Source organism: Clostridium sp. C2-6-12 (genome assembly GCF_009928485.1).
In the GTDB taxonomy this organism is placed as follows: domain Bacteria; phylum Bacillota; class Clostridia; order Clostridiales; family Clostridiaceae; genus Clostridium.
Map to the genome: position 1 here is coordinate 1 of NZ_JAABNP010000025.1, position 57,671 is coordinate 57,671.

Annotated in this window: 58 protein-coding genes and 1 riboswitch (1 of these 59 running past the window's edge); of the genes, 3 read left to right on the forward strand and 55 right to left on the reverse strand. The window is 29.6% G+C overall.

Annotated elements, in window-relative coordinates; all coding sequences use genetic code 11:
• Positions 1-277: 277 nt before the first annotated feature.
• Positions 278-574: a hypothetical protein gene (locus tag GXK56_RS18590; RefSeq protein WP_160690175.1), complete on the reverse strand. Its 297-nt coding sequence runs from the start codon at positions 572-574 to the stop codon at positions 278-280.
• A gap of 207 nt (positions 575-781) precedes the next feature.
• On the opposite strand from GXK56_RS18590, the gene GXK56_RS18595 reads away from it, so the two are divergent.
• Positions 782-1,522, forward strand: a complete 741-nt coding sequence (locus GXK56_RS18595; protein ID WP_160690176.1) for a 3'-5' exonuclease — start codon at positions 782-784, stop codon at positions 1,520-1,522.
• 28 nt (positions 1,523-1,550) lie between these two features.
• On the opposite strand, the gene GXK56_RS18600 is transcribed toward GXK56_RS18595, so the two are convergent.
• The 10 genes from GXK56_RS18600 to GXK56_RS18645 all read right to left on the reverse strand — a co-directional run bounded on the left by GXK56_RS18600 (position 1,551) and on the right by GXK56_RS18645 (position 11,329).
• Positions 1,551-2,012: an N-acetylmuramoyl-L-alanine amidase family protein gene (locus GXK56_RS18600; protein ID WP_243156179.1), complete on the reverse strand. Its 462-nt coding sequence runs from the start codon at positions 2,010-2,012 to the stop codon at positions 1,551-1,553.
• Between the two features lie 199 nt (positions 2,013-2,211).
• Positions 2,212-3,282, reverse strand: coding sequence for a butyrate kinase (buk, locus tag GXK56_RS18605; protein ID WP_160690177.1), 1,071 nt, complete (start codon positions 3,280-3,282; stop codon positions 2,212-2,214).
• 566 nt (positions 3,283-3,848) lie between these two features.
• Positions 3,849-4,475 (reverse strand): VC0807 family protein, encoded by a 627-nt coding sequence (locus GXK56_RS18610; protein WP_160690178.1) that lies wholly within the window; start codon positions 4,473-4,475, stop codon positions 3,849-3,851.
• A gap of 39 nt (positions 4,476-4,514) precedes the next feature.
• A complete protein-coding gene (locus GXK56_RS18615) occupies positions 4,515-5,210 on the reverse strand; it encodes a flavodoxin family protein (protein ID WP_160690179.1) in 696 nt (231 codons plus the stop codon).
• Between the two features lie 51 nt (positions 5,211-5,261).
• Entirely contained in the window at positions 5,262-5,822 is a 561-nt protein-coding gene (locus tag GXK56_RS18620; RefSeq protein WP_160690180.1) for a PadR family transcriptional regulator, read from the reverse strand.
• 223 nt (positions 5,823-6,045) lie between these two features.
• Positions 6,046-6,507, reverse strand: coding sequence for a 6,7-dimethyl-8-ribityllumazine synthase (gene ribE / locus GXK56_RS18625; protein WP_160690181.1), 462 nt, complete (start codon positions 6,505-6,507; stop codon positions 6,046-6,048).
• Between the two features lie 27 nt (positions 6,508-6,534).
• Complete coding sequence (locus GXK56_RS18630) at positions 6,535-7,731, reverse strand: bifunctional 3,4-dihydroxy-2-butanone-4-phosphate synthase/GTP cyclohydrolase II (protein ID WP_160690182.1); 1,197 nt, start codon at positions 7,729-7,731, stop codon at positions 6,535-6,537.
• Positions 7,732-7,856: 125 nt separating this feature from the next.
• Complete coding sequence (locus GXK56_RS18635; protein WP_160690183.1) at positions 7,857-8,501, reverse strand: riboflavin synthase; 645 nt, start codon at positions 8,499-8,501, stop codon at positions 7,857-7,859.
• A gap of 47 nt (positions 8,502-8,548) precedes the next feature.
• Positions 8,549-9,637 (reverse strand): bifunctional diaminohydroxyphosphoribosylaminopyrimidine deaminase/5-amino-6-(5-phosphoribosylamino)uracil reductase RibD, encoded by a 1,089-nt coding sequence (ribD, locus tag GXK56_RS18640; RefSeq protein WP_160690184.1) that lies wholly within the window; start codon positions 9,635-9,637, stop codon positions 8,549-8,551.
• A 317-nt stretch (positions 9,638-9,954) separates the two neighbouring features.
• Positions 9,955-10,070: riboswitch (FMN riboswitch) on the reverse strand.
• A gap of 50 nt (positions 10,071-10,120) precedes the next feature.
• Positions 10,121-11,329 carry a DUF6398 domain-containing protein gene (locus tag GXK56_RS18645; RefSeq protein ID WP_160690185.1) on the reverse strand — a complete coding sequence of 403 codons (1,209 nt, stop codon included), beginning with the start codon at positions 11,327-11,329 and terminating at the stop codon, positions 10,121-10,123.
• Positions 11,330-11,801: 472 nt separating this feature from the next.
• Here GXK56_RS18645 and GXK56_RS18650 point away from each other — a divergent pair, with 472 nt between their 5' ends.
• Positions 11,802-12,782, forward strand: a complete 981-nt coding sequence (locus GXK56_RS18650) for an amidase domain-containing protein (RefSeq protein ID WP_160690186.1) — start codon at positions 11,802-11,804, stop codon at positions 12,780-12,782.
• Positions 12,783-12,853: 71 nt separating this feature from the next.
• Here the strand turns inward: GXK56_RS18650 and purB are convergent, their stop codons facing one another.
• From purB to GXK56_RS18815, 33 genes are all read right to left on the reverse strand, one after another.
• Entirely contained in the window at positions 12,854-14,284 is a 1,431-nt protein-coding gene (purB, locus tag GXK56_RS18655) for an adenylosuccinate lyase (RefSeq protein WP_160690187.1), read from the reverse strand.
• Positions 14,285-14,514: 230 nt separating this feature from the next.
• Positions 14,515-14,775, reverse strand: a complete 261-nt coding sequence (locus GXK56_RS18660; protein WP_160690188.1) for an HPr family phosphocarrier protein — start codon at positions 14,773-14,775, stop codon at positions 14,515-14,517.
• 128 nt (positions 14,776-14,903) lie between these two features.
• On the reverse strand, positions 14,904-15,164 hold the full coding sequence (locus tag GXK56_RS18665) for a stage V sporulation protein S (protein ID WP_160690189.1): 261 nt from the start codon (positions 15,162-15,164) through the stop codon (positions 14,904-14,906).
• A gap of 212 nt (positions 15,165-15,376) precedes the next feature.
• The gene (rny, locus tag GXK56_RS18670) at positions 15,377-16,921 is read right to left on the reverse strand and encodes a ribonuclease Y (protein WP_160690190.1); all 1,545 of its coding nucleotides are present in this window, start codon (positions 16,919-16,921) and stop codon (positions 15,377-15,379) included.
• A 229-nt stretch (positions 16,922-17,150) separates the two neighbouring features.
• Complete coding sequence (locus tag GXK56_RS18675) at positions 17,151-17,855, reverse strand: ATP-dependent Clp protease proteolytic subunit (RefSeq protein ID WP_160690191.1); 705 nt, start codon at positions 17,853-17,855, stop codon at positions 17,151-17,153.
• Positions 17,856-17,955: 100 nt separating this feature from the next.
• A complete protein-coding gene (gene dapG / locus GXK56_RS18680) occupies positions 17,956-19,152 on the reverse strand; it encodes an aspartate kinase (RefSeq protein ID WP_160690193.1) in 1,197 nt (398 codons plus the stop codon).
• A gap of 15 nt (positions 19,153-19,167) precedes the next feature.
• Entirely contained in the window at positions 19,168-19,449 is a 282-nt protein-coding gene (locus GXK56_RS18685) for a YlmC/YmxH family sporulation protein (RefSeq protein ID WP_160690195.1), read from the reverse strand.
• A gap of 65 nt (positions 19,450-19,514) precedes the next feature.
• A complete protein-coding gene (locus GXK56_RS18690; RefSeq protein ID WP_160690336.1) occupies positions 19,515-20,822 on the reverse strand; it encodes a pitrilysin family protein in 1,308 nt (435 codons plus the stop codon).
• A gap of 47 nt (positions 20,823-20,869) precedes the next feature.
• Entirely contained in the window at positions 20,870-22,975 is a 2,106-nt protein-coding gene (locus tag GXK56_RS18695; RefSeq protein ID WP_160690197.1) for a polyribonucleotide nucleotidyltransferase, read from the reverse strand.
• 308 nt (positions 22,976-23,283) lie between these two features.
• The gene (gene rpsO / locus GXK56_RS18700) at positions 23,284-23,547 is read right to left on the reverse strand and encodes a 30S ribosomal protein S15 (protein ID WP_160690199.1); all 264 of its coding nucleotides are present in this window, start codon (positions 23,545-23,547) and stop codon (positions 23,284-23,286) included.
• Positions 23,548-23,667: 120 nt separating this feature from the next.
• On the reverse strand, positions 23,668-24,603 hold the full coding sequence (locus tag GXK56_RS18705; RefSeq protein WP_160690201.1) for a bifunctional riboflavin kinase/FAD synthetase: 936 nt from the start codon (positions 24,601-24,603) through the stop codon (positions 23,668-23,670).
• 95 nt (positions 24,604-24,698) lie between these two features.
• Positions 24,699-25,574, reverse strand: coding sequence for a tRNA pseudouridine(55) synthase TruB (gene truB / locus GXK56_RS18710; protein ID WP_160690338.1), 876 nt, complete (start codon positions 25,572-25,574; stop codon positions 24,699-24,701).
• Positions 25,575-25,693: 119 nt separating this feature from the next.
• On the reverse strand, positions 25,694-26,671 hold the full coding sequence (locus tag GXK56_RS18715; protein WP_160690203.1) for a bifunctional oligoribonuclease/PAP phosphatase NrnA: 978 nt from the start codon (positions 26,669-26,671) through the stop codon (positions 25,694-25,696).
• Positions 26,671-27,021: a 30S ribosome-binding factor RbfA gene (rbfA, locus tag GXK56_RS18720; RefSeq protein WP_160690205.1), complete on the reverse strand. Its 351-nt coding sequence runs from the start codon at positions 27,019-27,021 to the stop codon at positions 26,671-26,673. The genes GXK56_RS18715 and rbfA overlap by 1 nt, the downstream gene beginning before the upstream one ends.
• A 16-nt stretch (positions 27,022-27,037) precedes the next feature.
• Positions 27,038-29,122, reverse strand: coding sequence for a translation initiation factor IF-2 (gene infB, locus GXK56_RS18725; RefSeq protein ID WP_160690207.1), 2,085 nt, complete (start codon positions 29,120-29,122; stop codon positions 27,038-27,040).
• Between the two features lie 15 nt (positions 29,123-29,137).
• On the reverse strand, positions 29,138-29,458 hold the full coding sequence (locus tag GXK56_RS18730; protein WP_160690209.1) for a ribosomal L7Ae/L30e/S12e/Gadd45 family protein: 321 nt from the start codon (positions 29,456-29,458) through the stop codon (positions 29,138-29,140).
• Positions 29,451-29,717: a YlxR family protein gene (locus GXK56_RS18735; RefSeq protein WP_160690211.1), complete on the reverse strand. Its 267-nt coding sequence runs from the start codon at positions 29,715-29,717 to the stop codon at positions 29,451-29,453. Before GXK56_RS18735 ends, GXK56_RS18730 begins: the two co-directional genes overlap by 8 nt.
• A gap of 13 nt (positions 29,718-29,730) precedes the next feature.
• The gene (gene nusA / locus GXK56_RS18740) at positions 29,731-30,927 is read right to left on the reverse strand and encodes a transcription termination factor NusA (protein WP_160690213.1); all 1,197 of its coding nucleotides are present in this window, start codon (positions 30,925-30,927) and stop codon (positions 29,731-29,733) included.
• Between the two features lie 16 nt (positions 30,928-30,943).
• A complete protein-coding gene (gene rimP / locus GXK56_RS18745) occupies positions 30,944-31,405 on the reverse strand; it encodes a ribosome maturation factor RimP (RefSeq protein WP_160690215.1) in 462 nt (153 codons plus the stop codon).
• Between the two features lie 249 nt (positions 31,406-31,654).
• Positions 31,655-32,704: a flavodoxin-dependent (E)-4-hydroxy-3-methylbut-2-enyl-diphosphate synthase gene (gene ispG / locus GXK56_RS18750; protein WP_160690217.1), complete on the reverse strand. Its 1,050-nt coding sequence runs from the start codon at positions 32,702-32,704 to the stop codon at positions 31,655-31,657.
• Between the two features lie 176 nt (positions 32,705-32,880).
• On the reverse strand, positions 32,881-33,891 hold the full coding sequence (locus GXK56_RS18755) for a M50 family metallopeptidase (protein ID WP_160690219.1): 1,011 nt from the start codon (positions 33,889-33,891) through the stop codon (positions 32,881-32,883).
• Between the two features lie 16 nt (positions 33,892-33,907).
• Positions 33,908-35,071, reverse strand: coding sequence for a 1-deoxy-D-xylulose-5-phosphate reductoisomerase (dxr, locus tag GXK56_RS18760; protein ID WP_160690221.1), 1,164 nt, complete (start codon positions 35,069-35,071; stop codon positions 33,908-33,910).
• 152 nt (positions 35,072-35,223) lie between these two features.
• Positions 35,224-36,192 (reverse strand): AI-2E family transporter, encoded by a 969-nt coding sequence (locus tag GXK56_RS18765; RefSeq protein ID WP_160690223.1) that lies wholly within the window; start codon positions 36,190-36,192, stop codon positions 35,224-35,226.
• A 210-nt stretch (positions 36,193-36,402) separates the two neighbouring features.
• Positions 36,403-37,197, reverse strand: a complete 795-nt coding sequence (locus tag GXK56_RS18770; RefSeq protein ID WP_160690225.1) for a phosphatidate cytidylyltransferase — start codon at positions 37,195-37,197, stop codon at positions 36,403-36,405.
• Between the two features lie 15 nt (positions 37,198-37,212).
• Positions 37,213-37,971 (reverse strand): isoprenyl transferase, encoded by a 759-nt coding sequence (locus tag GXK56_RS18775; RefSeq protein WP_160690227.1) that lies wholly within the window; start codon positions 37,969-37,971, stop codon positions 37,213-37,215.
• 226 nt (positions 37,972-38,197) lie between these two features.
• Positions 38,198-38,755, reverse strand: coding sequence for a ribosome recycling factor (gene frr, locus GXK56_RS18780; RefSeq protein WP_160690229.1), 558 nt, complete (start codon positions 38,753-38,755; stop codon positions 38,198-38,200).
• Between the two features lie 10 nt (positions 38,756-38,765).
• Positions 38,766-39,479 carry a UMP kinase gene (gene pyrH, locus GXK56_RS18785; RefSeq protein ID WP_160690231.1) on the reverse strand — a complete coding sequence of 238 codons (714 nt, stop codon included), beginning with the start codon at positions 39,477-39,479 and terminating at the stop codon, positions 38,766-38,768.
• A gap of 145 nt (positions 39,480-39,624) precedes the next feature.
• A complete protein-coding gene (gene tsf / locus GXK56_RS18790; protein WP_160690233.1) occupies positions 39,625-40,542 on the reverse strand; it encodes a translation elongation factor Ts in 918 nt (305 codons plus the stop codon).
• 87 nt (positions 40,543-40,629) lie between these two features.
• A complete protein-coding gene (rpsB, locus tag GXK56_RS18795; protein ID WP_160690235.1) occupies positions 40,630-41,331 on the reverse strand; it encodes a 30S ribosomal protein S2 in 702 nt (233 codons plus the stop codon).
• A 326-nt stretch (positions 41,332-41,657) separates the two neighbouring features.
• The gene (codY, locus tag GXK56_RS18800; RefSeq protein WP_160690237.1) at positions 41,658-42,434 is read right to left on the reverse strand and encodes a GTP-sensing pleiotropic transcriptional regulator CodY; all 777 of its coding nucleotides are present in this window, start codon (positions 42,432-42,434) and stop codon (positions 41,658-41,660) included.
• 230 nt (positions 42,435-42,664) lie between these two features.
• Entirely contained in the window at positions 42,665-44,758 is a 2,094-nt protein-coding gene (gene topA, locus GXK56_RS18805; RefSeq protein WP_160690239.1) for a type I DNA topoisomerase, read from the reverse strand.
• A gap of 46 nt (positions 44,759-44,804) precedes the next feature.
• A complete protein-coding gene (dprA, locus tag GXK56_RS18810) occupies positions 44,805-45,860 on the reverse strand; it encodes a DNA-processing protein DprA (protein ID WP_160690241.1) in 1,056 nt (351 codons plus the stop codon).
• A 15-nt stretch (positions 45,861-45,875) separates the two neighbouring features.
• Complete coding sequence (locus tag GXK56_RS18815) at positions 45,876-47,396, reverse strand: YifB family Mg chelatase-like AAA ATPase (protein ID WP_160690243.1); 1,521 nt, start codon at positions 47,394-47,396, stop codon at positions 45,876-45,878.
• Between the two features lie 133 nt (positions 47,397-47,529).
• Here GXK56_RS18815 and GXK56_RS18820 point away from each other — a divergent pair, with 133 nt between their 5' ends.
• Complete coding sequence (locus tag GXK56_RS18820) at positions 47,530-47,898, forward strand: YraN family protein (RefSeq protein WP_160690245.1); 369 nt, start codon at positions 47,530-47,532, stop codon at positions 47,896-47,898.
• 144 nt (positions 47,899-48,042) lie between these two features.
• On the opposite strand, the gene GXK56_RS18825 is transcribed toward GXK56_RS18820, so the two are convergent.
• The 11 genes from GXK56_RS18825 to smc all read right to left on the reverse strand — a co-directional run.
• Entirely contained in the window at positions 48,043-48,849 is an 807-nt protein-coding gene (locus GXK56_RS18825; RefSeq protein WP_160690247.1) for a ribonuclease HII, read from the reverse strand.
• Positions 48,839-49,732 carry a ribosome biogenesis GTPase YlqF gene (gene ylqF, locus GXK56_RS18830; RefSeq protein ID WP_160690249.1) on the reverse strand — a complete coding sequence of 298 codons (894 nt, stop codon included), beginning with the start codon at positions 49,730-49,732 and terminating at the stop codon, positions 48,839-48,841. Before ylqF ends, GXK56_RS18825 begins: the two co-directional genes overlap by 11 nt.
• A 117-nt stretch (positions 49,733-49,849) precedes the next feature.
• Entirely contained in the window at positions 49,850-50,200 is a 351-nt protein-coding gene (rplS, locus tag GXK56_RS18835) for a 50S ribosomal protein L19 (protein ID WP_160690251.1), read from the reverse strand.
• Between the two features lie 129 nt (positions 50,201-50,329).
• Positions 50,330-51,049, reverse strand: coding sequence for a tRNA (guanosine(37)-N1)-methyltransferase TrmD (gene trmD / locus GXK56_RS18840; RefSeq protein WP_160690253.1), 720 nt, complete (start codon positions 51,047-51,049; stop codon positions 50,330-50,332).
• Positions 51,039-51,536 (reverse strand): ribosome maturation factor RimM, encoded by a 498-nt coding sequence (rimM, locus tag GXK56_RS18845; protein WP_160690255.1) that lies wholly within the window; start codon positions 51,534-51,536, stop codon positions 51,039-51,041. The genes trmD and rimM overlap by 11 nt, the downstream gene beginning before the upstream one ends.
• A 141-nt stretch (positions 51,537-51,677) precedes the next feature.
• Positions 51,678-51,905 carry a KH domain-containing protein gene (locus tag GXK56_RS18850; protein WP_160690258.1) on the reverse strand — a complete coding sequence of 76 codons (228 nt, stop codon included), beginning with the start codon at positions 51,903-51,905 and terminating at the stop codon, positions 51,678-51,680.
• Positions 51,906-51,953: 48 nt separating this feature from the next.
• Positions 51,954-52,199 carry a 30S ribosomal protein S16 gene (rpsP, locus tag GXK56_RS18855; protein WP_160690260.1) on the reverse strand — a complete coding sequence of 82 codons (246 nt, stop codon included), beginning with the start codon at positions 52,197-52,199 and terminating at the stop codon, positions 51,954-51,956.
• Between the two features lie 80 nt (positions 52,200-52,279).
• Complete coding sequence (gene ffh / locus GXK56_RS18860; protein ID WP_160690262.1) at positions 52,280-53,635, reverse strand: signal recognition particle protein; 1,356 nt, start codon at positions 53,633-53,635, stop codon at positions 52,280-52,282.
• Between the two features lie 13 nt (positions 53,636-53,648).
• Positions 53,649-53,978, reverse strand: a complete 330-nt coding sequence (locus GXK56_RS18865) for a putative DNA-binding protein (protein WP_160690264.1) — start codon at positions 53,976-53,978, stop codon at positions 53,649-53,651.
• A 232-nt stretch (positions 53,979-54,210) separates the two neighbouring features.
• A complete protein-coding gene (ftsY, locus tag GXK56_RS18870; protein WP_160690266.1) occupies positions 54,211-55,119 on the reverse strand; it encodes a signal recognition particle-docking protein FtsY in 909 nt (302 codons plus the stop codon).
• A 12-nt stretch (positions 55,120-55,131) separates the two neighbouring features.
• Positions 55,132-57,671, reverse strand: partial view of a chromosome segregation protein SMC gene (smc, locus tag GXK56_RS18875; protein ID WP_160690268.1) — the 3' portion only. 1,024 nt of this gene lie beyond the right edge of the window; only the last 2,540 of its 3,564 coding nucleotides appear in the window; the start codon falls outside the window, past its right edge — the gene reads right to left on this strand; the stop codon is at positions 55,132-55,134.

The window sequence follows — 57,671 nt, forward strand, 5'->3', positions numbered from 1 at the left end:
CCCCATTACGGACTTTCACCGATTAGCACGTGCCCATGCTGGGCACACCAAAAAAATAGATTAAACTTTAAAGTCTAATCTATTTTTATATTAAAATCAAATAGAGACAGCAAGGGGGCTGTCTCTATTATTTATGGAGAGTTAAATTAAGGGGATTAGTATTTTGTATATATAAATATTAACATATTATTTCAAGAAAGTCTATAGTAATCAATAATTTTTATTAATTAATATATTTTATCTTAAACTGAATATTAATTGCAAATTCATATCCTATTTATAACTTATCAAAAAAACTTTCTATATTTATATGACTATCATATTGATTGTTATATTTTTTAATCAGTTCTATTACAGTTTTTTTGTATTCTTCAATTTCCTCAGTTTCCTTTATCTTTTCATAGGTGAAGATAGTACCACTCCTATGAGTTTTTCCTACTTCCTTAACCTTAAATCCCTTACCATACTCGGAAACATAAGCTTTAATTATTTCATAATCAAATTCCCCCCTATTTTTCACCAACTTACTAACACTTAATTGGGGGTATTTCACTTCATACTCTAACTTATCCATATTGGCTCCTTTCTTTTTAATGCAATGAGCTTTAATGATTTTGCATTTGTTCATTATTTTTATCATACTACTCTATTTGAACATACAATATTTAATGTTAAATAAAACATTAGCAAAAGATGATGCATAACTTAAAAAAATATTATATCATTAAATAAGAAAATAAGGTAATATTAAATTTAAGACAAAAGTAGAGTAGGTGACAACATGAATTATATAATTTACGATCTAGAATTTAATCAAAAAGACAATACTTCTGTAGAAAATGAACTTTTTCAATCAAAGAATATTCCTTTTGAAATAATTCAAATTGGTGCAATAAAATTAAATGAAAGCTTTGAAACAGTTTCTAGCTTTAACACATTAATCAAACCAACTATATATAAAACAATCCACCCATTTGTAGAGGGATTAACTAAAATAACTGATGATCAAGTTTCTTCATGCAATAACTTTCCTACTGTATATGAAGATTTTTTAAACTTTATTGGAAGTGATGAATCAATACTTTGTGTATGGGGAATTGTTGATATTAAGGAGCTTATTAGAAACATTAATTTTTTTAATTTATCTTCTTCAAAAATCACTAATTATATTGATGTTCAAACTTATGCTTCTAAATATCTTAATATAGGTAAAAACTCTAAAATCGGCTTGAAAAATGCAATTGAACTTTTGAACATACCAATCAATGGTAACTTTCACGACGCTTATAATGATGCTTACTATACTGCAGAAATTTTTAAAATCATATATGATGCTAAAATTAGTCCTTCCAAATATATTCCTAAATATTCAAGAAGAACAGTTCAAGCTAAAGAAAAAGTAGATATAGCTTCTTTAATAATACAATTTGAAAAAATGTATAACAGAAATATGACTGAAGAAGAAAAATCAATAATAAAGCTTGCGTATTTTATGGGTAAAACTGGCCAATTTATAAGATAATATTTAATTTCAATATTAAATATTATTTTTAATTTCTATTTTCCCATGTACCATTTGGACCCAAGTAATATTCTCCAATATAAATATCTCTAACCATTACACCTGAATTATTTAAATAATAAAGATTATCCTTATACTTTAGCCATCCTGTTACCATTTCTCCAGAACTATTTAAATAATACCATTTGCCCTTATCCTCAATCCATCCTGTTAACATTTTTCCTGTGTTTAAATCTAAATAATAATATTTACCCTCACTTTTAAGCCAACCTGTTTTTACTGCCCCATATTCATTCAAAAAATACCAATTTCCATTAGATTTATACCATCCTGTTTCTACACCTGTATCACTGTAATAACGCCAACTATTATCAACCTTTACCCATCCTTCTGCATTTGCTTTTATAAATATAGTTTCTATAAAAATAAATAAAGAAATAAGAGTCAAAAAAAATATTAACCTTCTTTTAAGAATTTTATAAATCATCATTTTAACCTCTCTATCAAACAATATTCTTATATTATTTTTATTAACATAATTTACAAAATAGAATTAAAATAATTTTATTAAAAAAATCGCCCTCCAGTAAACATTTACAGGAGAGCATAGAAAATTCACTATATGTTTTTACTAAATAAATATTTGGATTTGAATTGAGAAATATTTATTATATATAAGTTAATTATAACTATATATATTCTTTGACTTCTTCCTCTCCATTTAGAACTCTTAGTACTCCTTTGGCAAGAGCAAGCATTTCATCCTCGCCTGGATAAACTATTATTGGTGCGATGAATCCAACTTTTTCGCTAATCAAATTTACCATTGGTTTACCATATGCCATGCCCCCTGTTAAAATTATAGCATCAACTTTACCATTTAGCACTGCTGCAGCTGCTCCTATATCTTTAGAAACCTGATATCCCATAGCATCATGAACTAATTTTGCTTTTGGATCTCCTTCCAATGCAGCTTTTTCCACAATTCTAGCATCATTTGTATTTAGATACGAAACAAAGCCACCTTTTCCTGTTATCTTCTTTAATATTTCTCCCAAAGTATATTTTCCACTGAAACACATTCTTGCTAAATCGCCAGCAGGAACCCCTCCACTTCTCTCTGGCGAAAAAGCTCCATCGCCATCAAGAGCATTATTTACATCAATTATTTTTCCATTTTTATGTGCTCCAACAGAAACACCGCCACCCATATGAGCAACTATAAGATTAATTTCTTCATATCTAACCGATTTTTCTTTTGCATATCTTTTAGCTACTGCCTTTTGATTTAATGCATGAAAAATACTTTTTCTAGGGAGTTCTGGTATTCCTGATAATCGTGCTATTTCTTCCATTTCATCCACTACTACAGGATCAACTATAAATGCAGGTTTATTAATAGAATTTGCAATTTCATTAGCTATTATAGCTCCTAGATTAGAAGCATGCTCTCCTTGAACACTTTCTTTTAAATCCATAAGCATTTTATCGTTTACATTATAAGTACCACTTATTATTGGCTTTAAAAGACCACCTCTACCTACTATAGCATCCATTTCTCTTATATCGATTTTGTTATTCTTTAATACTTCTAGAATTATCCCTGTTCTAAAACTCTTTTGATCTAATATATGTTTAAAACCACCTATTTCTTCAGATGAATGTCTTAATGTTTCTTCAAACATCTCCTTTTCATCCACATATACTGCTATCTTAGTTGATGTAGAACCTGGATTTATTATTAGTAATTTATAGCTCACACCTTTTCCTCCTTAAAGTTTAGATTTCTATATTGGGCTTATTATAATATGTTAAACGTTTTTATGCAAGTTAAAAAGTATCTCAAATGTCTTATTTACTCTCTTTATAAAATCCATTACATAAATTCTTTTTATTTCAACTAATTCTACTATTTATTTATTTTGCTAAAATAATAGAAAAATTTTTTCTTCACATATAAACGTTTGCATACATACACTTGATGTAACAAGATATTATCATTTTGCTTAATACTTTAAAATATTAAAAAAATTTTAGTTTTGTTTTGTTAATTAAAAATAGTTTGTGCTTTTTTTAACGATTTTATTTAATTTCCAGCTCTTCAACAATTATTATATCCAATTAATTTTTATATAAACATAAAATTCCCAATATACTATTATTTATACAATATATAATTCCCCTTAAGACTGCATGCTATTATTTATTCTAAAACTAATTCAAATAGCAGATTCCATCTATCAGAATCTGCTATTTGAATTCTATATTTCGTATAACCACTTTAAATGTTATTCAGAAATTTCTTTTACTTTTTTAATGTAATGTTTTATTTTTCTCTTTTCCAATACCATTTAGGAAATATAATAGAAAATGCTATTAATAATGGAGTTGAAACATTTCCGTAAACAGTACTTATTGCATAATATGAACTCATTGATACAGAATATAAAAGTACAGTTCTTAAAGCTGCTTGGCTTAAATTTAAGATTCCCCACGCAATAGTAATCATTCTCCAAACTCTCGAATACTTTGGTTGCTTTTTTAAATCTTCTGAAACATTTTTTAAGTAACTTTGTTCAACTATTACTTGAATTAATGATCTTTTAAAAAATAAAGAACCAAAGAAAATTAACGCCATTAATATATCTTGTACTATAGGAGCTACTAAGTAAAAAGTAGGATTGTTAGAAACAACAGTACCTATAACTCCAACCCCAGCAAAAACTGCCCCCATTGTTGCAAGAGCATTAATTTTACGTTCTTTAATAAAATTAATTCCTACTATACCTATACTCCATATACCTGATAAAATTATTCCGTTAAAAGTCATTCCAATCTTATCAAAAACTGAAAATATTATAATAGGAATAACAGCACTCACAACAAAATCCTTGTTAAATATATTTTTTATAATTGAATATTTTTTATTTGAATTAACATTTACTCTTTCCATAATAAACCTCTCCTATTATCAAAATTGAAATTTTTATGCTTAAGATATATTAGCATTCTTTACGTAAATTTCTGGATCAATTACATCTTTATCAATTATAGCTTGAGTCTCAGAATCTATATATCCTAGTTCAACAATTTCCTTCCCCGCATTTTTTATTGCTGAGAAGAATTCTTCATACATTTTTTTTAACATATCATTCTTATCAACTGAACTAAGTATTCCACCTTGTCCACATAAAATAGCTCCTGCTAGGTTTCCCTTAGTCATTACTTTAAAAGTTTCTAACAAGCCTGAGAAATTATATTGTCCTGGGAAACCACAGTTTGATATAAGCACATGCTTTTGAGGCATTTCTCTTTTTATTCGCTTAGGATGTTGATATGTTTCTCCAACTTTTATTATTTCTTTATTACATAATGGAAGCATTCTATCCATAAAATCTTTCATAAGTCCAGTTACTGTATAATAGTATAATGGTGTAGCATATACAATTATATCTGCTTCTGATATCTTATTAAGCACTTGTTCCATATCGTCTTTGTGAATACATTTTCCTGGTGTTTTTGTCCAGCAAGTAAAGCATCCAATACAATGCTTAATCTCCATATCTTTAAGATAAACTGTTTCAACCCCTGCGCCTGCTTCTATGCAGCCTTTGAGAAATGTGCTTAACAAAACCTCTGTATTTCCAAATTGTCCTTTAGGACTTCCATTTATAGCCAAAATCTTCATATAATTCTCTCCTTCACTTTATATTTTTACTTTTTATAAATTCACCTTATTTTATAATTCTTTTATTTCTTTTAAAGACCCCAAGGTTTCTTCACACCACTTTATTTTTGATTCTTCTGAATGCTTTCCATAACTTATGGTGCTCAACCATAAAACCAAATTTTTTTTATCAATTTGGATTTTGTTCGACTTCAAAAAACTTTCAATTTCCAAATACTTCTCAAGATCATTTTCTGCATCTATTTTTTCTTTTTGAATTATTTCCATAATATTCTCTGTTGGTATATCTTTTGATAAAAATATTTTTAATAACAGTTCTGATCTTATTGGAACTTTTTCTATAGGAAGCAAAAGCCATTTTTTTAACTCTTTTTCACCTTTTTCAGTAATTGAATATATATTTTTAGTTTGCTTTCCTTCTGTTTGTTTTATTTCTTTTGTAATTAATTCTTCTTCTTCCATCTTTTGAAGCATAGGATATATATGACCAAAATTTTCATTCCAAAAATGTCCTATTGATGAATCGCACATTTTCTTAATATCATACCCCGATCCAGGTTTATTGCTTAATATTCCTAAAAGAGCATATTTAGATTTATTTACTTTTGCCATTTTATCACCTCATGTATATCACTCTGATATATATAATATATATCAGAGTGATATATTAGTCAATACCTTTTTTTGATTTAATTGGAAATAAACTTAAAACTTCTTTTTGCAAAACACTTCACTAGTTGTAGTTAATCTTTACAATTCTTTTTAAATAAATTATTGTCTTAAACTAATAAAAAGTGGCAGTATCACTCACCACCACTTTTTTATTTGAGTTTTATTATAATTTATTAATCAAATTAGCCATTTCAATAGCTGAAACTGCACATTCATATCCTTTGTTTCCTGCCTTAGTTCCTGCTCTTTCAATTGCCTGTTCTATATTGTTTGTTGTAAGTACTCCAAACATTACCGGCTTTCCACTTTCAAGAGATACGCTTGCAATTCCCTTTGAAACTTCTGAACATACATAATCATAATGAGAAGTAGATCCTTTTATTACAGCTCCTAAACAAATTACTCCATCATATTTAGGACTGCTAGCCATTTTTTTTGCTACTAATGGAATTTCAAATGCCCCTGGAACCCAAGCAATATCAATATCTTCTTCTTTAACACCATGTCTTTTTAAACCATCTAAAGCGCCATCTAAAAGTTTGCTACCAATGAATTCATTAAACCTTCCTATTACTATTCCAAATTTTAACCCTTCTGAAACTAAATTTCCTTCAAATATATTCATTATTTTCCCTCCATAATTTTGATTATTTTATATATTTAATAAGTGATTCATTCTTTCTTTTTTTGTTTTTAAGTAAAATTCATCACTTTTATTTATTGGCATTTCTATAGGAACTCTTTGACTTACATTAATTCCATTTACCTCAAGCCCTTCTATCTTTGCGGGATTGTTAGTAATTAGTCTTATATTATCAATACCTAGTATTTTTAGCATATCTGCACTGATTTTGTAATCTCTCATATCTTCTTTTAATCCTAATGCTAAATTAGCATCTACCGTGTCTAAACCTGTATCTTGAAGAGCATATGCCTTTAATTTATTTAAAAGACCAATACCTCTTCCTTCTTGTCTCATATATAAAAGTATTCCTGAGCCCTCTTCTCTTATCATTTCCATTGCAGCTTCATACTGTTCTCCACAGTCACATTTTCTAGATCCTAAGGCATCTCCTGTTAAGCACTCTGAATGAACCCTTACAAGAACAGGTCCTTTTTCTAATCGAATATCTTCCTTAATTAAAGCTAAGTGGCACTTTTCTGTTCCTTTTTCTTTAAAAGCTATTACTTTAAAATCACCATATTTAGTTGGTAATTTTGCTTCAACTTCTTTAGTAACACTTAAATGTATTTCTTTCCTATATTTAATTAAGTCTTCTATAGTCAATATTTTCAAATCATGTTCTTTGGCAAATCTTATCAAATCATCACGTCTTGCCATAGTTCCATCATCATTTACTATTTCACATATTACGGCTGCACCCTTATATCCTGCAAGCTTTGCCAAATCAACAGCCGCTTCAGTATGGCCAATTCTTTCCAATACGCCTTTTTCTTTTGCAATTAACGGAAATACATGACCTGGCCTCCTAAAGTCATTTCCATCTGTTGAGGTCAAAAGATTATTTATTGTATGCGCCCTTTCAAAAGCAGATATTCCCGTTGTTGTATCCTTGTGATCTATGGATACCGTAAATGCAGTTTCATGATTATCTGTATTTTTTTCAACCATAGGATTTAATCTTAAAGTTTCTGCAATTTCCTTTTCTACTGGTGCACAAACCAACCCTTTTGCATATTTAATCATAAAATTAATATGCTCTCCAGTTGTTATTTCTGCTGGAATTACTAAATCGCCTTCGTTTTCTCTACCTTCATCATCAACTACTATTACCATTTTCCCTTGCTTAATATCTTTTAATCCTTCTTCTATACTATTAAACGTCATCTTCTTATCCCCTTAATTTATATAATATTTTTACGCTTAAAACTCCTTCAGAGTAAGCTTTCATAATATCTACAGACTTTTTTATAAATTTAATTATCATTTTTTTGTTTTATTTTTTAATCTACTTAAAAGCCATTACCTTTTAGAAATTCTATAGTTATATTGCTTTCTTCTTTTTCATCTTTTGAGGAAAACAACTTTTCTATATATCTTCCTACTAAATCACATTCTAAATTAACTTTAGAATGAATTTTTTTATTATGAAGAATTGTATTTTCCAAGGTATGAGGAATAACAGAAACCTTAAAAATCTCATCATCAACATAAGCAACTGTTAAGCTTATTCCATCTATACTTATAGAACCTTTATATATTACGTATCGCAGCACCTCTTGGGGGGCAGAAATTGTTAACCATGTTCCATCACTTTCTTCTTTTATTGAAACTATTTCCCCAATTCCATCAATATGACCACTTACAATATGGCCTCCTAATCTATCACTAAGTCTCAATGCTCTTTCTAAATTTAATTTATCTCCAATTTTTAATCTTCCTAAATTTGTTTTATCCAAAGTCTCCCCCATAACATCTGCACTAAATGAAAAAGCATCTTTTTCTCTTACAGTCAGACATACACCATTAGTAGCAATACTGTCGCCTATTTTAGTATCTTCTAGAACTTTGCTACACTTAACTTTCATTATTCCAAAACCATTTCCTGTAATAATTTCTTCTAAAATTCCAACTTCCTCAATAATTCCTGTAAACATCTTCCCACCTCATCTCCATTAATTAACCACAAAAATTTTTATTATTATCAAACATTACTTATATAACCTTCAACAACCAAATCTTCACCAATTTTTCTATAACTTATATCTTTTAAATTAGGCGCTTCATCCAATTCTGAAAATCCCGTTCCTGCTATACAGCTTTTGCTTTCTTCTCCACCAATTATTTTAGGTGCTATGTAAAAAATCACTTTATCCACTACCTTTTCTTCTAATGCAGAAAAATTTAATGTTCCTCCACCTTCAATTAAGATGGAATCTATTCCTTCATTGCCAAGTGCTTTCATAAGCTCCTTTAAATCTACTTTATTTTTCTTTTCTGAAACTTCTATAACTTTAATTCCTAAAGCTCTTAATGCATTCTTTTTCTCTTCACTTGAATTAACTGAAGTTGCAACAATAGTTAACTTATCCTTATTGATTATCACTTTAGAATCCATTGGTATTCTAAGATTTGTATCAACTATTATTCTTATTAATTTTTTATCATCATTAATTCTACAGGTAAGTTCAGGATTATCTGCAACAACTGTATTCACACCTACCATTATTGAATGAACTCTATTTCTTAAATTTTGTGAATCATTCCTAGATTCCTCAGAAGTAATCCATTTAGATTTTCCTGTACAAGTTGCTATTTTCCCATCAAGAGACATACCACTTTTTAAGATTACAAAAGGCGTTTTAGAAGTAATATACTTAATAAATATTTCATTTATCTTTTTACATTCTTCTTCTTTAACTCCAACAATTACTTCTATTCCATGTTCTTTTAATTTTTTTATACTCTTACCAGCTACTAAATTATTAGGATCTAACATACCTATAACAACTCTTTTAAAATTTTTTTCAATTAGCAAATCTACACATGGAGGTGTTTTTCCATAATGTGCACAAGGTTCTAAGGTAACATAAATTGTACTTCCTTCTACTGACTTTATTGCATTTTTAACTGCATTTCTTTCAGCATGAGCTTCTCCATAGCATTCATGATAACCTTCACCTATAATTTCACCTTCTTTAACTATAACTGCACCTACCAAAGGATTGGGATTTACTCTTCCGATTCCTTTCTTAGCTAATTCTAAGGCTCTCTCCATATATTTCTCATCCAAGAATCATCATCTCCTAAACATATTTTTACCCATTATAATTTTCTCAATACAAAAAAACCCTGAAGTTTATATAAATCTTCAGAGTTTTTATTATATCCATAAATATTAGTATTATTTAAAATTAATATTTCAAAATAATTTGCTTAATTTTTAATTGTTATAAGAAAATAAGTAAGCGTTTTTTACATATTCATTAAAATATGTAATATAACACTAACTCTTAACAATAAAAAACCCTGAATTTTAAAAAATTCAGGGTATAAATACAAATTAATATAAATATTTAAAATTTTAATTTTAAATATAATAACATCAATAACCATCTTCTTTCATCCAGACTATACTGTCGGCTTCGGAGTTTAACCGAATCTGCTTTTTCAAGCTTGCGGGCTGTACCGCCGATAGGGAATTTCACCCAACCCTGAAGACACTTTATTTAATTTTCTATTACATGGTATCACACCAATTTTAGAATGTAAAGTATTAAATGAACTTTAACATATCAAAATCCTTTTTCTTATCTTTAATCCATTGTATCATTTTAGGATCATTCCATGCTTCCAATCCAATGCTAGCATATCTTATCGCTTCCTCTTCGCTACCAAATCTAGCTATATGTGGAAGTGTGCTTGGAACTCTTTTTTGTTTTACCAAATAAGGTATAACAAAAGGATTTCTCTTATATGCTCTTCTTAAAGCACTTTCCGCAGCTTTAACTTCATTAGTTTTATATAAAAATGCAACTCTACTGTAATTTATGGCTGCTGAATTATCTTTTTCGTATTTTTCTAACAATTCTTCTAATTGGGCATACCTTTCTTCAGATAAAAGCCAGTTAGCAAGTAGATTTCTAACCATTAACACATCGTACTCATTATGCTTCAAAATATCAAGTGCGTTCTCAATTGCTGCTTCTTTTTCACCATTTTCCCATAAATGAACTGCTAAAGTATATTTTGCTCCAAAAAATGGTTCAGCTTCTTTTATCTTAAAAATTTCAGCTGGTGCTGTTTCAAGATTATTTATTTTTAATATATTCTTTGCAGCTTCAACCGCCTTTTCTAAAAGTTCTTTTTTTTGATCGTTATTTAACGCTGAATCTTTTGATAAGATAATATATGCATCTGCACAGTCTTTACATATTTCTAATGCTTCTTTTGCATATTTTGCTTTATTTTTATAATTTTTTTGTTTCCATGCAAATTCCACAACATCTTGTGCTTCTACATATTCCTTATTAGGAACAAAATAAAAAGACTCTTTTCCTACTTCTTCATTTATATTTTCCGAAATCTCTAATGTAGCTGCAACTTCTGATACTTCAGTATTTCTATTTACTATCCACTGTATGTTCTCTTTTGATAAATCAAGAAGAACTTTAACTTCTTTGGATTTGCTAGTACCTGTGCTACTGCTTACGCCAAATTCCTTATATAAATCTGCCGCTTTAATATATGGCTCTTCTTTTGAATCAAAAAGGTCATTTATAGTTCCTATAGCATGTACTATACCTACTGCCCAAGAAAGACTTTTCCCTTTCTTCAATTTATCCTCATTATTTAAACATAAAGTTTCAGCTGCTTTTACACAAATATTTTCGTATTCTTCATTAAGATATTCACTTGAAAAACTCTTTATCTTATCAACTATTTCTTCATACTTGCTAGCTATTAAGTTAGATAGTTCTTGCATTATTTGATAGCTCCTTTATTAAAAATCTTTGACAAATTTGATTTTATCCCATAACAATTACTATTTACAAGTATATTCACCAAATTTATATTTATTATTTTAAATTATGTATGCTAATACATAAAAAATACCAGATATTGTTTTTGCAAATTCAATCACGTTATATTATAGCACAATTAGTACAATTATATCTACTTATTAATTTTTATGTTTATTATTTTTTTATTATGTTTTATTTTGCAAAGATATTTTTCAGTAATATTTTTAGTATATTATTTCAACTTATGTAATAGACATATAGTAAAAAGCTAATATAAAAAGACAAAATTTTAATAACCGCTTCTTTATATTCCTCGGTATTCATATACAAAATCAACTTATTTTTATAGTTTTAATGAACATAGTTATTTGGGTTAATTAACTATATCATTAGTCTTTTATATTACTTAATCAATTTTGACAGGAAATAATCATGTTACTAAAAAATTTATATAATCTATGTATTCTTCTTTCCACTTCTTATGAATCTTTAAACTCAATAAATAATACCATAGATATTTTACCTCCTTTTATTCGTGAAAATTTATTTCACAAAAAACTTTTTTACTTTAAATGGTCAGAAAAATTTCATTCTTCCTTTAATAATTTAAGATTTACTTATTCCTATGATATATTAGATCAAAATTCTAAATTCATTAAAATAAAATTAACTCTAAATTATTTTTTTACAATAGAAAATAATCTTAAGAGTATACCTTCAGGATGCATATATGAGTATATTTTAATTTTAGAACATTTTCATGATAAATATAAGCTGCAATTTTTACTTGAACATGAAGAAAATCCTTGTTTATACAATTCATTATTAAATACTGACTTAGAGGAAATTCCTAATTTATCTTTTTATCCGACTCAAAGCTTATGGATAAACAAACTTTCATCACTAGAATCATTATATACAACTTATATGGACTCTATTGGTGAAAACCAAAATTCTATTAAACGTAATGACTCTAATTTTAACATTACCGATGCATGTACTTATGCAGAAAAATTTGCCTTAACCCCAAATCCTAACTACAAATCTTTTGAAAATATTGGTGGAGATTGCACAAATTTTATTTCACAGATTCTTTTTGCTGGTGGATTAAAACAGAATAATTCTTGGAAACCATACTCTATGCCTTGGATTCGAGTTGAAGATCTTTATCAATATTTAACAACAAACAAGTTAGCTATTAAACTGCCAAGTCAAACTATATTATCTAAAGGGTGTGTAATACAATTCTATACACCTGAAATAGGACGATATTTTCATAATGGCTTTATAACTTATGAACTCCCAAATCATGATTACTTATATTGCTGCCATAGTTATAACAAGTTAAATTATCCTTTAAGTCAAATTTATCCTCATAGATATCCTGTTCTTAGAGCTTTAAAAATAATTTAAAATTTTAATAAAACCATGCACCTTAAAATGCATGGTTTTAATCTTTACTTCAAATTCCATTTTATCTAATATTAAACAGTTATTTCACTCTTTATTTCTAAAGCTTCCTTATTAGCATTGATAATTGGATCAACATATTCATCAATAAATTCTATAACTTGGCTTGGTGATCTTCCAACAAATTTAATCGGATCAATAATTGCAAGTATTTCATCTTTAGAAAGACCAAATGAGTCATCATTGATTATTCTATCTATTAAGTCATTATCTAAACCTTCACCTTTTACTCTTTGAGCTGCTGCCATTGAGTGAACTCTTATATTTTCATGCAATTCTTGTCTATCCTTACCTCTCTTTACAGCTTCCATCATTATATTTTCAGTAGCCATAAATGGTAATTCTCTAAGTACATGGGCTGCTATAACCTTATCATATACAACCATGTTTTCTGCAATATTAATATATAAATTTAATACTCCATCTAATGCTAAGAAACCTTCTGCAACAGACAATCTCTTATTAGCTGAATCATCTAAAGTTCTTTCAAACCATTGTGTTCCTGCTGTAATTGCTGGATTTAATGCGTCTACTATTACATATCTAGCCAATGCACTAATTCTTTCACTTCTCATAGGATTTCTCTTATATGCCATAGCTGATGATCCTATCTGATTCTTTTCAAATGGCTCTTCCATTTCTTTCATACTTTGAAGTAATCTTAAGTCATTGCTAAATTTATAAGCACTTTGAGCAACTTCTGATAATGTATTTAACACTATTGAATCAAGCTTTCTTGGATAAGTTTGACCTGTAACTCCAAAGCTTTTTTCAAATCCCATTTTTTCAGCTACTATTTCTTCTAAAGCCTTAACCTTACTTTCATCCCCATCAAACAATTCCATAAAGCTAGCTTGAGTTCCTGTAGTTCCTTTAACTCCTAAAAGCTTTAATTTTGATAATAAGAAATCTATATTTTCAATATCCAATACTAAATCCTGCATCCATAATGTTGCTCTTTTACCTACAGTAGTTAATTGAGCTGGTTGAAAATGTGTAAAACCTAATGTTGGCATATCTTTATATTGAATAGCGAAATTTTTCAAATGATTTAATACTGTTACTATTTTTTGCTTAATTAAATTTAGAGCGTCTCTCAATATTATAACATCAGTATTATCTCCAACATAACAAGATGTAGCCCCTAAATGAATTATGCCTTTAGCTGTAGGACATTGAAGACCATAAGCATGAACATGACTCATAACATCATGTCTTACTTCTTTTTCTTTTTTAGCAGCTTCTTCATAATTTATATCATTAATATGTTCCTTTAATTCCTTTATTTGCTCTTCAGTTATATTTAAACCAAGTTCTCTTTCACCTTCTGCAAGAGCTACCCATAACTTTCTCCAAGTTGTGAATTTCATATCATCAGAAAAAATGAAACTCATTTCCTTAGATGCATATCTTGAATTTAAAGGTGTGCTATATAAATTTCTCATTCAAAAACCTCCACACGAATATATTTTATACTTTTTCTTTCAACATTCGTATTATATCATATTTTTTTCATTTTTGACTATTAATTTTTTATTTTTAAAGAAATTTGTTCAATTTCAATGAAACCCCCATCTCAAAAATTTTATTGTTTTGAGATGGGGGAGAATAAAAAAAATGAACTGCCTAAAGTAAAAATAAAATTTCTACTTTAAGGCAGCTCCTTTTCTGTATATTAGTCTTCTAATGTTTCAACTAATTTAACAAGTTCTTCAACAGCTAAAGCTTCGTCATCTCCTGAAGCTACAACTTTGATTACGGCATCTTTAGTTACTGCTAAAGATAAAACACCGATTAAGCTCTTCACATTTGCTTTCTTTCCGTTGTATTCTATACTAACGTCTGATTTAAATGATGAAGCCTTCTTTACTAATAAAGTTGCTGGTCTAGCATGAAGACCAGATGAGTTTTTTACTGTAACCTCTTTTGCTATCATTAATATACACCTCTTTACAAAAAAATTAATAAATATAGCATTTAACTATTATAGTATAATCGTTTTTACATATAATTTCAACTCAAAATTACTGCTTGACCTCTAATTAATTAAAATAAAAATTTAAATTATCTAGGTTGTACTATTAATTTTATTGCTGTTCTTTCTTCTCCATCAATTTGTATATCAGTAAAAGCTGGTACACAAATGATATCCTTTCCACTTGGTGCCACAAAACCTCTTGCTATAGCAATAGCTTTAACTGCTTGATTTATAGCTCCTGCTCCGACAGCTTGAATTTCTGCAATATTTTGATCCTTGATTATAGCTGCTAATGCACCTGCTACAGAATTTGGATTTGATTTTGTTGATACTTTTAATACGTCCATTTTTGTTATTCCTCCTAGAATTTACTCTACAAATCGTTTACATCATAATATATTCTATATCTTTCCTCAAATTCCTTTTTTTAATTATGATAATTTAAAATATTTTTGTTAATAACACAATAACATTTTCTCTAAGACGAAAATCAAGAAAACGTTATCTCATATCATATTATAAAATGAAGTATATTTTTTACAAAATATACTTCATTTTTTTATTTAGCAAAATCTATTGCTCTTGTTTCTCTTATAACATTAATTTTTATTTGTCCTGGATATTCAAGTTCTTCTTCGACACTCTTAACTAAATTACGTGCCAATTCAACTATTCCAGCATCATCAACTTTTTCTGGTTTAACCATAATTCTAATCTCTCTACCAGCTTGAATGGCATATGACTTTTCTACACCTTCATGTGAATTTGCAATTTCCTCTAACTTTTCCAATCTCTTAATGTATGCTTCTAATGTCTCTCTTCTAGCCCCTGGTCTAGCTGCCGATATAGCATCTGCGGCTTGAACTAGTACGGCTTCTAAAGATTGCATTTCTACATCTGAATGATGCGCTGCTATTGCATTTATTACTAATGGTGATTCATGATACTTTTTAGCTAGATCTCCGCCAATTAAAGCATGTGGCCCTTCTTGCTCTTGATCAACAGCTTTACCTATATCATGTAGCAATCCTGCCCTTTTAGCCAAAGTAACATCTAAACCTAGCTCTGAAGCCATTAAGCCAGCTAAGTATGAAACTTCTATGGAATGTTTTAATACATTTTGACCATAACTTGTTCTATACTTTAATCTACCAAGAAGTCTTATAATTTCAGGATGTAGTCCATGTACTCCAGTTTCAAGAGCTGCTTGCTCTCCTTCTTCCTTTATATTGGCCTCTACGTCCTTAGTTGCCCTTTCAACCATCTCTTCGATTCTTGCTGGATGTATTCTGCCATCCACTATTAACTTTTCTAGTGCCAATCTTGCAACTTCTCTCCTAATAGGGTCGAAGCTAGAAAGAATGACTGCTTCTGGAGTATCATCAATAATTAAATCTACCCCTGTTAATGTTTCTAAGGTTCTAATGTTTCTTCCTTCTCTACCTATAATTCTACCTTTCATCTCATCATTCGGTAGTGCAACAACGTGTACAGTTGTTTCAGACACATGATCAGCAGCACATCTTTGGATCGCAGTTGTAATTATTTCCCTTGATCTCTTGTCTGCCTCTTCCTTTGCCTTACTTTCAATATCTTTTATCATTAAAGCAGCATCATGTGTAATTTCCTTTCTGATTTCATCCAAAAGGATTTCACGAGCTTCTTCACTAGAAAGGGCTGATACTCTTTCAAGTTCTGCTCTTCTTTCTTCATAAAGTTTCTGTACCTTTGCTTCTACTTGATCTAATTCAAGCATTCTTTCATTGATTGTTTCGTCTTTCTTTTCAAGAATTTCACTTTTCTTATCAAGCGCTTCTTCTCTTTGAATTACTCTTCTTTCAAGCCTTTGAATCTCACTTCGTCTTTCACGAGATTCCTTTTCGAAATCATTTCTTAATTTATGAAGTTCTTCCTTTGCCTCAAGGATTGATTCCTTTTTAATTGATTCAGCTTCCTTTTTAGCTTTTATTAAAACTTCTTCTGTTTCTTTTTCAATCGACTCAATTTTAGCTTTTGACGTATTTTGAATCGTTTTATAAACCACTATTCCTAATACTAATAGAATTACTATATCTATTGGTATTATAAACGCTAGTCCTTCCACATAAACACCTCCTAATTTGATATTTTCTCGCTATATTACTAACAAGAAAGTATAGTCGGTGTCATATTCTTCTCACTGCATTTGGAATATGATAAACCAGTATTCCTTTTTATTCTATATTAAAAACAAAATTATGTCAAGTTTACTCATATCCTAGCTCAAGCCCATAAAATAAAGGGTTTTAATATAAAATAGTTCCTTTGAATATTGGTAAAAACAAGTCATATTACTATTCTTTAATAAACTCATTTAATTTGCTTAATGCTTCATGAATTCCTCCAACTTCATCAATTAACCCACATTCAACCGCTTGTTTTCCAATAAGCATTGTTCCAACATCATTTAATAACTCGTCAGTTTGTAACATAAACTTCTCCAAGGTCTCCATTTTTATGTTTGATGTACGCACTATAAATTCATTTACTCGTTCCTGCATCTTCTTAAAATACTCAAAAGTTTGAGATACACCTATTACAAATCCATTCATTCTTACTGGATGAACTATCATGGTTGCTGATGGAGTTATAAAAGAGTACTTTGCAGATGTAGCCAGTGGGACTCCAATTGAATGTCCCCCTCCAATAACTATTGATACTGTAGGCTTTGACATACTTCTAATCATTTCAGATATAGCAAGGCCTGCTTCAACATCTCCTCCTACAGTATTCAAAACTATAAGCAACCCTTTAACTTCATCATTTTGTTCTATGTCAATTAATTGTGGAATAACATGTTCATATTTTGTTGCCTTTGTTTGTGGTGGAAGTACTGAGTGTCCTTCAATTTGACCGATTATAGACAAAACTTGTATTCTTTTATTAGGATCAATTAAATTTGTATTTCCAAGTTCTTTAACATTTTGTATTCTATCTTTAGCTTCTGTTTTATTATTTTCATTTTCTGTATTTTCACTATTAAACATATTTTTGTACATAAAAACTCCTCCTATACTAATTTATTTTGTACAAGAGGATTTTTTTTATTCATAATTTAAGATTTTAATTCTTAACTAAATATTCTATAACATGGTACCTTTATAACTTAAAAGTCTTATGTAAAACATTTATTGCTTCTTTTTCATTTTTAGAATGAACTAAACACCATATAGTCATATGAGAATCTGCTGTTTGAAGTACTTCAATACAATTATCACTTAAAGCCTTTATAATCTTAGCCATAACTCCTGGTATCCCCTTCATCTTTGATCCGATAACTGCAATTTTACTGCAATTTTCTATAAGATTATATTTTAATTTAGCGTTGTTTAGAATATTTACTAAAACATCCTTATCTTTTTGGTTTATGGTGAAAATTTGCTCCTTTGGAAATATATTTATCAAATCTAAACTTATTTTATTGGCTGCAAGTAAATCTAAAACATTTTTATATTTAGAATTACCTTCATTATCACAAGCTTTAATTGAAACTTGAACTCTATTTTTTTGACTTGTGATACCAGTCATTATTCTATCATTTTGTTTATCTCCAAAGTTGTTAATTAAAGTTCCTTTACAATCATTCATTGTATTTCTAATCAATATTGGAATATTTCCTTCCATTGCAATTTCTACTGCTCTTGGATGAATTACATTTGCTCCTTTATCAGCTAATTGGAAAACTTCATAGTAGCTTATTACATCTATTAAATTAGCATTTTCTACAACTCTTGGATCAGCTGTCATTATACCGTCTACATCCTTATATATCTCAATAGCTGAAGCCTTAAGTGCAACGCCTAAAATAGATGCACTAGTATCGCTTCCTCCTCTCCCAAGAGTAGTTAAATATCCATTTTCACTCATTCCTTGGAAACCAGTTATAACTGGTACTCTCCCTTGGGATATAAATTCTAATATTTTATTTGGCTTAACATCGATACAAGAAGCATCTGTAAAATTACTATCTGTTATTATTCCCGCCTGTCCTCCAGTAAGAGGCATTGCATCAATTCCTGCATTATATAAGCAACTGCTCATAACTACAGAACTTATGGTTTCTCCACAACACATTAATAAATCTTGAGCTAATTTATTTGAATTTTTAAATTTATCATCTATTAATGATAATAATGTATCTGTAGCATATGGTTCTCCTTTTCTCCCCATAGCTGACACTACTACTACAGGACTATATCCATCCTTGATAGCATTTTTAACCTTTTCAACTACTCTCTTTCTATTTTCATCAGTGGATACTGAAGTTCCTCCAAATTTTTGTACAACTATTTTCATTTTGTTTCCTCCTAATTATAGCCTTACTTTTTTAATTACTTCATCATCTGCATCTAATATAATAGTTTTAGCTCCAATTTTTTTTACGCATTCCCATGGAATTTCCAAAAAATCTTTGCTATTAAAAAGATTTAATCTGCCCCCACTTAAATTAATAATTAGATATTTGAAATTACCTTCTTCATCTATTATTAAATCATTATTTAATAGGTAATCATATTTTTCCCCATCATTAATATTTATAAGCTCATATCTCTCTATTTCACTTAAATACTTTATTTTACTTTCTTCAGCCACAACAAAAACCTCCTTTGGTACTCATAAAATAATATGAGAAAAGGAGGTTTATTATTACATTATTTTTATAATTCAATCATAGTATTGTGTTTTGAATTATCGTAAGCCTTTGTATTTTTTAGAATTATAGAGTTTAATTTATCATACTCTACTTCCTGACCAACATAAGCTGTATTTAGAACTCCCTTTTTAAAGCATTTATCTAAAACATATTGAATACTTTCTTCATTTATCTCATCTATTTTCTTTATTACTTCTTCTTGAATTTTTATCTGATTTCTAAATAAATATGTTTTTGCATTTGAAAACATTCTTGAACTAGTACTTTCCAGCCCCAAAATATAATTTGCCTTAATTTTTTCTTTATTTATTTCAAGTTGTTCTTTTGTAATTCCATTCTTACTAAATAGAGTTATTTCTTTATCTATAACCTCTAGTGCTTTTTCTCCATAATTTCTATTTAAACCTGCATATATATTTAATGTCCCTATACCTTGAAAAGGCTGTAAATATGAAGCTATAGAATAACATAACCCTAACTCTTCTCTTACTTTTTGGAATAGAATTGAAGATGCTCCTCCTCCAAATATATTATTAAGAAGCACTAGTGCATAATTTTTTTCATCTCCATATGGTAATCCTTCCAAACCTAAAGAAATATGTAATTGCTCAATTTCCTTTTTAGCATATGCAGAATCAATATGGAGTATTGTATCATTATATTCTGGTTTATATTGATTTTTACTTTCCCATGAACCAAAATACTTATTAATTAAATCCTCTAATTCCTTGTCATCAAATTTTCCACAAACAGATATTACTGAATTATAAGGTGTGTATTTGTCATTAATAAATTGCACTATTTTTTCTCTTGTAAATGATTTTACTAAAGGAATAGTTCCAAGTATAGGATATCCTAATTCACCTTCTCCAAAACACGCTTTAGAATGAACATCATCTAACACATCTTCAGGAGAATCCTCACTCATATTAATTTCTTCAATTACTACACCTTTTTCCTTTTCTATTTCTTCCGGATCAAATTTCGAATTTAAAATTATATCTGAAAGTACTTCTAAGGATAAATCTAAATGAGTGCTTAATGCTTTTACATAATAACAAGTAGCCTCTTTACTTGTAAAAGCATTAATTTGACCACCTACATTTTCTATATCTTCCATTACTTTTTTTGCAGTTCTTTTATTTGTACCTTTAAAGAACATATGCTCAATAAAATGGGATATTCCATTTACTTCTGAACTTTCATTTCTCGAACCATTTTGAACCATAACTCCAACACTGATTGAATTTAAATATTCAATTTTTTCTGTTACTATTCTTAGTCCATTTTTAAGGGTATATGTATTATACATCATTCTTTGCCCTCCTATTTAGAAAAAAAAAGGCAATTAATTGCCCTTTATTTATCTTCATTATTTTCTTGCTCAACTAGAGCGTCTTTTCTAGAAAGATTTATTCTGCCTTGGCTATCTATTTCTGTAACCTTAACTAGAATTTCATCTCCAATTGAAACTACGTCTTCTACTTTGTTTACTCTTTCCTTAGCTAATTTAGAAATATGAACTAATCCTTCTTTGCTAGGTAAAATTTCAACAAAAGCTCCAAATGTAGTTAATTTAGTAACTTTACCTAAATAAACTTCTCCCGCTTTAACTTCTTTAGTTAAACCTTCTATTATCTTTATAGCTTCATTCACACCTTCATGGTCTGTTGAACTTACAAATACTGTACCGTCATCTTTTATATCTATCTTAACACCAGTATCTTGGATTATCTTGTTGATAACCTTACCGCCAGCTCCAATTACATCTCTAATCTTATCTGGGTTTATGCTGATTATTTGAGTCTTTGGTGCATATAAAGAAACATCTTCTCTAGGTGTTGACATACATTCATTTATTTTATCAATTATAGTAAGTCTTGCTTTTCTTGCATCTTTAATAGCATTTTCTACTACATTGAAAGAAAATCCTTGAAGTTTTGTATCAACTTGAATTGATGTTATACCTTCAGTTGTTCCTGCCACCTTAAAGTCCATATCTCCAAAGAAATCTTCTATTCCTTGAATATCTGTAAGTACTGCTTCTTCTGATAAATCTTCAGATGTTATTAGTCCCATTGCTATACCAGCCGCTGGTCTCTTAATTGGTACACCTGCATCTAATAATGCTAATGTTGAACCACAAACAGATGCTTGTGATGTTGAACCATTTGAGCTTAATACTTCTGAAACTAGTCTTATTGTATATGGGAATTCTTCCTCTGAAGGAATTAATGGTTCAAGAGCTCTTTCAGCTAATGCTCCATGCCCAATTTCACGTCTTCCTGGTCCTCTTAATGGCTTTACTTCACCAACACTGTATCCTGGGAAGTTATAATGATGCATGTATCTCTTTGATTGCGCTTCATCTATTCCATCTAATATTTGAATTTCACTAATTGATCCAAGTGTTGCAACAGTCATTACTTGAGTTAAACCTCTTGTAAATAATCCTGTTCCATGTGTTCTTGGTAATATACCAACTTCACACCCTAGTGGTCTAACCTGATCAAATGCTCTTCCATCAGGTCTTCTCTTATCCACTAAAAGCATATGTCTTACAACTTTCTTTTGCATATTGTAAAGAACTTCTTTTATTTCCCCTGATTTTTCAGCATATTTTTCACCAAATTCTTCATTGACTTTTGCATTTACTTCATCTATAGCTGCATTTCTTTCATCTTTATCCATGATATACATAGCTTCTTTAACCATATCATGTGCAAATTCTTTAATATCTTTTTCAAGTTCAGGATCTACAGAATATAATACTGGTTCATCCTTTTTCTTTCCAAATTTAGCTACTGCCTCTTCTTGGAATGCTATGATTTTTTGACATTCATCAAAACCATATTTAATTGCATCTATCATTGTGTCTTCTGGAATTTCATTTCCACCAGCTTCAATCATCATTACTTTTTCTTTTGTTGCACATACTGTTAATTGAAGAATACTTTTTTCACGATCTTCAGTATTTGGATTTGTAACGAATTTACCGTCGATAATTCCAACTTGAACAGCAGCTGCCGGAATTGTATATGGAATGCTTGAAAGACATAATGCAAGTGATGCTGCATTAATAGCTAGGATTTCTGGTAAGTTGTCTTTTTCAACAGATACTACTGTATTTACTACTTGAACGTCATTTCTGTATCCCTTTGGAAATAGAGGTCTTAGAGTTCTATCAACAGCTCTTCCATTTAATATAGCTTTTTCTGATGGTCTTCCTTCTCTCTTAATAAATCCACCTGGAATTTTACCTACTGCATATAGCCTTTCTTCATATTCAACGCTTAGAGGAAAGAAATCAATTCCTTCTCTTGGCTTTTCCGATGCATTAACATTAGTTAAAATCACTGTATCTCCATAGCTAGTAAATGTTGCTGCATTTGATAACATACCTACTTTTCCGAATTCAACTTTTAATTCTCTTCCAGCGATTTCAGTCGTTAGAACGTTATTCATAATCTTGACCTCCTTTTAGGTTTATTCTAAATTTATATACTTTAGAATCATATATATTAAACTTTATTAAGTTCTCAATTGCAGAGAAATTCCGCATTGTAGAATAATTACTCTTTTTATATGTGAAAACTTCCTTATTTCAGAGAAGTCCGCTTTGCAGCATAGCTGCTTTTTCATATGTGATAAGTTCCTAATTGTGGCATAGCCACTCTTTTCATAGGGGATAAGTTCCGTATTGTGGCATAGCCACTCTTTTCATATGGGCTTATCTTTTTAAAATAATAGAGCGGAAAACTCCGCTCTAAAAATTATCTTCTTAATCCTAATTCTTTGATTAAAGTTCTGTATCTTTCGATATCTTGATCACTTAGGTAGTTTAAAAGACCTCTTCTTTGACCTACCATCATTAATAAACCTCTTCTTGAGTGGTGATCTTTCTTGTGAACTTTTAAATGTTCAGTTAAAGCTTTGATTCTTTCAGTAAGTAATGCTATTTGAACTTCTGGTGAACCAGTATCTCCTTCACTTCTTCCAAACTTTTTGATTAATTCTAATTTTGTTGCCTTATCCATTATAAGTGCACCTCCGTGTATTATATTTATTATCCCCTAGTTCCAAGTAAAAAGATGGCACCTTAAAACTTAGAATTAGGTTCCCTGTGTTATTATATCAAAAGTAACTATTATTGTAAACTATATTCTTAAACTCGACATGTAATTCTCATTTTGAGCGAAAATCTTGTCTCTTTCCAGTTGACTTTTCAATTCTTCTACTCCATTAAATTTTTCCATGTCTCTAATTTTTTTTATAAAACTTACTTCTACTTTTTCTCCATATATTTCTCTATCAAAGTCCAAAATATATGTTTCTAATGTTACAATCTTACCATCTACTGTAGGATTGCTTCCTATAGAAGTAATACCTTTATATATATTATTATTCACCAGTACATTGGTATAATATACACCTTCTTTAGGCAGAATAAAATTTTCTTTATATTTTAAATTTGCTGTAGGAAAACCTATAGTTCTTCCAATTTGTCTTCCATGAATAATTTCTCCGCTTATGGTATATGGCAGACTTAACATCTTAGAGGCCTCAAATACATCCCCTTCTTCCAAAGCTTTTCTTATTCTGGTACTGCTTACAATTTCATCTTTATATGTACACGGGCCCATAACATATAATTCATAGCCATACTCGTTTTGAAGACTTTTTAAAAGTTCAACATTTCCTAAATTTTTATATCCAAATTTATAATTGAATCCTACAACAAATCCTTTTATGTTATATTTAAAAACTAAAAATTCAATAAATTCTTTAGGTGACATTTTCATAAACTCAAGATTAAATTCCTGAAAACAAACAATATCAACCTTATGAGTTTTTAAAATTTCTACTTTTCTATCATTATCCATTAAAAGTTTTGGTACATTTCCCTTATCTATAAGAGTTTTAGGATGATTTTTAAATGTAAAAACAATGCTTCTCCCATTATTTTTCTTTGCAACTTCCACCACCTTATATATTAAGGAAAGATGTCCAATGTGAAGTCCATCAAAACTTCCAAGAGCTATATAATTATTAGAACTTTGAATATCCTCGAAATCTTTATTAATAATAATCATCTTTTCACTCCCATATTAAGGCATATTAATAACATTAGCCAATCTTATAAATACATTGGTGATTCCTAAATATAAAATAACCAAAACATATTAGCCTAAATTAACAACTTTTCAATTTTAAAACCATCTTCATATTGCTTTCCAAGTCCTATAAATACTTCTTCGCTATCATACACTCTATATAAAATACTTTTTTCTCTGCTTTCATTTGTAAGACGTTTATCAAAAACTTTAACTCCATTTACTAAAAGCTTAGTAAATGAACTATTTACTATGATTTTAGGATAAAACGAAAGAGCTTCTTCAATATTTATTATATAATCCTGTATATTTTCTTCAGTTAATTCTTCTATATTAACACTATTCTCTTGTTTAAAAACAGATGTTTCAGATCTGTTCAAACTAGCCATAGTTCCGCCAACATTAAGTTTTTCACCAATATCATAGCATAAACTTCTAATATAAGTTCCTTTAGAGCATTCAACCTTCATATATACATATGGCAGCTCAAATTTCAAATCAGATATATTAGATATATTAATCCGTCTAGCTTCTCTTTCTACTTCAATGCCTTGTCTAGCCAATTCATAAAGTCTAACTCCATTTTTCTTAAGCGCTGAATGCATAGGTGGAATTTGATCGTATTCTCCAATAAAAGATAGTATAACTTTAGATACTTCCTCTTCTGCAAGATGCTTTGTCTCTTTAGTTTCTATCACTTCACCTTCTAAGTCATATGTAGTTGTCTTAGTTCCAAGTAACAATTTAACTTCATATACTTTTCTACTATCCATAATATAATCAATTATTTTGGTAGCTTTTCCAAGGCAAACCGGAAGAACACCTGTTGCTTCAGGATCTAAAGTTCCAGTATGTCCAACTTTCTTTTCATTGGCTAAAAACTTTATTTTTCTAACCACATCAAAAGAAGTCATTCCTTTATTTTTAAATACGTTTAGTACTCCATTTATATTTAACTTTTCTCTTTTAACAGATAAAGTTTTTGTTTTGTCATTAATTATTGAAGATTGTATTTCTTTTCTCATATGCGAAGTTTCAGTTCCCTTCTTCATATCTAAGGTTTTCATTTTCATATATTTAATTCTTCTTTAAGTAAATTTAACAACTTTTCTTTAGCTTCTATAATATTCATATCTTTAAGCATTACACCAGCAGCTTTTATATGTCCGCCGCCACCATATACTTCGGCAACTTTTCTCACATCTATATCATTTTTAGATCTTAAGCTGCCTTTAACTCCATCTTTAACTTCTTTTAAAAGCATAGAAACCTCTACTCCCTTTATTCCTAGTCCAACTGAAATTATATCTGAAGTATCTGTATTTACTAAATTAAAATCTTCTAGCATTCCTTGTGGTATTTGAAGGACTGCCACCTTGTTATTTAAAGCAAGTTCTATATTGGATAAAACACTTCCCATTAATTTTACTTTGTTAAAAGGTTTATTATCAAAAAGATTGCTATGAATTTTGCTGTTATCAATTCCAAGCTCTATAAGATTTGCTGATATCTCATGAGTCTTACTCGTAACATTTGAATGTCTAAAAGAACCTGTATCTGTTACAATTCCTGTATAAATCGCTCTGCCTATAGCCAGTTCTTCATTAGTTTTATCTTCGAACTTAATTCCAAGTTCTTTTACTAATAAATATACTATTTCACAAGTAGAAGCTGCACTTATATCAACATAATTAATAAAGCCATAATTTTCATTTGAAATATGATGATCTATATTAATTATTTTACCATTATAACCACTTAAATCTGCAGATATTCTGTCAACATTTCCACAATCTAATACAACTACCAAATCAGTATTCAGCTTTGGTTCTGTTAAGTTCCCATCAACTTCATTAGATAAAGAAAGGAAAGAGAGGTTATCTGAAATAACATCTCTTGATATAATATATGAATCCTTCCCTAAATATCTTAGTGCATTAAGAAGTGCAAGTGAACTTCCTATAGCATCTCCATCTGGTGATGTATGAAACGATAACCCTATTCTTTTTGATTTTAAAATTTCCTCTTTAATTGCATGTAAACCCATTATTGTTTACTTATCCTTTGAATCAATTCATCCATATGCATACCATAATTTATAGAATCATCTAATTCAATTATTATTTCTGGGGTGTGTCTTAAATTAATTTTTTGTCCTACTGTTTTTCTTATAAAACCACTTGCACTCTTTAGTGCTTCAAGATTAGCTTTCTTTTCTTCTTCATCCTTTGAAAATATACTTACATAAACCTTAGCATATCTTAAATCCTTAGTAACCTTAACATCAGTGACAGAAATCATAGCTGTAAGTCTTGGATCTTTGATTTCATTTTGAATTAAGTTACTAATTTCTCTTTTGAATTCTTCGTTAATTCTTCCACCTCTATAATTGGCCATGTTTATTTCACCTCTTTTAAAGTTCTTTTCTCTTAATTGCTTCCATCATGAAACATTCAACAATGTCTCCCTCTTTGATGTTATTAAATTTATCTATAGTTAAACCACATTCATAACCTGAATTAACTTCTTTTGCATCATCTTTAAATCTTTTAAGTGACGATAGTCTAGATTCAAAAATAACAATTCCATCTCTTATAACTCTTGCTTCCGCATTTCTTTGAAGCTTACCATTTAATACATAACATCCAGCTATTGTTCCGATATTTGAAATCTTATATATTGATCTTATTTCTGCTGAACCTAATACAACTTCTCTATATTCAGGTTCTAACATTCCTATCATAGCTGATTTAACATCATCAATTGCATCATAGATAATTCTATAAGTTTTTACATCTACTCCATCTCTATCTGCTTGGAACGCTGCATTATTATCAGGTCTTACATTAAATCCAATAACTATTGCATTAGATGCATTTGCAAGTGTTATATCTGTTTCAGTTATAGCACCAACACCACCATGAATTACTCTTACTTTAATATCATCAGTAGAAAGTTTTTCTAAAGATTGTTTAATAGCTTCAACTGAACCTTGAACGTCCGCTTTTACTATTATAGCTAATTCTTTAACTTTACCTTCTTTAATTTGATTATATAAATCCTCTAAAGAAACTCTATGATTAGCTAGTAAAGTTTGTTCTTTTAATTTTTCTTTTCTAGTTTCTGCCATGTTTCTTGCAGTTTTTTCATCTTTAACTTGGTTAAATCTATCCCCTGCTTCTGGTACCTCTGACAGACCTAAAACTTCTACTGGGATTGATGGACCAGCTGATTTAATATTTTTACCTGTATCATCAAACATAGCTCTTATTCTACCATATGTAGAACCAACTAGAATTGAATCACCAACTCTTAAAGTTCCATTTTGAACCAATAAACTTGCAACTGCACCTCTACCTTTCTCAAGTTTAGCTTCAATTACAGTTCCTCTTGCTCTTCTGTTTTCATTAGCCTTCAATTCAAGCATTTCAGCCGAAAGAAGAACCATCTCAAGTAACTTATCAATATTTAAATTTTGTTTTGCAGATACTTCTACACTTATAGTATCTCCGCCCCAATCTTCTGTAAGCAATCCATGCTCTGCAAGTTCTTGCTTAACTCTATCAATATTAGCACCTGGCTTATCGATTTTATTTATAGCAACCACTATAGGAACTCCTGCAGCTTTACAGTGATCAATTGCTTCTTTAGTTTGTGGCATGATTCCATCATCTGCTGCTACAACTAATATAACAACGTCAGTGATTTGTGCTCCTCTAGCTCTCATTGCTGTAAAAGCTTCATGTCCTGGAGTATCTAAGAATGTTATTTCTTCTCCATTTAATGTAATAGTGTACGCACCTATATGTTGAGTTATTCCACCTGCTTCTGTATCTGTAACCTTTGCTTTTCTTATACAATCAAGTAACGATGTTTTACCATGGTCAACGTGTCCCATAACAGTTACAATTGGTGGTCTCTTTTGAAGATTTTCTTCATCATCTTCTTCAACCTCAACAACTTCTAATTCTTGAATTTCTTCTTGCTTTTCAACTAACACTTCATATTCAGCGCAAACTTTTTCAGCTGTTTCAAAATCTATTTCTTGATTTATTCCAGCCATAACGCCTTTGAAGATTAAAGTTCTTATTACATCGTTAGTAGGTTTATTTAATTTTTCAGCTAATTCCTTAACTGTTATACTATTACCTATTTCAATTATTTGAGTACCTTCACTATTCATTTTAGCTTCTGCTTCTAAAGCTTCTTCTTTTTTAGTCTTTTTCTTTTTTTTGCTTGCTTTATTAAGCTGATCTGCCAATTCATCTTCATATACATCTACGATGCTTTTTGAACCTTCTGCTTTTTCTTTTAATGCTGTCGCTTCTTCTTCTGATCTACCTGCTAATAATTCCTTTATTAATACAGCATCTTCATCTTCAATTGTACTCATATGATTTTTTACTTCTATATTAAATTCTTCCATTAATATAGTTATTAATTCCTTTGACTCTATGTTAAGTTCTTTTGCTAATTCATGTACTCTTATTTTTGACATGCAGTCACCCCCATATTATTCTCTACTCATATATTTTTCCTCCTCATATAGCGATAACATCTTCTTTGCTATATCGCCATCTAGAATCCCAAGTAACATTATCTCTTTACGACCTATTGGAGTTCCAAGTTCCTCTTTTGAGAAATCTTCAATATATGGTATATTTTTTTCAATACAATGCTTTTTAAATTTTGTTTTTGATTTATCTGACAAATCATTAGATATTATAAACATATAAATCTTAGTATTGTTTCTGTAATCATCACACTTGCTATAACCTTCAAGCAAGTTTCCTGATTTTTTAGCAATACTTAGAAAGTTAAAAAACTTATTCATTGCTTACTTCTTCCTTTAATTTATCATAAATTTCTTCACTTATAGAAATATCTAAATTTCTACTAAGCCTTTTAGTTTTAAATGCTTTTTCAAGACATTCTGTGCTTTTACAAATATATGCACCTCTGCCTGACTTTTTACCAGTTAAATCCACTGATACTTCTCCTTCTGGAGTTTTTACTATTCTGATCAATTCTTTTTTAGGCTTCATTTCCATGCAGCCAGTGCACATTCTTAAAGGAATTTTCTTAACCTTCATGAAAAGCACCTCACTATTCTTCTATTTTTTCAATTGAAGATTCTGTATCAATTAAATCATCAACTTCAATTTCTTCTGAAACTTCTAACTCATTTAAATCAGTAGCTTTTTCAGCTTCAATTTCTACTTCTGTATTTAAAATTCTTTCATCTTCTTCATCTTGAGCTTCTTTTTGTGACTTACTCTTAATATCTATCTTCCAATTTGTAAGTTTAGCTGCAAGTCTTACATTTTGACCTTCTTTACCAATTGCAAGCGAAAGCTGATTATCTTCAACAACAACCTTAGCTGATTTAGTTTCCTCATCAACATCAACGCTTAAGACTTTTGCTGGACTTAAAGAATTAGCTATAAATTCTTCTGGATTTTTGCTCCATTTGATTATATCTATCTTTTCATTCTTCAATTCATTTACTATACTTTGTACTCTTACGCCCTTAGGACCTACACAAGCTCCCATCGGATCTACTTCTTCATCATTAGAATGTACTGCTATTTTACTTCTTGAACCTGCTTCTCTTGAAATACTTTTAATTTCAACTACACCTTCAAAAATTTCAGGTACTTCAAGCTCAAATAATCTTTTAACTAATCCTGGATGTGTTCTAGAAACATGAATTTGTGGTCCCTTGCTTCCATTTTTAACTTCTACTATATATAGTTTTAACTTTTCATTGAATTTATATTCCTCATTTGGAATTTGTTCATTAGGACCTATTATACCTTCTAACTTTCCTAAGTTAACAAATACAATACCTTTATCTTTTCTTAATATTGTACCTGTAATTATGTCAAATTCTTTTTCTTTGTACTCGTCATATATTATGCTTCTTTCAGCTTCTTTAATTCTTTGAGTAACAACTTGTTTTGCAAGCTGTGCTGCAACTCTTCCAAAGTTTTTAGGAGTTACTTCTATACTTATTATATCATCAACTTCACTTTTAGGACTTATTTCTTTTGCTTCTTCAAGAGAAATTTCAGTTATATCATCATATACCTCATCAACTACTGTTTTTTGAGCATATACATGTATTTCTCCAGTTTCTCTGTCAATATTTACTTTTACATTTTGTGCATTTGTATTAGCATTTGCATAATTTTTCTTATATGCAGCAACCATTGCATCTTGAATTGTTGTGAAAAGTAAATCCTCACAAATCCCCTTTTCCTTAACTAATTCCTTAAGAGCACCTACAAACTCTTCATTCATTTTTATACCCTCCTTGTTATATTTCCCCTTCTAAATTGGCTGTTTTTATTTTATCATTTGGAATTTTGACTTCTGCTTCTGCTTCAACTATTATTGAATCTTCTAATACTTCTTTTAATATTCCTTTTACACTTTTTATCCCGTCAATTGAACCTGTAAGTTTAATTAACACTTCATTTCCTATAAACTTCTTAAAATGTTCTTCTGTATATAATCCTCTATTAAGTCCTGGCGAAGAAACTTCTAAGTAATATGCATCTTTAATTGGATCTTGGACGTCTAAAATTTCACTAACTCTTCGTGAAACAGCTTCACAATCATCTAATGATATTCTTCCTTCTTCTTTATCTATATATATTCTTAAATAAAATTCTCCATTTTCTTTTACATATTCCACATAATATAATTCAAGTGATAATTCTGTAGTAATAGGTTTAACTAATTCTTCAATTTTTTCAATCAATATATCTTTTTTCATTTTCTAACCCTCACTTTCATTCTTTAAAAATCCATATTCTATAGTTATCTTATGCATTTTTAAAATTTGTAATCAAAAACGCAACTATATTAAATTAGTTGCGTTACAAACAGAAAGAGCGGGTATTTTTCCCACTCCTTTTTTTCTAGCTATTAGAAATAAATCATATTTACATGATAACACATTTTTTTTTACAATTCAAGGGTTAATTTACTTGACAGATGTGATTTTACACTTAGCGGTTAAAGTTTAAAGTTTTTCTATCTCTTCCATCAAAGCATCTACCAACTCTTCTTCCTTTACTTTTTTTATTATCTGACCTTTTTTAAATATAATCCCTTCACCTTTTCCACCTGCAATTCCAATATCAGCTTCTCTAGCTTCTCCAGGACCATTCACTACGCATCCCATAACAGCTACTTTTACATCTTTTTTATAGCTTTCAAGTCTATTTTCAACTTCTTCAGCAATTTTAATTAAATTTATTTGAGTTCTACCACATGTAGGACAAGAAACAAATTCAACACCTTTTTTCTTTAATCCTAATGTCTTTAAAATTTCTATTCCTACCTTTATTTCATGAATAGGATCTGTAGTTAAAGATACTCTAATAGTGTCTCCTATTCCCTCTGCAAGTAAAGTTCCAATCCCTACACTTGATTTTATAGTTCCTTTTTGAATTGTTCCTGCCTCTGTTACTCCCAAATGCAAAGGATAATCACATTTTTCCGCTATTAATCTATAACATTCTATCATCATTGAAACATTAGAAGACTTTATTGAAATAACAATATCATAAAAATCTAAATCTTCTAAAATTTTAACATGTCTCATTGCACTTTCTACAAGTCCTTCTGCTGTTGGCATTCCATACTTTTCTAAAATATCCTTTTCTAACGATCCAGAATTAACTCCGATTCTTATAGGTATTTTCTTCTCTACGCAAGCTTCTTTAAGAATTTTAATTCTATCAACATTTCCTATATTACCAGGATTTATTCTAAGAGCAGACACTCCATTTTCTATTGCCTTTAAAGCTAATTTATAATCAAAATGAATATCTGCAACTACTGGAATAGGTGATTTTTTTGTTATTTCACATAACTTTTCAGCATCCTCCATATCTAAAACTGCACATCTTATAATATCACAGCCCGCATCATATAATTGCTGAATTTGTTTCAAAGTTGCATCCACATCTTTTGTTGGAGTATTAGTCATTGATTGTACTGTAATAGGAGCATCTCCTCCAACATATATATTTCCAACTTTGACTTTTCTTGATTTTCTTCTTTCCATATGTACATCTCTCCTAATCCATATAAAAATATTATGAATTTTCCTACTTTATTATTATTTGTCCACCTATAAATTTACTTACAAAATTCAAATCAATTTATACAAATAACTTACTTGGTATAGAAAGTTCTATATCAAGTAAGTTTTTACTTTCAATAATATAATTCACTTAAATTTTAAAAATTCATTGGGAATAATATATCTTTCATTGTTACCAATATCATTAATCCTATAAGCGCCGCAAATCCAATATAATTCAAAACTCCAACTATCTTATCCGGAACTTTTCTTCTAGTAATTAATTCAATTAATAAAATAACACACCATCCACCATCTAAAGCTGGGAATGGCAACAGATTAAACACAGCAAGATTGACACTTAAAAATCCAACGAAATTAGCCAAACTCCACATTCCAGATTGTGCTGATGCTGCTGATAGCTTAATTATAGTAATAGGACCACCTACATCTGTTTTAAGATTTGCTTTTCCGGTAAATATCATTTCTAGCCCTTTAAATGTCTGTGTAACCAATGATGCCGTTTGTCTAAAACTTTGTACAAAACTATCTCCAATAGTTGGACTTTGCACACTAGTGAAACTAACCCCTATTAGCAATTGCCCTTCTTCATTTTTTCTAGGAGTAACTGTAACTTCCTTTTTATCTCCATTTCTTTCTATGGTCATATTTATAGAATTACCATATGATAAAGCTATTCCTGCTTGAATATTTTCAAAAGAAAACGCAGTCAAGCCATTTACCTTTAATATTTTATCTCCAGGTAAAACTCCAGCTTCCTGTGCTGGTGAAGATGGAACCACTTCTGCTAATGTAGTACTTCTATAACCAAAATTATGTGTTATTGCAGTAAAAATAACTATTGCCAACACATAATTCATAAATACCCCTGCAATTATTATGCTTATTCTTCGTAATGGGGATTTGGCTGAAAAACTTCTTTCATCCTCAACACTTTCTTCTTCCCCCATCATTTTTACATATCCTCCAATAGGAAAAAGTGATAAAGAATATCTTGTTTCTTTTCCCTGTTTAGAAAAAATCCTAGGCCCCATACCAATAGAAAACTCTTCTACTCTGACATCATTTAATTTTGCTAATGTAAAATGTCCTAATTCATGGACAATTATTAAAACTCCAAAAGCTAATATAGCCATAATTATATACATATTCTATATTTCCTCCTTAAATCATTGACTTTTTGATTACATATTCTTTAACACTTTTATCTAAGTCAATAATATTTTCCAAAGTCATTTTTTTACATACTTCGTCTTTAAATACTTCCATACATTCTTCAATTATATTCGATATTTCTAAGAACTTTATTTTTTCATTTAAGAATAATTCAACTGCAGCTTCATTGGCTCCATTTAAAACAGTTGGCATCATTCCTCCTATTTTCCCTGCTTTAAATGCTAACTTTAATGCCTTAAATGTATCTGCATCTGGCTTCTCAAAATTTAATTGTGCTATTTCATAAAAATCTATTGTATCTGATACAAGATTTTCTCTTTTTTCATAATTAAGAGCATATTGAATCGGCAACCTCATATCTTGAGCTCCAAGCTGTGCTATTATACTACCATCAGTATATTCTACCATGGAATGAACAATACTTTGAGGATGAACTACAACTTGAATATTGTCATATTCACAATCGAAAAGCCAATGTGCTTCAATTACTTCAAGACCTTTATTCATAAGAGTTGCAGAATCAATTGAAATCTTTCTTCCCATATTCCATTTAGGGTGCTTTAATGCATCTTCAACCCTTATTTCTCCTAGCTGTTCTATTGTTCTTCCTCTAAACGGACCACCTGATGCTGTTAAAATTATCTTTCTTAATGTATTTAAAGAATTACCTCTTAACGCCTGAAAAATAGCGCTGTGCTCAGAATCCACAGGAAATATTTTTACATTATTCTCCTTAGCCGCCTTCATTACAATTTCTCCAGCAACAACTAAAGTTTCTTTGTTTGCAAGTGCAATATCTTTCTTTGCTTCTATAGCTTTCATTGTAGGTTCTAAACCTATCATACCAACAACAGATGTCACTACCATGTCAACTTCATCTAAAGATGCAATTTTATTTAATCCTTCAATTCCATTTGAAACTTCAACAGAATTATTTTTCTCTATACAATATCTTTTTATCTCCTCTGCACTTCTTTCATCCATCATAGCAACATAAGATGGTTGAAATTCTTCTATTACTTGAATAACCTTTCCTACAGAAGTATTGGCTGTTATTCCCACTAATTTTAATTTCCCATTTGATTTTCTAATAACATCTAATGTTTGAGTCCCTATAGACCCTGTAACCCCTAATATAGAAATTTTCCTCATTATTGTATACATTCCTTTCTTTAGACACAAAACCATAAAATAAAACCCTACGCCATTTTAATTTATCTATTAGAAAAAGCCTAGGATTTTCATCCTGAGTTCTTAATTTACCACTTAGTATTCTAAATGACCTTAACTTCGAACTGAACAAATCACTCTGTATTATAAATAATTTCTTTTGCAATAATACTATACATTGGGCCAACTAATATTCCTAAAATACCAAAAACCTTCACCCCAATATATATTGCTAATAACACAACAAGCGGATGAACATTTAATTTGTCACCTAAAAACTTCACTTCTAATATTTCTCTTACAACCTGAACTAATATATATATACATATTAACCCAAAAACACAAAGAAAATTCTTCATTACAATATTGTATATTATAATCGGAATAAATACAATTATAGTTCCAACATAGGGTAAAAAATCTAGCATTCCACATATTACACCTAAAGTAAAGGCATTAGGAATCTTTAAAACAATAAAACCAATTATAATCTCTAATGTTGTAATTAATACTAGTATACCTTCAATTACAATCATTTGTACAAAATTTTCTTTTTGTTTCCAAAACTTTAACATTATTTCACTAGGAAATAACCTAGCAATTAAATCTGATATTTTTTTCTTATCAATTAATACAAAGAAAGCGCATATATTACCTATAAAATAGGCAAATATACTTTCCCCAGTACTCACTGCACCTTTTCTTATATTTTGGTCGTTAATTATAGATAATACATTTTTTCCAAATTTAAAATCACTAAAATCTATATTTACTGCACTAAATAGTTCTAGAAAAAATCTATTAATAACTTCTAAATTCTTCGTATAAATCTTCTTAGTAACATCTATAATTTCGCTCCCCAAATATATAGCTATAAGAATTATAGCTATATTAACCAGTACAATACTCAAAGCACCAGCAACTTTTTCAGGAATATTAATCTTGCGCATGATAATGTATATAGGTTTACAAATTATAACCATTATAATTATAGACATAAAAGGCTGAAAGTAGTATTTAACCAAAAATGTGCCAGTTACTGTGATTATAAGTACAAATAAAAGCAAAAAAAGTTTTTTATATTTTGTAAAGATATTTTTCACCCCTTAAAATTGATTCTCAACAAAATTTACTATGTATACTTATAAAGTATATGCTTATTTTTTCACCTTCAAAACTTTATTTTTATCTAGTAAATAACAAAACTATATGACCATCTAAATTTTCAAGTTATATTGTAAGAATATATTTTAGCATAAAAAAATAACAAGCTATTAATATGATAATAAGCTTGTTAATTACATTTTTCATTTCTAAATTTTTATAACAAAAGTTAAATAGTAAAAAATAGCAGTTGATGAAAATATTATACTATCAAATCTATCTAATATTCCACCGTGACCTGGAATTAAATCACTATAATCTTTAATCCCCACATATCTCTTTATTGATGAAGCAACTAAATCTCCTATCTGACCAAATACTCCACACAAGGCACCAATTATGAAATAATGATAGACAGGCATTATATAAACATATTTCTGAATTATAATCCCATAAATACCTGTAAAAATTATCGCACCAATAAGTCCTCCAATTGAACCTTCAATTGTTTTCTTAGGCGATACTTTAGGCGAAAGTTTATGCTTTCCAAATAACCTGCCACTATAATAGGCGGCAGTATCCGAAAGCCATGAACCAATAAATATAATCCAAACCAAAAATTCTCCTGATGGTTTTGCACTAATAATATATATAAATCCAAATAAAACGCCACAATATATAAATCCTAACAACGTTAATGAAACATCAATAAAAGTATATTCCAAATTTACTACTGGTATTATCAACATTAAAAATGCTGCTGCAACAATAAAATACACCATTAACTCTAAATTATTATTTAACAAATAATATACTATCAAAAGAAAAAAACCTACACTTTTTATTGGTTTAAAATTCCTTTCTTTAATTGCATTATAAAATTCCCAAAGGGCTGCAATAGATAATGCAAATATAAATCCCTTAAGATAAATTCCTCCAAGAAAAACAAATATTATAAATGGAGCAATCATCACTGCACCTAAATATCTATTATCAGACTTCAAACTCTAACCACTCCTCTATTTTACTTTACCAAATCGCCTATCTCTATTTTGATATTCCACTATTGCTCTTATTAAATCTTTTTCTTTAAAGTCAGGCCAATTTACATTTGAATACCAAAATTCAGAATAAGCGCATTGCCATAACAAGAAATTACTAAGTCTTTGTTCTCCAGATGGTCTGATAATCAAGTCTGGATCTGGTATTCCTTTAGTATACAAATAGTTTTCTACTATTTTATCATTAATATCCTCTTCATTTATCTTGTTATTCTTAACATCTGAACTTATAAGCTTAATAGCTCTAACTATTTCATCTCTACCCCCATAATTCAAAGCAAAATTCAAATTTATCTTTGTATTATTCTTAGTGATTTCTATAGCTTCATTTAAAGCCTTTTGGCATTCTTCAGGCAGCTTTTCCATATCTCCTAATAGATTCATTTTAACACCATTTTCGTGGCATTCTTTTAATTCTTTTTTTAGGTAAGTGACCAAAAGATTCATAATCGCCCCAACTTCTTCCTTTGGCCTTGACCAATTTTCTGTTGAAAAAGCATATAACGTCAAGTTCTTTATTCCTAGTCTGGTAGCTTCCTTTAGAATTATTCTAATTGTTTCCATTCCAGCCTTATGTCCCATACTTCTAGGCAGATTTTGTTCTTTAGCCCATCTTCCATTTCCATCCATTATAATTGCTATATGATTAGGTATATTATTCATATCCAATTCAAAATTTTCTATTATTTTCTTCTTGGATTTAAATATATTAAACATGCCTTTCGTCCCCCTGTTTATATACAAAACTCAACTCACATACGTTCGCTGAGTAAGTGATTCTCACTCATCTGCTTACTCGCAAAGAAGCGATTCACTCCAAATGATTTTCATAATAAAGCCAACGCCCTTCGGTTGTTAGCTAAGTTCGAGTATCCAAATGCAAGATTTGGACTCTCACTTATCTGCTTAAGGAAAAAACCTGCTTCCTAGCAGGTTTTGAGCTTTAAACTGATAAAACTGATTTTTCTTTTGCAACAATTATAGCATCTATTTCCTTCACTACTGCATCAGTTTTCTTTTGAATATCATCTTCAGCTTTCTTTATTTGGTCTTCTGAAAGATCTGAATCCTTCTTTAAAGCTTTAATTTTATCATTAGCTGTTTTTCTAATTGATCTTATAGCAACCTTAGCTTCTTCCCCTGTTTTTCTAACATTCTTAACAAGAGCTTTTCTAGTTTCTTCTGTCAATTCTGGTATTACTAATCTAATAATCGAACCATCATTTGAAGGATTTAAACCCAAGTCTGATTTTAAGATAGCTTTTTCAATCTCTTTTAGTAAAGGTTTTTCCCATGGTGTTATCATAAGAACTCTTGGTTCTGGCGCTGAAACATTTGCCACTTGATTAAGCGGACACATACTTCCATAATAATCCACTTGAATTCTATCAAGCATCGTAGGATTTGCTCTTCCCGCCTTCATTGTTGATAAATCTGACTCTAATACAGAGACTGTTTTTTTCATTTTTTCTTCTGCATTTTTAATGATTTCCTTAATCATGATTCTCCTCCTATTTCTTAGTTACTAATGTACCTATACTTTCTCCATACATAGCTTTTTTAATATTTCCTGGCTCATCTAATCCAAATACAAGAATTGGAATTTCATTATCCATACACAATGAAGTTGCTGTAGAATCCATAACTTGTAGTCCTTGTTCTAATACTTGTATATATGATAGTGTATCATATTTTTTAGCATCTGCATACTTATGAGGATCCTTATCATAAACTCCATCAACTTTTTTAGCTAGAAGAATTACATCTGCTTCAATTTCAGCTGCTCTAAGTGCTGCTGTTGTATCAGTTGAGAAATATGGATTCCCTGTTCCAGCTGCAAATATAACAACTCTTCCTTTTTCTAAATGTCTCATTGCTCTTCTTCTTATGAATGGCTCAGCAATTTCTTTCATTTCTATAGCAGTTTGTACTCTTGTTTTAACGCCTACTTGTTCTAATGAATCTTGAAGAGCTAATGCATTTATACAAGTTGCCATCATTCCCATGTAGTCAGCAGTGGTTCTATCCATACCTTCACCACTTCTTCCTCTCCAAATGTTTCCGCCACCAACAACAGCTCCAACTTCAACACCCATATCAACTAACTCTTTAATTTCAAGTGCTATTCTTTGAGTCACGTTAAAATCAAAACCAACTCCGCTAACTCCAGCTAATGCTTCTCCTGAAAGTTTTAAAATTACTCTCTTGTATTTACAATCTGCCATTTATTCTTACCTCCTGAATATCTTAGAGATTTGGGCACACTCAAAGAAATAACAAATCAGTATTCGAATTTATTTTCTTTAATATATGCCTATTTTCTTTATTCTTTAAAAAAAGAGAACACAAAGTGTTCTCTTTAGACTTCAACTATTTACCCATTTGTCTAGCAACTTCTTCAGCAAAGTCTACTTTTTCAACTTCGATTCCTTCTCCTCTTTCGTATCTAACGAATCTAGTTACTGTAATTGGAGAACCAACCTCTTTAGATTTTTCTTCTAAGAATTTGTTGATTGACTTGTCGCCATCTTTAACCCATAATTGTTCTAAAAGACAAACTTCTTTAAAGTACTTTTGAATTCTTCCCATTACCATTTTTTCAACGATATTTTCTGGTTTTCCTTCATTTAAAGCTTGAACTCTGTAGATTTCTTTTTCTTTTTCCATAGATTCTGTATCAACATCATCTTTGCTTAAGAATAATGGGTTTGCTGCAGCAATTTGCATACAAACTTCTTTTGCAACTTCATCAAGAACTTCTGAATCTTTTTCACAAGCCACTTCTACTAAAACACCAATTCTTCCGCCACCGTGGATATAGCTCTTAACTATTCCTTTTTCAACTGAGAATTTAGTGAATCTTCTTACTGACATGTTTTCACCAAGTTTTGCTATTAAAGCTTTTAAGCTTTCTGAAGTTGTAGCATCTCCATCAAATTTTTCATTTAAAAGTTCTTCTACATTAGCAACTGAAGTTTCAGCTACCATTTTAGCTAATTTATCAGCAAAAGCTACAAATTCTTCATTTAAAGCAACGAAGTCTGTTTCACAGTTAAATTCAAGAACTGCTCCAGTCTTCTTGTCATCTGAAATATAAGTCTTAACAACACCTTCTGCTGCAACTCTTCCAGATTTTTTAGCAGCATCTGCAAGACCTTTTTCTCTTAAAAATTCAACAGCCTTATCGATATTTCCTTCTGTTTCAACTAAAGCCTTTTTACAATCCATCATTTTAGCTCCAGTCATTTCTCTTAGTTCTTTAACTAATTGTGCACTTATATTTGCCATTATTTAAATTCCTCCTCAATTATAAAGTAATCTTTAAGATTCAATAAAAGGGCAGTTGAAGTAACCCACTTACCCTTTTTATGTGAATTATTCAGCTAATTGTTCACCTTGTCTTCCTTCAAGAATAGCATCAGCCATTTTTGCAGTTATTAATTTAACAGCTCTGATAGCATCATCATTTCCTGGGATTACATAATCAACTTCTTCTGGATCACAGTTAGTATCTACTATTGCAACTACTGGTATTCCTAAAATCTTAGCTTCTAATATAGCATTCTTTTCTTTTCTTGGGTCAACTATAAACATTGCTCCAACTTTATCAGCATCTAAGTTTCTGATACCACCAAGATTTTTTTGAAGTTTTTCCATTTCACCTTTAAGTTTGATAACTTCTTTCTTAGGAAGAACGTCAAAAGTTCCATCTTCTTGCATTTTTTCGATTTGTTCTAATTTTCTTATTCTACCTTTAATAGTTGAGAAGTTTGTTAACATTCCACCTAACCATCTATTGTTTACGAAATGCATGTTACTTCTGATTGCTTCTTCTTCAATAGCTTCTTGAGCTTGTTTCTTAGTTCCAACGAAAAGTATATCTTTTCCTTCTTCTGATATTTGTTTAATAAAGTTGTAAGCTTCTTCAGCTTTCTTTACTGTTTTTTGAAGGTCTATTATATAGATCCCGTTTCTTTCTGTGAAGATATAAGGAGCCATCTTAGGGTTCCATCTTCTAGTTTGGTGTCCGAAATGTACACCCGCTTCTAATAATTGTTTCATTGATATTACTGACATTTTGTTACCTCCTTGGTTTTTACCTCCACTATCTTTTGCTTATAAATTGCTCTTAAAATAAAAGCACCAAGTTTATAAATTGGATAGTGTGTGTATTTATTTCCTTAAGTAGTATATCACAAGGTCTTTATGGTATCAACAAAAACTTTTTATAATTTTAGTACTTAAGAAACTATTTTTTTTAATTCAACATAAAAATTCTTACCATAATAAATTTTTGTCATAATAAATACATTTTATACAAATTTCATTTTTATAATTTTCCTTTATACATAAAACAAAAATCAGCTATAGATAAAATTCGTATCTATAGCTGATAAATCACTTTACTTTATTTTCTTTAATTCTTCAATTAATTTTTCATTCAATATTCTGATATAAGTCCCCTTCATTCCAAGAGATCTTGATTCAATAACTCCAGCACTCTCAAACTTTCTTAAAGCATTTACTATAACACTTCGTGTTATTCCTACTTTATCAGCTATTTTTGAAGCTACTAATAAACCTTCATTTCCGTTTAATTCTTCAAATATATGTTCAACTGCTTCAAGTTCAGAATAAGATAATGTTCCTATTGCCAATTGGACAACAGCTTTCTTCCTAGTTTCCTCTGCAATTTCATCCTGCATAGCTCTAAGCATTTCCATCCCTACAATAGTTGCACTATATTCTACTAATACTAAATCTTCATCAGTAAAAGGAGTTCCAAACCTTGCCAATATTAATGTTCCTATTCTTTCTCTACTTCCTATAATAGGAACTATTGTTGAAAGCTTATCTATCTTTTTACATTTGCCTATCTCCTCAAATACACATCTACCTTCATTAGGACGGTTAGCTAAGGTATCGTTAACAGCCAAAAGTGTTTTATTATAATCTTCTGGGAATCTTTTGTCCTCTATTACTTTTTTCTCCATAGCCTCACATTCAAATCCTTGACCAAAGGTATATCCAAGCACCTTCCCTTTTCTGCTGATTATATAAGCATTGCATTCAAGAACTTGACTTAATAATGTGCATATATCTTGGAATGCTACAGGTTCTGTACCAGATTTTTGCAGAATCTTATTTAACATTCTAGTTTTATTTAATAATGATGACATACTATTATCCTCCTCGGCAACCATGTTGTACTATTATATAAACATGAAAAAATTAATTGTTTTATATGTCTTAAAATAAAAACAATATAATTGTTAGAAAATTCATAATTTATTGAATTTTTTTACAAGTTGCTATTAAAACTAGTTTATCATATAAAATTCTGCTTTTCAACACTCTTTTTGTCTGATTCGACAAAATGTTATTACTTAATATCATTTTTTACGAACTTCTAATTTTCTTCGTTATTATCTTTTTTCACTTCTTCTTTGTAGCCGCATTCACTATTAGCACATTCAATAAAAGAGCCTTTAGACTTAGAATATTTTAAAACCATATAAGAATTGCACTTAGGACACTTTTCTTTAACTGGTTCATGCCAGCTTACAAACTTGCATTCAGGATATCCAGTGCATCCAAAGAATTTCTTTCCTTTTTTACTCTTCTTAGCAACAATAGGCTTTCCACACTCTGGACATGGAACTTCTAATTCTTCAACTATAGGTTTTGCATTTTTACATTCAGGATACCCTGGACAAGCTAAAAATTCTCCAAATCTACCTCTCTTAATAACCATCATACGCCCACATTTTTCGCATTTTACATCACTGACTTTATCTTCAATTACAACTTTAGAGATTTCCTTTTCAGCTTTCTCAATAGCAACTTTTAATGGACTGAAAAATTCTTCAACTATTTTAGTCCATTCTTCATTGCCATCTTCTACATCATCTAGTTTCTTTTCCATATCTGCCGTAAAATCTACATCCACTATTTGCTTGAAATATTCACCCATAATATTATTTACTATTTCTCCAAGCTCTGTTGGAACTAAATTTTTCTTTTCTCTAATAACATAATTTCTTCCTAAAATAGTTGAAATAGTTGGAACATAAGTACTTGGCCTTCCTATTCCTTTTTCCTCAAGCAGTTTAACAAATGATGCTTCAGTATATCGAGGGAGTGGTTGAGTAAAATGCTGAGTTCCTTTAAGAGACTCAGTTTTGAGTTCTTCATTTTCTTCTAATTCTGGTAATATAACTGAATTTTCATCTTCTTCATTTAGGTACTCATATATTTTCATAAAACCATCAAATGAAATTACCGAACCAGATGCCTTAAACTTATAATCTCCGTTTAATATATCTATAGAATTTGTATTTAACTCGCACGAAGCCATTTGACTTGCCACAAATCTATTCCAAATTAATGAATATAATTTATATTGTTCTGAAGTCAAATTTTCTTTTGCCACTTGTGGTGTAATTTCAACATAAGTAGGTCTTATTGCTTCATGGGCATCTTGAATATTCTTTTTGCCTTTATATACTCTACGTGTAGGAGGAACATATTTTTCGCCATAGGTATTTTCAATAAATTCCTTAGCTCTTTCTTGCGCCTCTTCAGAAATTCTTACAGAGTCAGTTCTCATATATGTTATCAATCCAACTGTTCCATACCCCTTAACTTCAACACCTTCATAAAGAACTTGCGCTATAGACATAGTTCTTTTAGTCATAAAATTTAACTTTTTATTTGCATCTTGTTGAAGAGTACTTGTTGTAAATGGAGGCAGTGGATTTCTACTTTTCTTACCTTTCTTTATAGAATTTACTATAAAGTTTCCTTTTTCAAGATCTTTTATTATTTTATTCGAAGTTTCTTCATTTTCTATTTCAATCTTTTTACCTTTATATGTTGACAATCTAATAGGAAATTTATTCTTTTCCTTTTTTAATATACAGTCTATTGACCAATATTCCTTTGGAATAAATTCCTTTATCTCTTTTTCTCTATCGCATATTAATTTTAATGCTGCTGATTGAACTCTACCAGCACTTAGCCCCCACTTTACATTTCTCCATAAAATCGGACTTATTTCGTAACCAACAAGTCTATCTAATATTCTTCTTGCTTGCTGTGCATCAACTAAATCCAAATCTATTTTTCTTGCTTCTTTAATAGATGCCTTTACTGCATTTTTTGTTACTTCATTAAATACTATTCTGCAAGTATCATCCTCTGAGATTTTTAAAATATTAGCCAAATGCCACGAAATAGCTTCTCCTTCTCTATCAGGGTCGGTAGCCAGATAAATTTTTTCTGCTTTTTTAGCAGCTTTTCTTAATTTATCTATTAATTCTCCTTTTCCTCTGATAGTTATATATTTAGGAGTATAGTTATTATCTATATCAACACCTAATCTACTTTTAGGTAAATCTCTTACATGCCCCATCGATGCTTCTACAATATAATTTTTTCCCAAATATTTGCCGATTGTTTTTGCTTTGGCCGGCGACTCAACAATTACAAGTTTTTGACCCATAAGTACAACTTCATAAAATTATGAAGTATTCACCCCCCTATATATTTTAAATTGTTCGTACATAGTAATTTCCTGGCAAACAAATAATTTCACTTTTTATCTGCATTTCAAATAATAATGCATATAAAGCTCCTCTGTCAAAAGATGTTTTCTTAAAAATCTCATCAATATGAACTGGTGAATCTGTTATTAATTCTAATATCTCACTTTTTTCAGGCATATTTATTAATGGCGATACATTTACATGCTCCAAGCTGAGTAAAGTTCTCAAATCCTGCAAATCTGTACAAATTTCCGCTCCATCTCTAAGCAATTTATTAGAGCCACTTGCACCCTTATATAATATTGATCCTGGTATACCAATAACTTTTTTTCCCTGATCATGTGCATATCTTGCAGTTATAAGAGATCCACTTTTTTCTGAAGCTTCTATTACTATTACACCATCACTAAGCCCGCTAATTATTCTATTTCTTCTTGGAAAATTTTCTCTTAACGGTTGTGTCCCTAGCAAGAATTCAGAAATTACTACGCCTTTTTCCGCTATCTTTGAAAATAATTTTTTATTTTCAGCAGGATAGGCTATATCTATCCCACAACCTAACACCGATATAGTATATCCATCATTTTCTAAAGCAGTTTTATGTGCAACAGAATCTATCCCTCTTGCACCTCCGCTTATAAGCGTTATATTATTAGTTATAAGCTCCTTTGTCAAGAGTTTTGTTACAGTTAGTCCATAATTTGAGCATTTTCTCGCCCCAACAACTCCTATAGATTTCTTATTTATAACTTCAATATTACCTATATAAAATAAAAAATACGGAGCTGCTATAATTCCTCTCAATTTCTCTTTATATAAAGGATTAGCGTATGTAATATATCCTATGTTTTTTCTAGATAATGTATCTTTAAGTTTTGAAAGTTCATAATACAAATCATCCTTTTGAAAATTTTTTAATTTTTTTGAGATTGTTTCATTTTCTTTTATTATATCCTCAAAATTATTATATACATTTTCTGCTGTTTTATATCTATCAATTAATTTTCTTTTTTGATAACTTGATATATTAACAAGTATTAACCATAATTCGTAATCCATATTTTTCATACCTTCCTATATAATTTCTCCATTAATATTTTTCCTATAACTAAAAGCTTCTAAAATATGACCTTCTGATATATCTTTTTGAGCTTCAATATCAGCTATTGTTCTTGCTAGTTTAATCACCTTTCCATATCCTCTTAAAGATACATTAGAATCATTATAGTAATGTTTTAAAATTTCAGTACATCTATTAGTAACTCTGCATATTTCAAAAATATTTTTTCCTTTTATCTCAGAGTTATATTTATATACTGTATTTTTAAATCTTTCTTTTTGAATTTCCCTTGCTCTAAATACATTTTCTCTCATAACCTTAGAATCATATGAATCCTTTTGATTTTCTATTTCCTCATAGTTTAATCTTGGAACATAATTTAAAATATCAACCCTATCTAATAAAGCACTTGAAAACTTTTGATTATATCTTTTAATTTTACTATTTAAATAATATTGTTCTTGCATATTATCTCTATTTTCGTTATTATCTACTGGATTAAATGCTCCAACAAGTAAAAAGTCAGCAGGCATTTGATAACTTCCACTTAATCTATTAATATTCACACATTTCTCTTCAAGTGGTTCCCTCAATGCTTCTAGCACTTCCTTTTTAAATTCCAAAATTTCATCCAAAAACAATATTCCATTATGAGCCAACGTTATTTCTCCAGGCTTTATTTCTTTTCCACCACCTACCAAGGCTATTCTTGTTGTAGTGTGATGTGGCGCCCTGAAAGGCCTTACAATATTTGTTGTTTTATTAAGTAAGCCACATGCACTATATATCTTCGCAATTTCAATTAATTCCTCCTCAGATAGAGATGGTAAAATAGTCATTAATGCTTTTGCAAGCATTGTTTTGCCACATCCAGGCTCTCCATAAAGAATAATATTATGTTTACCAGCTGCTGCTATTTCCAAAGCTCTTTTTGAAGAATATTGTCCGATAATTTCTCCATAATCCATCGCTTCTTCTTTTTCTTCATATTTAATTTTCTTTTCTCCTTCATAAGGAAGCACATCATTATAGGTTATACAAGAAATCACTTCATTTAAGTTTTTTAATGGATAATATTCACCTCCGTTTAGATAACAGCATTCTTCTAAATTATCATAAGGAAAAATAAACTTATTAATACTTTCATTTACTCCCTCTACGATTATTGGTATAGTACCTTTTACTGCTTTAAGCTCGCCAAATAAGGATAACTCTCCAAATATTATAGAATCCACCATATCCTTTCTGCATATTTGATTAGATTCCATAAGAATACCAAGTGCCATAGGTAAATCTAAGAGAGATCCTATCTTCCTAACATCTGCTGGTGCCAAATTAATAGTAATTCTTCCTAAAGGAAATTCAAAACCACAATTCGTTATTGCTGCCCTAACCCTTTCCTTTGCTTCTTTTACTGAAGTATCTGGCAAGCCTACTATGTTAAACATAGGTAACCCCTTAGAAATATCTACTTCTACATTTATTAAAAATCCTTCTAAACCGTTGTGCGTTGCACTAATTATTTTCACTGCCATAAAAATCACCCTTTGAGATTATGGACACAAATTCAATAATTAATTCTCCAAAATGAAAATTGTTTAATTTATTCTTTAATGGTTAATAATTTTTATATAATTAAGTTTTCCATTATTCAATAGGAGTGATTTAGTGAAGAAATTAAATAGAGATATTGGTACTTATTGCGAAGATATAGCTAAAGAATATTTAAAGAAAAATAACTATAATATAGTAGCTTGCAATTTTAGAAATTTCTTAGGAGAGCTTGATATTATATGTCTCCAAAATAATATATTAATAATTATTGAAGTTAAGGGAAGATATAATTACGATTATGGATTTCCAAGAGAAGCCGTAAATATTTCAAAGCAAAAAACTATAATAAAAGTTACTAATTGTTATATTAGTTATAAAAATTTAAGGAATGTTAATATAAGATTTGATGTAATTGAAGTTTATTTAAATTCAAAAAATTCAATTGTTAAAATAAATCATTTAAAAGACGCTTTTAGAGCCTAAGTAGAAAAAAATTATACATTCAAACAAAGAAACTCTGTAACAATACTATTTTAGTATTGTTACAGAGCTTTTATTATAGAGCTGAAAAAAACATATAAATTTAAAACACCAAAAATTAATTTTCTACAAAATACATCTATATTCTTATAGTAATTTTGTCAAAAAACTATTTCTGTGAATTTCACATTTCCCATGTTCTTTTAAAGCTTCTATATGTTTTGAGGTACCATATCCAACATTGTTTTCAAAATCATAATGTGGATATTTTTTAGCATATTCCTTCATAATATTATCTCTATATACTTTAGCTACAATTGATGCTGCTGCAATACACGCGCTCTTTGTATCACCTTTTATAACAGATTTATTTTCTATTTTAATATTCTTAACCAAATAGCCGTCAGATAATACTAAATCAGGTTTTACATCAAGAGAATTGCAGCTATCTAAAAAAACTTTATTATTAGAAAATGCTATTCCCTTTTCATCTATTTCTTCATTAGAAGAAACTGATATATGATAACTTAATGCTTTTTCTTTTATAATATGAGAAAGTTCTATTCTTTTTTCTTCTTTTACTTTTTTAGAGTCATTTAAGTATAAAATTAATTCTTCATCCAAAACATTTAAGTCCAAAATAACAGCACATGCAACAATAGGTCCTGCAAGCGGCCCTCTTCCAACTTCATCCACACCTGCAACATATTTATATTCTCCAAAGGATTTATCAAATTCATACATTTTTCTAACTCTTTTAACTTCATTTAGATATAAATCTAATTCCTTTTGAATTTTAGTTTTAAGGGCTAACACATTCTTTCTTTTATCATCTTCAAACCACTCTAAAACTTTGGAACTCTTTCCACTTTTATATAAGTCAATTATAGAAATATTATTAATTTCTTCTTTAATTTCAGCAAATGACAAAGATTTTATATCTTTATTTATCATCAGTTTCTTCTCCCAACTGACCTTCTTCAACTTTTTCATCATTTGGACGTTCTAAAGAGATATTGCCTATTTTTCCACCTCTAAATTCATCAAGCAGAATAACAGCAATTCTATTATAATCAATTTGTCCTCCAGAAATTAAAGCCCCTCTTTTTTTGCCTATCGCATCTAGAGTATCTAATGGATTTTCAAAAACTTGCTGCAACTTATATCTTTCTTTTAATTTAGCTTCGTAGGTTGTTTGTAATCTTTCCACAAGCTTTAAAGCCAATTCTTCTATATCCATGATTTCATCTTTTATAGCACCTGTAAAAGCTAAATTTAAGGCCGTTTCATCATCTTCAAATCTAGGCCATAATACTCCTGGCGTATCTAAAAGTTCAATTCCAATACTAGTCTTGATCCATTGCTTGCTTTTAGTAACCCCTGGTCTATCACCAGTTTTAGCTATATTATTTCTTGCTAATTTATTTATAAAAGTTGATTTTCCAACGTTAGGTATTCCAACCACCATAACTCGCGTAATAATATTAACCATACCTCTTGCTTTTAATCTATCATGCTTTTCCTTTAATAAAGTAAGTAGTGCAGGTTTTATATTTTTAAGTCCATCTCCTTTTAAACAATTCACTTCCAATACTTTAACATCATCTTTGGTTAAATATTTAATCCACTCTTTTGTTATATTACTGTCAGTTAAATCACTCTTATTTAAAAGTATAATTCTAGGTTTTCCTTCTAATAATTTTTCAATATCAGGATTTGCTGAACTTCTTGGAATTCTAGCATCTCTTATTTCTATCACAGCATCAACTAATCCTAAATTTTCTTTAATTTCTCTTTGAGTTTTTTTCATATGCCCTGGGAACCAATTTATTGCCATATAGATTCCTCCTTAAATTTATTTATATAATTAATTATTCACCATTCACTATTCATTTTGGGTTATAAAAAATTTTTTATGCAATAAAAAAAGGACTGAAACAGTCCCTTTTAAATACTATCTAGTTAATAATTCTTTAACTTTAGCAGCCTTACCAACTCTATCTCTTAAGTAGTAAAGTTTAGCTCTTCTTACTTTACCTTTTCTTGAGATTTCGATTTTGTCGATGATTGGTGCATTCATTGGGAATGTTCTTTCAACACCAGTTCCATAAGCAACTCTTCTTACAGTGAAAGTTTCTCTTAATCCACCATTTTGCTTTTTGATAACAGTACCTTCGAACATTTGGATTCTTTCTTTGTTACCTTCTTGAATCTTAACGTATACCTTTATAGTATCCCCGATTCTAAAGTTAGGTAAGTCAGTTCTGATTTGTTCAGCTTCAATAGCTCTTATTATTTCATTCATTGTGCATTCCCTCCTTAAACGATAATTTGACGTTCTTAACATATAAATACTGACAGAGGAACGCCCGTACTAGCACAAATTTAATAATATCATATATTTTTTTATTTTTCAACAAAATTTATATTATTTCTATTTATCTTTATTACTTTTTAAAATTTTAATGTCTTCTTTACTTAAAATAACATTTTTATATAAATCAGGTCTCTTTCTTTTAGTTATATTTAAAGATTGAAGCCTTCTCCATTTACGTATATTTTCATGATGACCAGACAAAAGTATTTCTGGAACTTTTTCTCCTTCAAATTCTTCTGGTCTTGTATATTGAGGATATTCTAACAAACCATTATAAAAAGACTCTTCCATATAGCTTTCTTCTTTCCCAAGAACTCCTGGAATAAGCCTTAAAACACTATCTATAACAGGAATTGCCGCCATTTCTCCTCCAGTCAAAACAAAATCTCCAAGGGAAATTTCCATATCTATATGCTTATAAACTCTTTCATCTATACCTTCGTAATGACCGCATAAAAATACAATTCCTTCTTCAACAGAAAGTTCTTTTGCAATTTCTTGATTAAAAGTTTTTCCTCTAGGTCCAAGAAATATAACTTTACCTTTGTTAGTTTCTTTTGCTTTTCTTATACAATCAACTATTGGTTGAGGCGCCATAACCATTCCTGCACCGCCTCCATAGGGATAATCGTCTACCTTCTTATGCTTATTTAAGGTATAATCTCTTATGTTTAATAATTCTAAATCAATTAATTTATTTTCTCGTGCTCTTCCAATAATACTATGATCAAAAATAGAAAACATTTCTGGAAACAATGTTAATATGCTAATCTTCATCTTGCCACTCACCAACTGGTTTAATAACTATTTTTTTAGACTCTATATCTATTGTAAATACAATATCTTTAAGTACAGGAATTAGCAACTCTTTTGGCTCCTTTATCCAATACACATCATTATTAGGAGTACTTATAACGTCAAATATCTTTCCTAATTCCTTATCATTTGTGTCATATACTGTACATTTTTTTAAATCTACAACGTAATGAGTATCTGGTGGAAGTTCTGGTTCATCTGCTCTTGGTATTTCAATATATTTTTCCTTATAAGTTTCAGCGTCATTCATAGAATCTATTCCTTCTATTTTTAAAATAACTCTATCCTTTTGAAACTTAACACCTTGTATCTTTTTTTCAACACCATCAACCAAAACAGTTTTTAGTCGTTTAAATTTATTAGGATCTTCTGTTAATGGATAAACCTTAACTTCTCCTTTTATTCCATGAGTATTTATAATTTTGCCAATTTTAAATAATTGCTCCAATCATTTCACCTCTGTTTTTTATAATATTTATTATTAATTTAAATTATACATGATTAAATTGTTATTTTTAAGTATGTATAATTTAACCATTAATTTTCTTTTAATACTTAAAAAGAGTTAGGTTACCCTAACTCTCAATTTTTAGATGATTTCTATTATTACTCGTTTATTCTGTTTAACCGCTACAGCCTTTATAACTGTTCTTATAGCCTTAGCAATTCTTCCTTGCTTACCTATAATTTTCCCCATATCCTCTGGTGCTACTGTTAATTTTAGTACTATGGAATCATCTTCCTCTACCTCTTTAACAATAACTGAATCTGGGTTTTCAACAAGGGATTTAGCCATAAATTCAACTAATTCCTTCATAAACGTCCACAATCAGTATGTACTAATTGCAGAATTCACCTCCAAAAATTACTTAGTAAGACCTGCATTGTTGAAAAGTCTTTTAACTACGTCTGTTGGTTGTGCTCCATTAGATAACCATTTATTAGCTTTTTCTTCATTGATTTTAACTTCAACTGGTTCAGTTAATGGATTGTAGTATCCAATTTCTTCAACGAACTTACCATCTCTTGGTGCTCTTGAATCTGCAACAACGATTCTATAGAAAGGAGCTTTCTTAGATCCCATTCTTCTTAATCTGATTTTTACTGCCATTTTAATTTCACCTCCTTTAAAGGTATTATTATATATTTTAGGTATAGCATATAAATGCTTAACCGAATATGTCTTTACTTTTAGAACGGCAACTTTCCAAATAAACCGCCGCCTCTTTTTGCCTGCTTTTGAAATGACTTCATTTGTTTCATGTTCTTTTTCATCATTTCATAGCCTTTCATAAGCTTATTAACCTCTTGAACATTAGTACCCGATCCTTTAGCTATTCTTAGCTTTCTTGAAGGAGATTTTACTATAAGACTAGGATTTTTTCTTTCCTTAGATGTCATAGATTGAATAATCGCCTTAGTTTTATCAAGCGCTTCTGTTCCTTTTTCAAAATCAACACCTTGAAGTTCTTTCGAATTCATGCCAGGTATCATTTCCATAATTTTATTTAAAGGTCCAAGCTTTTTCATCTGCTCCATTGCCATTAGGTAATCATCAAAGTTAAATTCTTGATTTAACATTCTCTTACCTAAATCAGCTGCTTCCTTTTCATCAATTGCCTCTTGAGCCTTTTCAATAAGTGATAATACATCACCCATCCCAAGTATTCTTGATGCCATTCTATCTGGATGGAACACTTCAAAATCATTCATTTTTTCACCAATACCAGCATACTTAATTGGTTTATCAATTATGGTTTTGATTGAAAGTGCAGCTCCGCCTCTTGTATCACCATCTAACTTTGTTAGTATAACTCCAGTTAAGTCTAAGTCATTATTAAAACTTTCTGCTACATTAACAGCATCTTGACCTGTCATAGAATCAACAACTAATAAAATTTCTGATGGATTAACATTTGCTTTTATATTTTTTAATTCCTGCATTAATTCTTCGTCAATATGAAGTCTACCTGCAGTATCTATAATAACTACATTATTTCCATTGTCTTTTGCATGAGCTATTCCATTCTTTGCAATATCAACAGGATTAACTTTATCTCCCATTGAGAATACTGGAATTTCAATTTGTTTTCCTACTACTTCTAATTGTTTTATAGCAGCAGGTCTGTAAATATCACATGCCACAAGTAATGGCTTCTTATTATCTTTTCTAAGGTTTAATGCAAGCTTACCACACATAGTAGTTTTACCTGCCCCCTGTAGTCCAACTAACATAATAACTGTAAGTCCTGAACTACTGTAGTTAAGTTTACTTTCACTTCCACCCATAAGATTAGTAAGTTCTTCGTTAACTATCTTTATTACATGTTGTCCTGGTGTTAAGCTTTCAAGTACTTCAGCTCCAACACACTTTGAACTAACAGACGAAATAAATTGTTTAACAACTTTATAGTTAACATCTGCTTCTAACAAGGCAAGCTTTACTTCTCTCATGGCTTCTTTTATATCTTTTTCAGTTAACTTTCCTTTACCTTTCAGTTTTTTGAAAGTTTCCTGTAATTTTTCACCTAATCCTTCGAAAGCCATGTTTACCTCCTCCTTATAAATTTTCTAGTTTATTTTTATATTTTATAATATCCTCATTATCTATGGAATACTTATTTTTTAAATCTTCTAAAAAATTTATAATTTCTTTTTCTCTATCAAAACTCTTTTGAAGTAAGTTAAGCTTACTTTCATAGGCTAGAAGTTGTTTGTAACATCTTTTGATCAAATCGTGAATAGCTTGACGACTCGTATTATTAATTTCAGCTATTTCAGCTAAAGATAAATCATCATTATAATACCATTGCATAATTTCAATTTGCTTCTCAGTTAACAATGGACCGTAATAATCCATAAGTAACGATATCTCAACTCTATTTTCCATTTAATCACCTTACCCACAAAAGAGATTTTAACAGGATTTTTTATAAGTGTCAAGTATTTTTACTTAACACTTATAAAAAATTAATATTTTCTCATATTTTTAATTATCTTGGTTGTGCTTAATAAGTTCCGCATTGCAGCATAGCTGCTCTTTTTATAGGTGTTTATTTTTCCAAATTCCGTTAGGAATTTGTTCCTAATTGTTAACTGTTAATCGTCAATTCTTAATTAATCTAAATCAAAGCTTCCGCAAAACCTTCTGCATCAAATTTTTGAAGGTCATCAATTCCTTCTCCAACTCCTATATATCTAACAGGAATGTTTAAGCTTTGTTTTATAGATAATACAACTCCACCTTTTGCAGTTCCATCTAATTTTGTTAATATTATTCCATCAATAGGACATGCCTCCATAAATTGCTTTGCTTGAATTACAGCATTTTGCCCTGTTGTTGCATCTAAAACGAGTAATGTTTCTTTTTTATAGCCTTCCAATTCCCTGTCTATTATTCTGTTTATCTTTTCAAGCTCATTCATTAAATTCTTTTTATTATGGAGTCTTCCAGCAGTATCACATATTAATAAATCCACATTTCTAGCTTTTGCAGCCTGTATTGCATCAAAAACAACTGCTGCAGGATCTGATCCTTCTTGATGTTTTACTATGTCAACTTCAGCACGACTACTCCAAACCTCAAGCTGATCTATTGCTGCTGCTCTGAAAGTATCTGCTGCTGCTAACAGAACTTTTTTACCTTCTTCTTTATTTTTAGCTGCAAGCTTTCCTATAGATGTTGTCTTCCCAACACCATTTACACCAATTACAAGCATAACCTTTTTTCCTTCTGTTTCATCTTCATAAGCTCCCTCAAGCAATAAGTCTTTTATTACTTCCTTTAAGGCTGGCTTAACTGCTTGTGGATCATTTATTTTTTCCTTACGTATTTTAGTTCTTAATCTTTCAATTATATCAACTGTTGTATCCATCCCCACATCTGATACTATTAGAATTTCTTCTAATTCTTCATATAAATCCTCATCAATGGTGATTGCTAAATTTAAAGCTTCATTAATTTTATCAGTTAATCCATCTCTAGTTTTCGATAATCCCTCTTTTAGTTTATTAAATAAATTTCCAAACAAATCCTTTTCCTCCTAATTAAAATTTTCTGTCAGGTCTACTGATACTACCTTAGATATACCTTTTTCCTCCATAGTTACTCCATATATAATATCACTAACCTCCATAGTACCTTTTCTATGGGTTATAATAATAAATTGAGTATTTTTAGAAAATAACTTTAAGAATTCTGCATATCTATATACATTAGCATCATCTAGGGCTGCTTCTATTTCATCCAATATACAGAATGGTGTAGGCTTCATCTTTAATATTGCAAAAAGCAGCGCTATCGCAGATAAAACCTTCTCTCCACCAGACATTAAATTAATATTTTGAAGTTTTTTACCCGGCGGTTCTACATTTATATCTATGTTAGCTGTAAGTTCATCACCTTCACCTAATATAAGTTCAGCACTTCCACCTTTAAACAAATCTTTAAAAGTTTCATTAAAATTATAATTTAAAATTTTGAAGTTTTCTTTAAATACATTCTTCATTTCATTAGTCATATCTTCAATAACAGAAATTAATTCTTTTTTAGCATTTTCTAAATCCTCTGCCTGAGCTGACATGAATTCATATTTATCTTTTATTTCTTCATACTCTTCTATAGCAGCCAAATTTACAATTCCAAGCCTTGTTATCTTGCTTTTTGTAGATGATATTTCTTGTTTTAATGATTCCTCATTAAATACAGGAACACATATATCTAGAGCTTCTGCATATGTTAATTCAAGTTCTTCATTAAGTTTGGTATAAACATGTTCCTTATCAGATTCTTTTTTTGCCTTGATTACTTGTTTCTTATTAACTTCCATTTCTTTAAGGCTTATTTCATCTAAAATACCTCTTATCAAATTATCTTTTTCTCTAAATTCCTGTTTTAATTTTTCCTTTAGCAATTCATCATCTTTAAAATTTACTTCTAAATTTTGAATTTTAATAATATTTTCTTTTATGTTCTTATTTTTCACTTCTATTTCATTTTTTAAACTTTCAATGCTATTTCTATTATCAATATTTTCGTTATTTAGAAGTTCATTTTTATGAGTTACATTTTGAATTTCATTATCCATTCTAAGCAATTCATTTTTTCTATTTTGTATAGCTTCATCTAAAGTAGCCTTATTTATTTTCATATCTGTAAGTTTAGCTTCATTACCGCTTACTTCTTGAGCTTTAGTATCTATTATTTCTTGTAATTCTATACTCTTGTTTTTATTAGATATATTTTTATTTTCAAGTAATTCAACTTCTGTTTCTTTAACTTTCAATCTTTCTAATAAGTTATTTTTTTCATTTATTGCTTTTTCAAGCTCCTCTTTAGCTAACTCTAAATTTTTCTTTAATTTATCAGTATCGCTCTTTAATACTTGAATTTCACTTTCTTTTTTGGCTAACTCAATATTTTTTTCATGAACTTCATCTCTTTTATTTAATGTACCTTCATCTAATTTTTTTATTTCATTTTTAATATTTTCAACTAAAACCCTCAACTCTTCATGACGATTTTTTTTACTTTGTATATCAAGAGTTAATTCTTCAATTTCTCTTTTTCTACCTAAAACATTAGAATTTTTCCCTTTTATGCTACCACCAGTCAAGGCACCGCCCGGATTTATAACTTCACCTTCTAAAGTAACAATTTTATAATTATACTTTCCAATACGCGCAATATTTAAAGCACAATCCATATTAGTACAAATTATTGTTCTTCCAAGAACATAATTCATTATATTATCGTATTCTTTTTCATAAGATATTACATCACTTCCAATGCCAACATAACCTTCAGCTCCTGTAATGCTCTTGTCCAATTCTAACTTTCTTCCCTTAATTATGTTTAAAGGCAGGAAAGTTGCTCTTCCTAAATTATTCTTCTTTAAATAGCTAATAAGAACTTTAGCCACTTCCTCATTTTTAGTTATCACATTAGATATTGCTGCTCCTAAAGCTATTTCTATAGCAGTTTCATACTTTCTTTCAACAGTAAAAACTTCACCTAAAACTTTCGTATCACCGGCTGATGCAATTCTATCTTGGTGAATGGATTCCATTAAAGATTTTACTGGCCTATTATACCCTTCATAATGTTTTTCTAAGTTTTCTAACATTGCTTTATTGGCATCAAGTTTAGTAATAGCACTGTTTAATTCCCTAAATTCATTTTCCTTCTTAGTTAGATTGGCAGATAATACACCTATCTTTTTCTTATCTTCAGATATTTCTAACTCTAAACTACGTATTTTATCCTTTTGTCTTTCAACATCATTATTTAACCCTTCATGTGTTGCAGAATTGATCACTATATTATGTTCTAAGGATGAAATTGATGAATTTAAAGTCTCCTTTTTTTCTTCTCTTAGAGAAATATCCTTATTTAATATAGTAATTTCATTTTTTATTTCCGAATTATTTCGTAGTAATTCAAACTCACCCTCTTTTAAAGCTTTAAGATCTTCTTCTATAGCTTTAAGCTCCTGAGAACATTTTGCATTATTCTCTATTAACTGTTCAATATCTTGGTTGCCCAATTTTTGTTCTTCTAATCTTTTATTTAATTCTTCTTCTA

Coding starts and splice junctions, on each gene's coding strand:
- dapG (WP_160690193.1), bottom strand. CDS start 19,152: ATGAAAATAGTTGTACAAAAATTTGGAGGAACTTCAGTATCCACTGAT.
- tsf (WP_160690233.1), bottom strand. CDS start 40,542: ATGGCAAATATAAGTGCACAATTAGTTAAAGAACTAAGAGAAATGACT.
- GXK56_RS18690 (WP_160690336.1), bottom strand. CDS start 20,822: ATGTATAATACATATACCCTTAAAAATGGACTAAGAATAGTAACAGAA.
- rpsO (WP_160690199.1), bottom strand. CDS start 23,547: ATGGATAAGGCAACAAAATTAGAATTAATCAAAAAGTTTGGAAGAAGT.
- codY (WP_160690237.1), bottom strand. CDS start 42,434: ATGTCATCATTATTAAATAAAACTAGAATGTTAAATAAGATTCTGCAA.
- GXK56_RS18635 (WP_160690183.1), bottom strand. CDS start 8,501: ATGTTTACAGGAATTATTGAGGAAGTTGGAATTTTAGAAGAAATTATT.
- GXK56_RS18620 (WP_160690180.1), bottom strand. CDS start 5,822: ATGGCAAAAGTAAATAAATCTAAATATGCTCTTTTAGGAATATTAAGC.
- ispG (WP_160690217.1), bottom strand. CDS start 32,704: ATGGAAAGAAGAAAATCAAGAAAAGTCAAAGTTGGAAATATATATGTT.
- GXK56_RS18600 (WP_243156179.1), bottom strand. CDS start 2,012: ATGATGATTTATAAAATTCTTAAAAGAAGGTTAATATTTTTTTTGACT.
- GXK56_RS18675 (WP_160690191.1), bottom strand. CDS start 17,855: ATGTACAAAAATATGTTTAATAGTGAAAATACAGAAAATGAAAATAAT.
- rimP (WP_160690215.1), bottom strand. CDS start 31,405: ATGAAAAAAGATATATTGATTGAAAAAATTGAAGAATTAGTTAAACCT.
- frr (WP_160690229.1), bottom strand. CDS start 38,755: ATGATTAAGGAAATCATTAAAAATGCAGAAGAAAAAATGAAAAAAACA.
- purB (WP_160690187.1), bottom strand. CDS start 14,284: ATGAGAAATTTATATAGCACACCTTTAAATTCAAGATATGCATCTAAG.
- GXK56_RS18730 (WP_160690209.1), bottom strand. CDS start 29,458: ATGAATAAGTTTTTTAACTTTCTAAGTATTGCTAAAAAATCAGGAAAC.
- GXK56_RS18775 (WP_160690227.1), bottom strand. CDS start 37,971: ATGTTTAATATATTTAAATCCAAGAAGAAAATAATAGAAAATTTTGAA.
- GXK56_RS18615 (WP_160690179.1), bottom strand. CDS start 5,210: ATGAAGATTTTGGCTATAAATGGAAGTCCTAAAGGACAATTTGGAAAT.
- trmD (WP_160690253.1), bottom strand. CDS start 51,049: ATGAAGATTAGCATATTAACATTGTTTCCAGAAATGTTTTCTATTTTT.
- infB (WP_160690207.1), bottom strand. CDS start 29,122: ATGTCAAAAATAAGAGTACATGAATTAGCAAAAGAACTTAACATAGAG.
- GXK56_RS18705 (WP_160690201.1), bottom strand. CDS start 24,603: ATGATTATTATTAATAAAGATTTCGAGGATATTCAAAGTTCTAATAAT.
- GXK56_RS18825 (WP_160690247.1), bottom strand. CDS start 48,849: ATGATAAATAAAGATATAAAATCTTTGTCATTTGCTGAAATTAAAGAA.
- GXK56_RS18865 (WP_160690264.1), bottom strand. CDS start 53,978: ATGGAAAATAGAGTTGAGATATCGTTACTTATGGATTATTACGGTCCA.
- rpsB (WP_160690235.1), bottom strand. CDS start 41,331: ATGTCAGTAATATCAATGAAACAATTATTAGAAGCGGGTGTACATTTC.
- topA (WP_160690239.1), bottom strand. CDS start 44,758: ATGGGTCAAAAACTTGTAATTGTTGAGTCGCCGGCCAAAGCAAAAACA.
- GXK56_RS18660 (WP_160690188.1), bottom strand. CDS start 14,775: ATGATAGCAAAAGAGGTTACAGTAAAAAACTCATCTGGTCTTCATGCT.
- dxr (WP_160690221.1), bottom strand. CDS start 35,071: ATGAGGAAAATTTCTATATTAGGGGTTACAGGGTCTATAGGGACTCAA.
- ribE (WP_160690181.1), bottom strand. CDS start 6,507: ATGAATATATTTGAAGGAAATTTAGTTTCAGAAGGGTTAAAATTTGGA.
- nusA (WP_160690213.1), bottom strand. CDS start 30,927: ATGAATGAAGAGTTTGTAGGTGCTCTTAAGGAATTAGTTAAGGAAAAG.
- GXK56_RS18590 (WP_160690175.1), bottom strand. CDS start 574: ATGGATAAGTTAGAGTATGAAGTGAAATACCCCCAATTAAGTGTTAGT.
- ylqF (WP_160690249.1), bottom strand. CDS start 49,732: ATGGCAATAAATTGGTTCCCAGGGCATATGAAAAAAACTCAAAGAGAA.
- GXK56_RS18595 (WP_160690176.1), top strand. CDS start 782: ATGAATTATATAATTTACGATCTAGAATTTAATCAAAAAGACAATACT.
- rplS (WP_160690251.1), bottom strand. CDS start 50,200: ATGAATGAAATAATAAGAGCTATTGAAGCTGAACAAATCAGAACTGAC.
- GXK56_RS18715 (WP_160690203.1), bottom strand. CDS start 26,671: ATGGGTTTACATGCAATTAAAGAGGAAATTTTAAAATCAAAAAGAATA.
- GXK56_RS18735 (WP_160690211.1), bottom strand. CDS start 29,717: ATGAAGGTTAAGAAAATTCCTTTAAGAATGTGCACTGGCTGCATGGAA.
- GXK56_RS18755 (WP_160690219.1), bottom strand. CDS start 33,891: ATGTATATAATTATGGCTATATTAGCTTTTGGAGTTTTAATAATTGTC.
- rbfA (WP_160690205.1), bottom strand. CDS start 27,021: ATGGCCAATTATAGAGGTGGAAGAATTAACGAAGAATTCAAAAGAGAA.
- GXK56_RS18650 (WP_160690186.1), top strand. CDS start 11,802: ATGTTACTAAAAAATTTATATAATCTATGTATTCTTCTTTCCACTTCT.
- GXK56_RS18610 (WP_160690178.1), bottom strand. CDS start 4,475: ATGGAAAGAGTAAATGTTAATTCAAATAAAAAATATTCAATTATAAAA.
- GXK56_RS18630 (WP_160690182.1), bottom strand. CDS start 7,731: ATGACGTTTAATAGTATAGAAGAAGGATTAAAAGATATTAAGCAAGGG.
- GXK56_RS18665 (WP_160690189.1), bottom strand. CDS start 15,164: ATGGACGTATTAAAAGTATCAACAAAATCAAATCCAAATTCTGTAGCA.
- rpsP (WP_160690260.1), bottom strand. CDS start 52,199: ATGGCAGTAAAAATCAGATTAAGAAGAATGGGATCTAAGAAAGCTCCT.
- pyrH (WP_160690231.1), bottom strand. CDS start 39,479: ATGGCAGATTGTAAATACAAGAGAGTAATTTTAAAACTTTCAGGAGAA.
- GXK56_RS18850 (WP_160690258.1), bottom strand. CDS start 51,905: ATGAAGGAATTAGTTGAATTTATGGCTAAATCCCTTGTTGAAAACCCA.
- GXK56_RS18695 (WP_160690197.1), bottom strand. CDS start 22,975: ATGAATAACGTTCTAACGACTGAAATCGCTGGAAGAGAATTAAAAGTT.
- GXK56_RS18815 (WP_160690243.1), bottom strand. CDS start 47,396: ATGGCAGTGAAAATAATTAGTGCAACGCACAACGGTTTAGAAGGATTT.
- dprA (WP_160690241.1), bottom strand. CDS start 45,860: ATGGATTACGAATTATGGTTAATACTTGTTAATATATCAAGTTATCAA.
- GXK56_RS18645 (WP_160690185.1), bottom strand. CDS start 11,329: ATGCAAGAACTATCTAACTTAATAGCTAGCAAGTATGAAGAAATAGTT.
- ffh (WP_160690262.1), bottom strand. CDS start 53,635: ATGGCTTTCGAAGGATTAGGTGAAAAATTACAGGAAACTTTCAAAAAA.